The sequence below is a fragment of the Dyadobacter soli genome (genome assembly GCF_900101885.1).
Taxonomy (GTDB): domain Bacteria; phylum Bacteroidota; class Bacteroidia; order Cytophagales; family Spirosomataceae; genus Dyadobacter; species Dyadobacter soli.
Window position 1 is genome coordinate 115,344 of the sequence record NZ_FNAN01000005.1, and the last position, 57,671, is coordinate 173,014.

Sequence of the window (57,671 nt, forward strand, 5' to 3'; positions counted from 1 at the left end):
TCGACGACCTGAAAACCCGTTTGGAAGAGTTAATGCAATCTCAAAAGCCCTACCTCGATCCGGCACTTTCGCTGCCTTCGCTCGCCGGGAAGCTGGGCATTTCGGTTCATGAGCTTTCTTATGTGGTTAATGAGGCTTACGAGGAGAATTTCTTTGCATTCGTCAACCGGTACCGGGTGACCGAAGCGAAGCGGCTGCTGCTTTCGGATGCATTTGAAAAGCTGAATATCCTTGGCGTGGCCTACGAGTCGGGTTTTAATTCCAAAACCACCTTTAATACTACATTCAAAAAGCTGACCGGCCAGTCGCCGACCGATTTTGTGCGGTCGGGGAAGTTGTGATTTAAAGTAAATGTTGTTCGGCTGGATACATCCGAACGCATGGGAAAGCGAGCAGGGGCATTTTTGAGGCGTCACAAACCTCAGAGCCCTATGTTTTTATTGAAACAAAAATTACTTCCCTTACTTGTTATCCTCGTTACCGCCACCGCATTGCCGTGCCTGGCGCAACCAAATCCCGCACCGCAAACCATTGCCGGACTTGTATCGGACCTGCAAGCCGAAATGCAAAAGCAGCATGTTGCGGGGATGATGCTTTCCATTGTTACCCGCGATTCGGCGCTGTTCTCCGGCGGGATTGGCTATGCGGATGCCGACAAGCGCACGCAGGTCAAGCCGCACCATTTGTTCAGGCAGGCTTCGGTTACCAAACTTTTCGTTGCCCTCGGTGTGCTGAAACTCGTGCAGAACGGTCAGCTCGCATTGCGGGCGCATCTGAAAGACGTCGCCCCGGAGATCCCGTTCCGCAACGAATGGGAGGAAACCAGCCCGGTCACGATCGAGGATTTGCTGGAACACAGCACCGGCTTTGCCGACAAATCGCCGTTCGAGGAGTACAATTTCACCGGACGCCGTTTCGACGGCCTCGCGGGTGTAAAAGTTTTTGAAAAATTCATGTTCAGTCGCTGGAAGCCGGGGGAGCGTCATGCCTATTCCGGTGTAAACTACGCGATTTTGGCTTATCTGATCGAGAAGCTATCCCGTCAGTCGCTCGACAATTACCTGCGTAATCATGTTTTCAGTCCCCTTGGAATGCCCGATGCCAATGTCGACCTGGCCGGAAAAGCGCCGGGCGCATACGCACAAGGGTACGTGCGGCAGGCAGGTGCGTACCGGCCTGTACCGCACCAGCCGCAATATAATGCGGGCTATGGCTCACTGAATGCCTCCGCTGGCGATCTCACGCACGCATTGCAGGCATACCTGCACGGGTGGGCGACGGATTCCAGCCAGTTTTTATCCGCGGATTACCTGCGCCAATCCGAAACTCCGCATAGCTATCTTTCGGCAAAAGCCGGCCTGCACCATACCTATGCATATGGAAATGAAGGGTATGAGCTGGAAGGGCGTGTTTTCAGAGGGCACCGCGGCGCGATAGGGGGCTTTTTGTCGGCCTTTCTGTACAACCGCGAAGCTGGTGTCGGTTATGCATTCAGCATCAATACGCACAATGAGGCATTTTACCGGCAGGCCGATGCATTGATCCGGGCGTTCGTGACGAAAGGTTTATCGAAGCCTGTGCTTGGAAAACGGGTTCCATTCAAGACGCCGGATTTCGGTCGCTATGCCGGGTATTACCGCCTCGCCAATCCCGGCCAGCTCTATACCGGTTTTCTGGAACAATTTCAAAACACCCTGCGCCTCGACACAGCCGGCGGGCATTTGAACGCACATTTGCTAATGGGCGGCACCATGCATTTTGAGCAGGCAGAAAGTGCATTGCTGCGGTTCAAAGCACCCCATGCCTATTCTTCGCACGCTGCATTACTCCTTGATGCCTCAGATGAGCCGGTGTTTACAGACCGGACGCTTTATTTTACACCGATATCCGCATTCAATGCCTGGTTTTCACTCGTAATGCTTTTGGGTGGTATGGTACTGCTACTCAGCAGCATTGTTTTCGGGCTTGCGAACGGAATTCTTTACATCCGGAAACGCTGGCCGCTTCCGATACTGTTGGTACGGCTTACACCTGCATTGGCAGCAACCTGTATTTTGCTCATTATCAGTGCGGGTACGCGGCTTATGGAATTAATGAAAGCGTGCCTTCCTATGGACAACGCACAGGTGCTGTGGATGGCTGGAAAGCTTGGTTTCGCCGTTTTTGTGATTGCAACTATCGGGCTTCTTGCCATGACCTGGAAGCGTTTGCATTCACTGTGGTTGAGAATATATCTGGTTCTGCTGGCCGTTTCGGGCGGATATTGGCTGGGCATTTTAATGCGAAACCATTGGTATTGGTAAGCGGAGGCCAATGCAGTGCGCTCGAACAGTTATCACGGATGTCAGCGATTTATCCGTGATAATTTTCCATTAGCAAGAATTGTTAGGATGTTTTTGGTGAATGGGGTATGTTGGCAAAAACTAACACAACTGAAAACCATTCAAACCATGCCAACCTTCATACACAACGAAAAGCACGACCGCGCGATTAACCTGGAACACATCCATAGCATCAGAAAAGAAAACGGCATCCGCTATGAGATCATCTTCGAATCCGTAGCAATGAACGGAGGCACCGGAGGCCAGGTAGAGATCGGCCGCTGGCCGTTTGAAAGCGAAAAAGAGCGGGACAAGGTTTTGAAATGGATTTTGAATTCTTATGGGCTGGGGGTATGATTACTGGTTTTCAGTAAAATATCTTAGATTTTCGGTTTTAACAGAAGAAACTAAATCTGAGATTTGCTACCTGTATATCGAGCTATTCAAAAAGTTGCATCGTTGCAAGGAGGAACCACCAGGCCGTGGAAGGTTATTGTACTTAAAGACAATACGCCGACACCGTTTGTGGTAAAATTCTTTAACAGCAAGGATATTGAGGATGCGCAGCATGTAGCAAGGGAAGTGTTTAGCAATGCAATCGCGTCGGATTTGGATTTATCCGTTCCCGAACCTGCCCTTATCTTGCTAGACGAGGCTTTTATTGCAACGCTTGATGTGGGAGACAGGGAATTTCTGGAAGCGAAGGATAGTCGCGTTAAGTACGGATCTCAGTTTATTGAGGGATCTGTTCAATACACACGAGGGCTCGGAAGGCATATACTGGATCGGTACGAGGTTGAGAACATATATGCGTTTGATAATCTGGTACACAATGTGGATCGTAAAAATATCAAACCTAATATACTCCTGCGGGACAACTCGTATTATTTAATAGATCATGAATTAACGCTTCCCATCAATCTTAAATCAATTCAGAATGTTCGGGCCGGAGTATCATTTTACGAGTACCGAATCCATATTTTCTACAAATACCTCCGGCTTGCGAAGCATGATACTAAGTTGAGGTATTTTGAATCGTTTGAAGATCACTTGCGTTATATGAGGCCAGTGGAAAAGCTCAGTCCTTTAAGAGATCAGCTGATTGATTTAGACCACCCTGTGGGTGATTTCGATACATTGATCGAGTATCTCAATCTGGTGAAGCAAAATCCGTCGATATTTACAAAAATTCTAAAGAACCAGGTTTTATGAGCCATCTCAACTTCAAATATAGCCTGCTCAAATACATTCACTCGGACCTTCTGGGTGAGGCTTTGAATATTGGGATACTGTTTACTTTTCCTGAAACGGGTGAAGTAGTTTTTCGGTATCCGTCGAACTTCGTGAGGGTCCGTGGTGCATATGGTGATGGTTTTTCCCAGTCGGTGGTGAACGGCGTTCTGAAAGGACTTGCGAAGTCCGTTGACGCCTTTAGCAGAGATCAGCAACGCCCAATTAATTTTTACCTTGAAGAGAATGACCATTCCGCGATGTTGAATGAGCTATTACTCCGCGACGCAACTGTATTAAGGTTTGAACGGGTGGAATCTGCGGTTCTTTATGCGCCGGCAAAAAAGGTGGTAGATGACTACTACGAATTGTTTTTTCGCCATTATGAGGAAAATGAGCCGGTGCGAAACAAACTTGATGAGGAATTTATATCGAAAAGGATTAAACACTTGTTGGCTAGCAAAGCGCCGGACTATACGAAACTGTTACGGAAGGATGTCGTGGTCAGTGCGCCAATGTTACCAGAGGGAAGTTTTACATTCGATTTCGCATGGAAAAACGAAATAGATCATTTTGTAAAGCCGGTCGGTTTCGACCTTCATGACGCTAAGGCAATCAACCAAAAGGCAGCGACCTATTTCGGTTATCTTACGGCTATTTCTGACGCTATCAATGGTAATGCGGTAGATATTTTGACCACAAGGCCGCAGATAAAAGGCCTTTGGCAAACATATGAGAAGGCTGTCGAGCTAATCGACGCCGTAAAAATCAACAAAAAGATTATTGAGCATGACAATTTCGTCGACTATGCCGACGAAATTGTCAACCATGGTCACATGGATGTTTAATCTATTACTCCGCAAACTCATTCACCGCCAGCTCCGTCACGCCGGCCCAGCCGTTTGAGACCGCTTTCACAATGCCATTTTCCGTCACACTGTACAGCGTATTGCCGCTGGTAACGAGCAGGTTTTTGCCGTTGGTGGAGAGTTGCGCGCCGGGGGCGAAGATCGGGGTGGTGTGGACGGTGGCGGCGCCGGTCATGGTGTTGATTTTGTAGAGCTTGCCGTCGGGTTTGATGAGGTAAACTTTTTCGTTGAGTTGCGTTATTTCGGTTACGCCGGTGTAGCCCGAGCCCATGGAAACGAAGTTCTGGCCGTTGAGCGAGACGCGGAAGAGAATGTCGCCGTTGACTATGAAGAGGAACCCGAAGGAGTAGGTCATGGCTGTGGCCGGGAGCCAGTACTGACCGGGCATGGTGGTTTTGCCTGCATTATAAGGAATGTCGATTTTGCAGAGATAGCCGTTTTCCAGAAAGTAAAGGTAGTCCTGCGCATAAGCCATGGCCTTGATGCTCGTGTTGAAGCCCAGCACGCTGTAACCTTTGATCATCCGCGTGTCCGATTGGAAGAGTTTCAGGCCTTCGGCAATGTACAGTCGCTTGGGTGTAAACAGCATTTTCTTGTTGCCGGGGAAGGTGCCGGGGTATGCCGCCATTTTTCCGGAAGTAGAGTCGGCGAGGTAAATATTGTCCGGTTTTCCCGCTATCACATTGGAATACAAATTGATAATGGCGCTGATGTCATTGGTCGAAAGGTGTGCGCGCTGGACGGTGAATGTCTTGTTATCCAGCCTGGTCATCACGGGCTGCCCGTTTTTGGAATACGCCCAGGAATCGAGCATCATGATGGAGCCGAAATCGAATGAGCCGTAAGGCATTGGGTCATAGCCGTTGTCGGGTACCTTAGCCAGGTTCGGCACGTCGGCGTCGGAAACGTTGGCCAGGTTGACTTTAATGGAAATATCGCGGTCGGGGCGGGTATGCTCGTGCAGGAGCCCCACCGTGTGGCCGATCTCGTGCAAAACCCCACCTTTGGAAGCGTCAATCGGCAGGGTGATATATTGTTCGCCACCAATCTTGCCTACCGACGAGGAATAGCCTCTTGCCCTTTTGAACGTCACGAAATCCGATCGTAAAACCGGGTAATTGCCCAGCCCGGGTAGTTGTCCCCGTCGTTCCACGAAACGCACGGGCGTCGTCGCTTCCAGTTCCGCGATAGCTTCCAGGATGGGGGTTTTATTACTGATGGACGCATCGATGGAGTAGGGCACCCGGCCGTTTTTCCATACCGTAAAAAGCTTCATCAGTGCCTGCGTGCGTGCATTGCCGGTTTGCCCCAGTTGTTCGGGGGAGAGGATGATATCGCCGTCGAACACCGATTTGCCATCTATTTCCGTGTAAGTGATCTCGTTGCCGCGGAATGTGCCTTTTTTCTGAATGCCGGCTTCACCCGGGTAAGCCACCTCCGCCGCCTGGCGGCCTATTGCAGCTTCCGGCTGGGTGGTTACCGAATTTTCGGGTGTCATTTCCCGGCAGGAAGTAATGTAAAATGCGGCGCACAGCATGCCCGTTCTGACCAATAGATTTGTGCCTTTCATGATCGATGTAGTTTTGAAATGATTCATGATCAAAACTAACCCGGTGGCGGCGCCGGGGCCGCAAATGCTCGATGAAGGGAGGCGGAAAATCGCTGAACGGGATACGGACGGGTAGAATTACGCAGCCACTACCGCTCGGTTGCGACGTGGTATGCCGGATCTTCGATCAGGTTCACGTCGATCACCGTCTCTGCATTTTTGATAAGCTTCCGGCAGTCGTCACTGAGGTGTTTCAAATGCAATGTTTTGCCGGCGGCACGGTAGCGCTCGGTGAGCTTGTTAACGGCCTCGATGGCGGACATGTCGGCAATCCGGCTTTCTTTGAAATCAATGACCACTTCGGCCGGGTCTTCCGAAACATCGAACTTTTCGTTGAATGCGGTGACCGACGCAAAAAACAGCGGTCCGTAGATTTCATAATGCTTCACGCCTTTTTCATCGACAAACTTCCTCGCCCGAATGCGTTTCGCGCTCTCCCACGCGAACACGAGCGCCGAAATGATCACACCGATAAGCACAGCCAATGCAAGGTTATGCAGGAAAATCGTGATGGCGGCAACCAGGATACCGACGAAAATATCCTGCTTTGGCATTTTATTAATGATCCTGAAACTCGCCCATTCGAATGTACCGATCGCCACCATGATCATCACGCCCGTGAGCGCAGCTATGGGAAGCTTTCCGATCACCGGAGCGCCGAATAGGATTACACAAAGGATCGTCAGCGATGCAATGATCCCCGAAAGCCGCGCACGTGCACCGGCGCTGAGGTTAACAAGCGTTTGCGCGATCATCGGGCAGCCGCCCATGCCGAAAAAGAAGCCGTTGAGCAGGTTTGCGCCGCCCTGGGCAATGCTTTCGCGGTTGCCATTGCCTTTCGTGGCGGTCATTTCATCCACGAGGTTGAGTGTGAGCAGGCCTTCGGTCAAGCCTACTGCGGCCATTACCAGTGCGTATGGCGCTATAATGGTGAATGTTTCGAGATTGAATACAATATCCGGGACGTGAAACGGCGGGAAGCCGCCTGCCACCGATGCGATGTCGCTTACGGTTTTTGTTTCGATACCGAAGCCCAATACAACCGCAAAAATAACGATGATCGCGATCAGCGATGCGGGTACGGCTTTCGTGAAACGGGGAATAATGAGAATGATCGCGATCGTCAGCGCGACGAGCGACGCCATGATGAGCAGCGGCTTTCCGGTAAGCCAGGCGCCGCTGTTTCCCGGTTCTTTAAACTGATTGAGCTGCGACATGAAAATGATCACCGCAAGCCCATTCACAAACCCGTACATGACCGGCTGCGGCACGAGCCGGATAAATTTGGCCAGTTTGAAGAGCCCGATCGCGATTTGGATCAGTCCCGCCAATGCGACGGCCGCGAACACGTATTCGATGCCATGGCTCTGCATAAGGGCGATCAGGACAATCACCGTCGCGCCGGCCCCGCCGGAAATCAGCCCCGGCCGGCCGCCGAAAACGGCCGTTACCAATCCCATAATGAATGCCGCATACAGCCCGACGAGAGGCGGAAAGCCCGCCAGGATCGCAAAAGAGAGCGATTCGGGCATCATGGTCATAGCCACCGTAAGGCCGGCGAGGATTTCATTTTTGTAATTTACTTTTTGTTTGAAATCAAATAGGTTCAAATAGGTGTTCACGCCTGAGAGTTGTTTCAATGTGGTCAAATGGAAAGTTGGGACTCGTCGTTGGAAGAGCCTGTAATTGGAGAGACGAGCAAAAAAACGTCAGGGTGGAGTAATGGGAGAGGGGCAGCAAACTTTGTTCATGCATGCAAAGTTACAACCAAAAACCTGACCGGACACAAAAAGAGAGCTGCCCGTTTACAGGCAGCTCTCCGCGATAGTTACTAGTTGATCAATTATCTCGATCCGTTACCGTGCAGCAATCAGAAGTTTGCTTTGCCGGTATCCCACCACAAGCGGGTCGCGATGTCGTCTTTCGCACCTGCGCCCATGGTTGCAACGGCGGCCGTAATAGCAGCGGTGTTACCGGTTCTCTCAGCGTTTACAAACGGCATCCTTTTGATCCATTCTGTTGCCGGAATAATACCCCAGTCGCCGTTGCTGTCGTTTTTAGCCACGTGCGGGATTTTAGGATAGCCGGTACGTCTGAAATCCACCCACGCTTCCTGTGTATTGGTGAACGTGTTCAGGTATTTCTGCGTAATGATCTTTTCCAGTTTCAACTCGTTCGAATCCGCATTGTTCCAGGCTACGGTGATAGTCGATGCCGCAGTGAAGTTATTGCGGGCGTCGATCGGGTCCACGTAGTTGATCGGCTTGCTGGTTCCGTCGACGAGATAGGCATCCACACCACCTGCGCCCCAGTCTGCAAACGACAGTTTGATACCGTCCTCGTAGTTGGTCTTAGCATCGCCCGCGCCCTTCCAGCCTCTCAAAGCGGCTTCCGCTTTCAGGAATGCTACCTCCGCAGCGGTGAAGTTTCTTCTGGTCTGAACGGTCTGGAAATCTTCGCTTACTTTCGAGAAAGGCACGTGGTCGGCTTTCGCTTTGATGTATGCACCGTTACGTACGCCTTTGTAAGGCACGGAAGGGTGGTCGGCATACAATGTCGCGTTGGTCATCGGCGCATAATACTTCGAGATCCGGCCATCCTTCAAGCCGACCAGAAACGATTCCATTACAGCACCCATGCGGGTATCATCCCACTCGTAGCAGATTTGCGCAACCGGTATCTTGTTACCATTCAAGGAGTTGATAAAATTATCAGAATTGGCAGCGATCAGACCGGCGGGATCGGCAAGCGCTTTTTCACCTTCTGTTTTAGCAAGCGCCGGATCTACTTTCGAAAGGCGCATAGCCAGGCGCAGGCGAAGGGAGTTCACCAGTTTCTGCCACCGTGGAACGCTGCCTGCATATTGCGTGGGATCAAACTTCTTGTAACCTACATACTCTTTGTTTGCATTGAGATCCGTCTGGATCGAATCCAGTTGCTTGAAGAAAAGCGGGTACAGGTCCGACTCCTTGTCGTAGGCAATGGAATTAGCTGTGGTACCGTATTGTGAATAGATAACCGGCCCGTGGACACCTGTCAGCTTGGAAACTGCGAAAACGCGGATCAGCTTAGCCCAGGTCGCGAACATCGGCAAGTTGTTGTCCTTCGCCAGCTGGATCACCTGTTTCGAAGGCGACATTACGCTACCATAAACCCGGTCCCAATAGGTGTTCCAGCGAATGTAGTAGGTCGTGTTGTTCACGTTACCAACGAAGTCCGTAGGCGTACCCATGAAGCCCATCCAGTTATCCGAGCACAAATCTTCCTCGATCTGGTGACCGTTGAGGTTGAAGATCATATTGGAAAAAGGCGAACCCACGAGGTTGAAGTCCTGTTTAAGCAGCTCGTCCGAAATCTGGTATGGGTTCTGGTTCGTCTCTACAAAGTTATCCGTACAAGCCGCGAAGGCAGCCAGGGATACAAGTCCTAAGATTATTTTTTTCATGTCAGTGATTTTAAAGCTTTTAGAAAGACAATTTCAGGTTCAAACCGTACGATCTTGTAGATGGCAAACCAAATACGTCGGTCGACTGCAAATCATTGTTCGTACTCATGGCCTGTTCAGGATCGAAAGGCGCTTTTTTGTAGAAGAAGAACAAGTTTCTGCCCACGAACGAGATAGAAGCGTCTTTCAGCACGCCGCCTTTGGTTTTGAAATTATAACCGACCACAAGCTGGCCCAGGCGGACGTTCGTTCTTTTGAACACGTACGGTTCCATGATCTTGTTCCTGTCACCGATAGCAGAATAATAGGTGTAAGGATCAATGGAAGTAACGGCTGTACCTTCCGGTTTAACCGCATTGATAGGTACCGAACCGGCGTCACGCGCTTCGGCAGATCTTTCGCTCACACCGTAGGAATCGAGGAAGGCCTCTGTTTTGGAGAATGCAACACCGCCGAATTTACCGTTCACCAGCACATTGGCGAAGAAGTTGCGATAGTTGAAGGTGTTGGTCCATCCCAGCAGCAGCTTGGGGTTCACGTTGCCTACTTTGGTTTGCGTAGCGGCCTTGGTAGGAACGCCATTGGCATCGAGGATGATCTGTCCTGCATCGTTGCGTGCAAATTTGTAAATGTAAACATCATTGAAAGAACCGCCTGCTTTGATAATCGACGCGAAACCTTCGTTATCACCGCCTACCTGATAATTAGGGTTCGACGCGATCAGCTCTACGATTTTGTTCTTGTTCTGAGAAGCATTTACCGTCGTATTCCAGGTGAAATGATCCGTGCGGACAGGCTCGGCAGTCAGGGTAAGCTCAAATCCATTGTTCTCGATCCGCCCCGCATTTACGTAATAAGTAGTGTAACCCGAGCCCGAAGGTGCCGTCAGCGAAAGGAACTGGTTGGTGCTCACGCCATTGTAATAGGTGAAATCGAGTCCCAGCTTGTTGTGGAAGAACTTGGTTTCGATACCGTACTCGTTGGCAACAATTTTTTCAGGTTTCAGGTTGGTGAAAGGCACCTGTGTAGGACGGTTGATACCGCCGATGCCGCTTGGACCACCCGCGCCGCCGATGGCACTCAATGGAAGTACTCTGTTGTAAGGCACCTCGTTGGCAGTTTGCGAGAACGATGCCCGTACTTTCAGCAACGAAATAGCCTGAGGCAGGTTCAGTATCTGGCTCAGTACGGCAGATCCACCGATAGACGGGTAGAAATACGACTGGTTACCGGTAAGCGCCAGGGTAGAAGCCCAGTCGTTACGTCCGGCCAGATCCAGGAACAGGAAATCCTTGAAACCCAATGACAAGTTCGCAAATGCGCCTTTTTTAATGGTATTGCTATAATCCGGGTGATTGTAGAAAATGACATTGTAAGGCATGTTCGAGAACGTAAATACATTGGGGTACTGCAACGAAACCGTTCCGTTGTTCACGGTCATACCATCGTTGTATTTGTTCTTCTGGTAGCTAAGACCGGCCAATGCGGTAAGGCTGAAATCGCCGAAGCTCTTGTTGTACGTAAGGATACCATCCGAGTAAATCGACTGATCGGTATATCTCGTGTAGGCCCATGTGCCATTCGGGCTTACACTCACGGAGTTACCTGCCGCAGCGTAACGCTTGTCGTCCAGCACGTTGTTATAGTCGATGTTGGCACGTACGTCGAAACGCAGGTTTTCTATGATATCGTAAGACAGTTTTACGTTGGCAATGAGCCTTTTGTACGATTGCAGCTTGGGGTTTCTGTTAAGCTCCCAGTAAGGGTTGTTCTGTTTCTCTTCGGTGGAATACCAGTTCATCTTGTCCATATTCCGGTCCTTATTGAACACCGCGTAGTTGGTTTTGTAATCGTTGAAATCGCGGTCGCGGGCAAAGAGGTACAAACCGGTCAATGGGTTGTTGTAGTAACCCGCGCCCGGACGGTTCTTCGATTCTTCCGCCGAGAGGATCACACCTGAGCTGATTGTCATCTTGTCTTTCAGCAATTTGGTGCTTTGGCGGAACGAGAAGTTATTCTTCTGGTAGGTATTTGTTGGCATGATACCTTTGGAAGAAATGTTGGCGTACGAGAAGTAAACGTTTGTTTTGTTGTTCCCGCCAGTGATAGCCACGGAGTTGGTATATGTGGCGCCGGTCCGGAAGAAATTATCGATGTAATCCTTCTGGTAGTTATCCGATTTCACCACTGCCGTTCCCGTAGGCGTCCAGCTGTAATCGCCGCCTACACTGCCATAGCGGTACTGGAAGTCGGGCAGGCCTGATACCTTTTCCAAAACCGCGCTGGAATTGAAATCCACCGACAGCTTGCCTTCCTTACCCTTTTTGGTGGTGATCAGGATCACCCCGTTGGCTCCCTGGCTACCATAAAGAATGGAAGCATTCGCGCCTCTCAGGATGCTGATACTTTCAATATCTGCCGGGTTGATGGCTGAAAGACCATCTCCACCGTCCGTTCCACCGTAAGAACCGGGCTGTCCGCGCTTATTATTCACCATCGGGATACCATCGATCACGTAAAGTGCTTCGCTGGATCCTTGCAGTGACTTGTTACCGCGAAGCACTGCTCTGGTGGAACCGCCTGCTCCTGAGCTGCTTACTTTGATGTCGATACCTGCGGCCTTACCGTTCAGGGCGTCTACAAAGTTGGTATTGGCGGCCGCTCTCAGTTCCTGTCCGCCGATTTGCTGGGTGGCGTAGGTCAGCGCTTTTTTGTCTCTCTGGATACCCAAAGCCGTTACAACCACTTCATCGAGGGTAGCGGCAGATGTTTCCAACACCACGTCCAACACACTTTGCGATCCTACCGTTACTTCTTTGCGGGTGAAACCAATGGAAGAAAATATCAGAATGGCCTGGTCGTTAGGCACATCGATCGAATACTTACCTTCGGCATCGGTAATTGTACCGGTTTCACTACCCTTTATTACTACGGTGGTACCTGGTACAGCCTCTCCTTTATTGTCGGTTACGCGGCCTGTTACTCCTCTTGCGGCAACCAGTTTGGCACTCTTGTGGCTTGCGACGGCTCCGGAGGGTGCCGGCGCGGCAAAGGTCGTGCCCACGGAAGCCGTGAGCGCGGCGATCTGGTAAAAAGTAAGTTTCATCCATAGCGGACACTTTACTTCTTGCTTTCTTTTCATAAGTCTGAACGGTTAAATTTAGGATAAATTTTGGCATAGAGGCTCCGTGCCATCTCCGAGAGACGACCGGGCAATCGAAGTCCGTTAAAGTGCTGACTTTGAGGCTTCTTGTTGTTGGTAGGGATTGAACGTAGAGGGTTACGGCATAGGCAAAACTTGAAATTTTTATTAAAAAGTAATTAAATTGGCAATAACTGACGTGAACAGAGGGTTAATTTTGAATTTTTTTTAAAAATAGTAATTTTATTGGGCTACTAATGCAATTGGTGGTTTTTTGTTCTAAAATTTTTAAAATTTATTAACGAGGTAGTCACTGAGGGAAACAATGCACAAAATAGAAGTGCGAAAGGGGGCATCGGGTAACGTTGCTATATATGTACAAGTGGAAGAAGTGCTCTTCGCATTTTAAATCCGGACAACGCTACATGACTAAGTCAATCAGCAAGTCGTTTTAAAAATTTGTAATGTTTACTTTACTTTTTGTAAATCACTCATTACATTGCAGCGTCACTAACCGTTCAAAAAAATGGCGCTACTATCTTCGGCCCGGTATCGGGCAGCCGGGGTGTTCCTGGCTCTTGCCGGGCTGCTGGGTTTTTGTGTTGCTTCCACCGAGGGGCTCATCAACGTATACCGGATCATCCTGCCGGGTAATACATTGCCGGATGGCGCTTATCCGTACCCTCCCGAATTCTGGGGAGTGAATGCCATTTTGAGCGATGTTTCGATATGCTTTCTGGTGATCGGGATGGCGGCGGTGTTTCTGGCGAAGGAACGCGACGAGTACTTGGAGCGAATCCGCCTGGAATCGGTCCAGTTTGCGGTGTATGCGCAGTTCCTGGTTGGTCTTGTTGCATTTGCCTACGTTTACTGTACGCCCGGTTATCAGATCGAAAACACCTTTCAGGGGATTATGGGCATGGCCTGCGGTGCGTTTCTGGTCGCCTATGGGCTGCGCTACTATTATATTGTTCACATTAAAACGGATGAGGAGTGAGTAGCCAGAACGTCAAACTGGAAAATACGTTGCGTGTGGAGCGTGCGATCAGGCGCATGACGCAGGCGGACCTGGCCGCACGCGTGGATGTGTCGCGCCAGGCGATCATTGCGATTGAAACCGGTAAATTCATTCCCTCGGCGGTGCTGGCAATCAAGCTTGCCAGGGTTTTCGGGAAACCTGTGGAGGACATATTTATACTGCTGGACGAGGAAAGTCCGGTACCCGAGGAAGTAGAACCATAGTATCCAATCCATCATTAGCCATGAAAACTATCTTTCTGTTGCATTTTGCAATGCTTCTGGCCGTGCGCTTTGCGTGCGCGGGCGTCGTGCACATACAAGGTACCGTTAGTAATGCGGGAGACGACAACCTTCAATGCACGATCGTTCCGAACGCACTCCATGCCGAGCGCGTGGGTGTTGTTATACCATTGAAGGAAGGGCGCTTCGACCGCCGGTTGGAGATTTCCGGGGCGGCATTCCTGAGTTTCAGCGACGGTACCAACCATTTTGGAGGGCTGGTGGAGCCAGGCGACAGCATTACCATCCGATACGACCGGTCGGATTTCGCCAACAGCATTTCATACAGCGGAACGGGTAAAGACAAATTTGAAATAACCTATTCCATTGGCCAGATCAAGATTTTGTCGAGAACGGCGCTTGCGGCTGCGAAGAAGCAGAGGTTCCCGGTCGATTATATGTTCGCCGCCATCGACAGTTTGAGAGACGCCGTCGGTGCGCGCATTGCCCGCTCAGCCAGCTCGATGCGTGGTGAAAGCCGGATGCAGTTACTGGGGTATCTTTCGGCCACCGAACTGATCACAAAGCATAATGGCCTGGCAGGCATTTTCGGGGATTCGTTTAACAATATTCTGTCGAACCATAAAGACCAACTTAGCGAAGCTTCCGTAACGCGAATGCACGAGTTGCTGCGGTTCGACGATGCGTTTTACAATTCCAGACTTTACGTGGATGCCCTCACTACGATCGCATCCATTTACCTGGAAGAAAATATACAGCCGCAAACCAGCGATTTTCCCGCTCGCAAATACCAGCTCCTCGCGGACCTGCTGCCGGAAAAGCTACGTTCGCCCGTCATTTACCAGACGCTCAAATCGGATGTTTCAAATTCAACCGGAAATGAAAAGGCCGTGTTAAATGCAATCGATCAACTGACGGATGATTCCCTGAAGCAAATTATCACAGATTTGCTGGCCGGTACGAAACTGCTCAGGGCAGGGGATATGGCCCCGGCGTTTTCCATGGAGAATTTGGCAGGGGAAAAAGTGAATCTGGAATCATTCCGCGGTAAAACCGTCTATCTCGATTTCTGGTTTGCCTCCTGCGGGCCCTGCCATTTACTTTTCAAATCCATCGAACCTGTCAAAAAGCGGTTTGAGAACGACGACCGCGTCGTGTTCCTGACTGTTTCCGTGGATAACCAGCAAACCTGGAAAAAGGCGATCACGAAATTCGGTGTGAAGGGCTACCATGTTTTTACCGAAAACAAATTGCGCGAGCATCCGATCATTAAATCTTACAATGTTACGGGCTATCCTACGACCTATATTATTGATCCGGCGGGTCGGTTCCATTCCATCCGGCCGTCGCAGAATCCGGATATGCTTGCGGCGCAGATAGAAGAGTCGCTTGGTGTATCAAAAAAGTGATTGCCTCTTATTTGATCAAATTTTTCCTGCTTTCTCAACATTTGTTAATTCTTTTGTCACTCACGGCCTCTATTTTCGCACTTACCTAAGCCGTATAGGTACCGGGCATGCGTGTTTGCAGCCCGTTTCGACGATATCTGGCAATACCGGCGGTTGCCTTCACATCAACACCTTTAACAATGGCATCGAAAGCAGTAGACGATTTTCTCGCAGAAATCAACCATTCCCGTAAGGAGGAAATGGCGGCGCTCCGCCAAATTATTACGGAAGTGAACCCTTCCCTCACCGAATCGGTAAAATGGGGCGCTCCCAGCTTCTTTTATAAGCGCGACATGGCAACCTTCGGACCCCGGGTTAAAGACCAGGCCGTACTGGTTTTTCACGAAGGTGAATTGCTGACAGCCCGCAACGTATTAGAACCCGCGACAAAAGGCAAAGCTTATGCAAGGTTCAACAACATGGCGGAAGTGGAAGCCAGGCGCGAAGATTTGAAAGCGGTTGTCCGGGAATGGATTGAACTAATGGACAAAGAATAAGGCGGGTTGCCCGTAACTTGTCTCAAATGCCCCCTGTATCTGTTCAGGATGGCTTCCAAATGGGTTGTCGCATTGGCCTATTTTTGTAGTGGTTCAATGTCCATTCAATAGATACAAGATGTTATGAGAAAGGTAATTGCAGCATTCAATATGACACTCGACGGGAACTGTGATCACACAGCGGGTATCCCCGACGAGGAGCTCCACCGGCATTACGAGGAACTGCTTAAAAGCGCAGACATTGCATTGTACGGAAGGACGACCTACCATCTGATGGAGTTCTGGAAAGACCTGGTGCAAAATCCGAGCGGCCAGAAGGATATGGATGATTTCGCATTAAGCATGGACCGGATTCCCAAACTCGTCTTTTCCCGTACTTTAAAAGAAGTCGATTGGCACAGCGCCAGGCTGGCGCAGCACGAGCTCGGAGAAGAAGTGCGGTTACTGAAAGAACAGCCGGGCGGGGACATTCTGGTCGGTAGCAGGAGCCTGATCACCTCCCTGATAAACCTGGGCCTGGTCGACGAATTTCAACTCACCATTTTTCCCGTCGTAGCAGGCAAAGGGCTGACGTTGCTGGACGCGATAGCCGACCGGACCCTGTTGAAACTCACAAAGACAAAAACGTTTACTTCCGGCGCGGTAACGATGTATTACACCTTTGAATAGGGATTTACAGCATTGCTTCGCCGGAAACAATTTCCTTGGCATGGCTAACGGAAACAGGTAAGCAATTTTCTCGATGTGTTGGATTTTGCTTGTCGGCATATTAGTTTTGGATCAATTTATAATTGGTCTAAATAATGTAGACAAGTCCAACCCAAGATATGATTATTCCGTTACAGCTTATCCATTCCTGCCCCTCTGCCCATTCGGTGTTATCGGACTGCCGTGCACGGCTTGCATTGACGTCTTTTTTTCTGATCATAATGCTTTGTACTCCCGGTTGCGCGGTCAAAGCGCAGTCGCACGCGGGGATGATCCGTGGGATGGTTACGACCATCGACGGGGCGCCTGCGCAGGGTATTTCCGTGAAGCTCAAAAATTCAGCCAAAGGTACGGTGGCCAATACCAATGGTACTTTTGAGTTCAAAAACCTGGAATTCGCGTCCTACACCGTCGAGTTTTCCATGGTAGGTTATGAAACGACCACCGCCGAGGCGACGGTTAGCCAGGAAAAGCCCACCACCGAGGTTGCGGTCCAGCTCGATTTTTCTTCCACCAAACTCGACGAGGTGATCGTCAGCAACGGGGGTAACCGATTCGCCAAGAAGGAGAGCGACGATGTTTCGAAAATGCCCATTGCAAACATGGAAAACCCGCAGGTGTACACCGTGGTGAGCAAGGAATTGATGAAAGAGCAAGTCGTGACCGACTATAACAGCGCTTTCAAGAACGTGCCCGGCGCGGGTATCGCCGAAATAAGGAACCAGGGACGTACTACGTCCATTTCGCGGGGTTTCGCTACGCCCCAGCTCGTGCGCAACGGGGTGGGCAGTTTTACGTATTCGTCCATCGACCCGGCCAACCTGGAACGCATCGAGGTGATCAAGGGGCCGTCGGCGACATTGTTCGGAAGTACATTGTCGTCTTTCGGGGGGCTTTTCAACCGGGTTACCAAGAAGCCATTCAATGCATTTAAAGGTGAAGTATCGTTTTCTGCCGGCAGCTGGGACCTGAACCGGCTGACGGTCGACCTGAACACGCCGCTCAACGAAGAAAAATCGGCGCTGCTGCGGGTAAATACTGCATTGCACAGCGAAAGGAGTTTCCAGGATGCGGGCTTCAACCGCAGTTTCCTGATCGCGCCGAGCTTCTCGTATGCGGTGAACGACCGCCTTACCCTGCTGCTCGACGTCGAGTACAGCGGTTATAAGGCCGTTTCACCTATGCGCGTCGCACCTGCGACGAAGGGGGCGGCCCGCAGCGTTACCGACCTTGGATTGCCTTACAAACTGTCTTTTGCGAATAATACCATCAACTATTCCGGGCAGCAGTACAACATTTTCGGGCAGATCAAATACAAACTGTCGCCGCAATGGACGTCGCAGACCATCGTGTCACGCACCCGGTCGTCGGCCGACGGTTATGTGGTAGGCCTTACGATCCTGACCGATTCTACGCTTCGCCAAACGGTTACCAACCAGGATTACCCCTATTACGGAACGGATTTTCAGCAGAATTTCATCGGCGATTTCCGGATCGGCTCGTTGCGCAACCGCGTGGTGGCCGGCGTGGACGTGTACAGCCTGCGCGCGACGCGTAACGATGCTTCCGTGAATATGCCTGCGCTTAATTTCAAAAAGCCTGGCAATGCTTATAACAACTTCAATATCACCAAAGTAGCCCCGTTGTTTGAAACTGCGACCTTTACCAATTTCGTGGCGATAAACGAAAGGACTTACAGCGCCTATGTGTCGGACGTACTGAATGTTACCGACCGTTTGCTGGCCATGGCGAGTCTCCGCATCGATCGCTATTCCAACCTCGGAACCTATTTTCCGGCTTCAGATTCTACGGCGGGCGCATTTAAGCAAACTGCCCTGTCACCGAAGTTCGGTCTCGTGTACCAGATCGTGAAGGATAAAGTATCGCTTTTTGGTAACTATATGAATGGTTTCAGCAACGTCAGCGGCTCCGACTTTTTTGGAAATACATTCAAACCCAACCAGGCGAATCAATGGGAGGCAGGTGTGAAGCTGGATTACAACTTTGTGACGGCTACATTGAGCTACTACGACATTGCGGTGACCAACGTTACCCGCGACGACCCGGAGCATGTCAATTTCTCGATCCAGGACGGTACCCAGGAGAGCAAAGGTTTCGAAGTGGAGGTGATCGCCAACCCGGCACCGGGCCTGAACATCGTCGCAGGCTATACCTACAACGATAGCAAGTATACGCGGAGCAACGAGAATGTGCAGGGATACCGCCCTACGACAGCGGGCCCGCCGCGTATGGCCAACCTGTGGATCAGCTACCGGCTCATCAATGGGGCCGCAAAAGGCCTGGGCATCGGTTTCGGCGGGATTTATGGCAGCGAGTCGTTCCAAAGCAATACCAAGGCATTTACATTCACGATTCCTTCCTATACCGTGCTCGACGCTTCGTTGTTTTACGACAAACCCAAGTACAGGCTGGGTATCAAGGCCGATAACCTTACCAACGAAAAGTACTGGTCGTACCGTCTCGCGGCACAAAACCCGCTGCGCGTTACAGGTAACATTACTTTCAAGTTTTAAAAAGGTAGGACCAATTTACATTGTACCAGATAGCAGCGGCCGGGGCATTGATCTTGGCCGTTGCTGTTTCGCAGGTATTGCATTGTGGCTGGATTCGGTTCATTACACAAATTTCAGCGCAATGGACGTCTTTTTTTCGCCGGTCACACGCGCGTGGATCTGAATGCCCAGCAGCACACAAAGGTCTTTGACGATCACCAGGCCTATTCCTTTTTGGCCGGGGTTTTGGGAGGCGCGGAGCCATTCCTCGTAGGAGTTGTAGTTTTTATTGAGCCAGTTTGCCAGTTCGGCCGGGATTCCGTCTCCATCATCGGCGATCGTGATTTCCTGTAACCCGGTTTGGTTTGCAGATATGGTAAGCTCGGATTGGCTCACTTTCAGGGCGTTGTCGATCAGGTTGTGGATGATGATGGCGAGCAGGTTTGGGTCGCTTTCCACGGTGAAACCCGGGTCGATGTCGGTCCTGATTGCTATTTCCCGGTGTGCGGCGATGCCTGCAAACAATCGGGAAGTCGACACTACCAGAGCGGACACATTAACGGTACGTTTCTCCCAGCGTTCGGCAGGGGATTTGCTTTGTAATTTAATGTAGTCGAGGATGTTCCGGGTGAGGGTATTGAGCCTTTGCGAGGTATCGAGCGTTTCATCGCTCATCCGGACGATGAGCGGATCGACGGCGGCCTGCCTGTGGATATACGCATTGAATTGTTGGAGCGAAAACCCGATGTAATGCAGCGGCGTCTGAATGTCATGATTGACCGCCGCGATGATCTGGCTGATCACCCGGTAATGCCGGATCAGGTTCGCTTCGCGCTCTTTTTTGATATGGTACGCGGACCTGATCCTTACCGCTATGAAGAACAGCCCTGTTAAGACTAATGCTGCCAGCGACCGGAACCACCAGGTCTCATGCCACGCGCGCGGGACTTGCAGGTGCAGGGTTTTGTAGGTATAATCATTCGTTCCGAATCCCGTCACATTCCTTATTTTCAACACATAGGCTCCATATGCGAGGCCGGGCAATGCGATGACGAAATCCGGATTGACCGGCATCCAGCTCTCGGCGCGGCCAGGGCCGGAAAGCGTGTATTGCATCCGGAGGTTTTTCTCGTTGCCGAGGTACGGCGTCGTAATAGTCAGTCTCAGTTGCTCGAAATCACGGGATACTTCAAGTGAGTCGGCTACGGGGATCGTTTTTCCGTCCTCGCGGATCTCGTTGATGAAAATCTGGCGGTTGGGCAGCTCGGGCCTGACGGTTTCCGGTTTAAACCAGATCAGTCCATCCATCGACGGGAGCGACACGGTTCCGTCGGCGAGCGTGACCGCGCATGGCTGACAGCCACCGTTGAATTCGTTGGTTGCGAACCCGTTGCGCTTGTCGTAATACAGGTAATAAACCAGGCCTTTCTGATGCGTCGCATATGCGAGCAACTGCTTTTTGGCCACCTGGAAAAGTCCCCGGTTGGTGGTGATCCAGAAAAAACCATTACGGTCTTCGACGATGCAGTGGGCGGTAGCGAGAAAGCGGTTATCATCCAGCGGAAATTTGACCACTTTTTCACCCCTCAAAAGGTAGATACCATTTCCGTAAGTAGTGATCCACGTGCCGTCATGCGTGGTGTAAGCGCTGCGGACCGTCATGTTCCCCAGGGCATGGATCTTCTTCAAAGCGCCGCTACGGGTATTCAGCCTGTAAATGGCGCTTTCGGTAGTCAGAAACATCGTTTCTTGGTTTTCCCTATCCAGGATCGTATAATTGCCGATGTTGAGCCTGTACCTGAGTTTTGGTGTAAACCGGCCCTTGCTTTCTTCGATCGAATACATCCCATTGGTTTCACAGCCCACCCATAACCTGCCGCCTCGCTCGATGTTCAGGGATTTAGCTTTTTCGGGCAGCCTGACGTGGGCCAGTATTTTTTTTCCGGACGGGTCCATTTTGTAAACGTCATATGCGAACTGGAACCAGAACGCGCCGTCTGCGCAACGCACCATGAAAAATGAGCTCCTGATCTTTTCCAGCAGGGGCGAGGTGCGTGAAACTACGGCCTTTGGCAAACCGGCCTGCGGCGTAAATGCATATCCCTGGGATGACAGTACGGAACGCCCGGTGCCCGCCACCTGTGCATAATATACGTTGTCCGCATTGTCGGCAGCCAGCTTGTTAGCATAGAAATCCTGCTTCTTGAAAAGGTACAACCCGTTCGTTACGCTGCCGAGGAACAGCGAACCGCTGCTTTCATCGAGGAATAAGGAGGTGATTTTGGTTTTTTCGAGGTCAAAGTCTTTCAAGATGAGCTGGGTATGGAGCTTTCCGGCTGCCGATGATTGGACGATGTACAGCGAGCTATCAAGATATAAAAATGCCTGGCGCGAAACGTTGTTCCAGAAAAGCTGGAAATTGTTGCCCGAAAACCGCCTATTGGCCAGGATATCACCCCCGACAACCACATTGCCGACCGTAGCGCCGATGGATTTAAAATTCCCATTCAAATCCAATGCATAAGGAATGCGTCCTATGAGAAAGAATTGCTTAAAAGCTCCGCTGGCCTTAAAAAGGCGTTTGCCATTTTGAAAACCGTAAATTTCCGCGCCCTGCCACACATAGGAGATGCCGTTTCCGGAAGAAGTGAAATAATGTTCCGAGTCGGGAACAACGGGGTACTGCGCCGGGTAACCTTGCAGTATACTGTTATGCCTGATCTCGTTCCGGGCTAATGGATTGATTTTTTTATAGTTATCATAGAAAGCGGTGTCGACAGATGCAAGCCCATTGGAAAGGATAGCCACGTATTCGTTCTTTTCAGACAATGCATAAAACTCCGGGGCGTTGCCTGCACCCGGTTGCGGTGACGGAACGAACCAGCGGAAGCGGTTGCTCAAAAGCGGCAATACCGATTTTTCAAACGTTATAAAACGATGGCCGTCGAAGCGAGCCAGTCCGGCTTCGGTCGTTAGCCATATGAAGCCGTTCCGGTCCTGTGCAATCGCTTTAACGCTGTTCTGCGGAAGCCCGTTTTCATCGGTAAAATGCTGTAACCAATATCCTTCCGGCTGTTGCTGTGCGATTATCCGGCCGGGCAATAGCAATGCTATGTACAGCAGCAACACCGGTACATATTTGGGAAGAAGCGACCATTGAGCCGGTACGTTACTCATTGACCTGGAAATACTTGGTCAGTTCGATTACATTGCTTACGCCGAGCTTTTCGAAGATTTTGGATTTGTAAATGCTGATCGACGAAGACGAGAGGCTGAGCTGCTCCCCGATATTTTTGGTAGACTGTCCTTTCACTAACAACTGTGCCACATCCAGTTCCCTTTCGGAAAGTTTCTCCGTAGTCGTGTCGGTTGTTTCCCTGGAACCCAGCAACTTGGCGAATGCCTGCTGCATTACCTCCGGGCTCGCGTAGGTACGCCCGCTCAGGACGTGGTCTACCGCTTTTGTGAAGTCGTCATTGATGGCTGTTTTGGAGATATAGCCGTTGGCGCCCGCCTTTAAAAACGGTACTGCATAAAGCTGCTCGTCGTAGCTGGAACAAACCAGGATCGGCAGTTCGGGCTGCCGGAGCCGGACGGAATGGACCATCGCCACTTTGTCGCCGCCCGGCAGGTTAATATCCATGATCAGCAGGTCGAAACTCCGCTTTTCAAGCATTGCGATGGTCTTATTGAAATCGCTCGTGCAGGTAATTACCGCTTCCGGTTTATGAGCCATCAAAAGAAATTGTATACCCGCCAAAATCAGCGGATGATCTTCTGCGATGATGATCTGAATGCTCATGCCGGAAAAGAAATAACGATCGGGGAATTTCAGTGACAATGATAGGGAAAATCGGCGATAGTAGTCCTTCGACGTGCTATTAAATTTATTAAATGCAACAAATACTTTTTTTAATAAACGATTAAATTTTTCCTGGCGCCGCCGCCGGTTACATGCGATAATTTTGTTGTGTTCCAGCCAGAAACAATCCGCTGATACGCGTTGATTTACCCCCTCCTCTACATGAAGTATTCAATATGCGCCCATCGATACATCCTTGGGGTACAGCACCGTGGATGATTGCCAGTAAGGCTTCCGACAATTAATCAATCGTTCGTTTATCAAACCAAATCTTGTTCATCTATGAAGAGACTTTTAACCGTTCTGTTTGCCTTGTCCTTTCAGTTTGCATCAGCGCAGAAAGGGTTCTTTACCAAGGTAGAATCCAGCGATAATCCTTCGGCCCGGTCGGTTACCCATTTAACCAGGCATTCGGTTTTTAATATTCAAACTAAAAACCTGAAAGCATACCTCGCTGGCGCGCCACTTGAATTCGGTAAAAAGAATGCCGTCGGACGTACCCTCGAAATACCGTTGCCAGACGGAAATGTGGTGCTTTTCGATATTTTCGAATCGCCTATTCTTGCGCCTGCGATTGCGGCGAAACATCCGGAAATCAAGACCTATGCCGGAAAAGGCATTACGAATAAGGCCTATTCGGTTCGTATCAATTTTACCCAGGCGGGATTCAGCGCGATCATCCTGGGCGCAGGAAGCGATGCTGTTTATTTTGAAAAAATTGATTTGAATGCGGCCGACAGCATTTACAGAAGCTACTTCTCGCGCGACGCGATCAGCCCGAAAGATGCCACCGAGAAAACGTCCAATAACCATTGCGGAACAATTGACAGCGAAAGCCGTGTGAAACAATTGAATACCAACGGACAGAATAAAAGAACTGCCGCGACTGCATCGACAGGAGCCACTTTGAGAACCTTCCGGCTGGCAATGGCAGCCGATGCGGAGTTTACGGCAAACAAAGGCGGAACGGCCGCGCTTGCCTATGCCGCGCTGACGAACTACGTCAACAACATGAATGCCGTATACAGAAAAGAGTTAAGTGTATCGTTCGAACTGGTTAGCGATGAAACGATCGTTTACACCGACGCGGCCAGCGATCCGTATACGAATGACAACCAGAGCACGATGCTCGACGAAAACCAGGAACATCTCGACAACGTCATGACTGCCGGTTACGACATCGGGCACGTGCTGGGTTATGCCGGCAGTTCGGGTGGCGGTATCGCCGCGCGCGGGTCGGTGTGTGATCCTTCCTCAAAGGGGCAGGGGGTTTCAGGGGTCGGTGACGGCTCCTATCCGGATGTATTCGATCAGCAGCTGATCCAGCATGAGGTAGGGCACCAGTTTGATATGGGCCATAGCTACAACAGCAATGTTCCGGTTTGCACTACCAGGGCTCACGATACCTCGGTAGAACCGGGATCAGGCACTACCATCATGAGCTACGGCTATACTTGCAGCAATACAGACCCGGGACTTGGGATGCTTGGCAATGACGACTACGAGGGCACTTACCAGCCAATCTTGAATTTCCACGCAGCCAGTTATGATCAGGCCAATGCATTTATCGAAACGTTATCATGCTTCACCACGTCAGCCACGAACAATGCCGTGCCCGTGATCAATGCAATGGCTACGAGCTGGACGATCCCCAAATCGACACCGTTCGTACTGACCGGTTCGGCCACCGATGCCGACGCGGGCGATGTGTTGAGCTTCTCGTGGGAGGGAACCAATATCAGCGATGAAAGCAACAAGGCTTTGCTTACCGCCGCTACCATCTCGGATCCTTCACGCCCGCCGTTTTTCAGATCGTACGCCCCCGTTTCCGCGAGTACAGGCCCTGATGCCGGAACCCGATATTACCCCAGGCTGGAAGCGATCCTGGATGGATCGAACTACGCAATCGGTGATAAATTGCCTTCAATAGGTATTGCGACCACCCACAAATTGACCGTCCGTGACAATGACAGCGGCGTCAGCTCGGCCGAAGTGACTGTAAATGTAGATGACTCAGGACCGTTCCTCATTACCAACGATACGCCGGGCAGCTTGCTGGGGCCGACAGGCACCTATCCGCTAGGTGGCGCCATGACGGTGATGTGGAGTGTGAACGGCACGGCAGGCGCTCCCGTGAATTGTAAACGGGTCGATATTTTCCTGTCGACAGACGGTGGGCTGACTTTTCCGACCACGCTGCTAACGGACTGGCCCAATGCCGGTACCGCTGCCGTGGTTCTGCCCCTGGTAGATACTTTCAAGGCGAGGATCAAAATAGCGCCCAGCACCAGTACTTTGGCGGGTCATGTGCCCAATGTGTTCTTTGATATCTCCAATGTCAATTTCATCATCGGTTCTCCAATGCCGGTAACCCTGGTGTCGTTCGAAGCGAAGCCTGATTCAGAGAACTCCGCAATGCTTACCTGGCAGACTTCCGAAGAACGCAACAACGCCGGTTTTGACATAGAAATGAGCCTCGACGCGAGAACTTTCAGCAAAGTCGGTTTCGTAGACGGGAACGGAAACACCACCGCGGCAAAGCATTACCAGTACCCGGTTAAAGACCTTAGCGGCGGAAAATACTATTTCCGTTTGAAGCAGCTGGATTACGACGGCAAATTCGAATATTCGCAGATCCGGGCTATCGAGCTGAAAAGCGCCAGGGATTTCCTCGCCGTATACCCGAACCCAACGGGCGGCAAGCTGAAAATCCATCCGTCGCTGCACAAAGGCCAGGCATTCTCGGTGCAGATTGTGAACCAGAGCGGCCGGACCGTCGTGTCGCTCCCGACCAGCGACATTTACAGCAAAGATTACGAACTGGATGCGTCCGACCTGCCCTCAGGAATTTACAGCATCATCCTGAAAGGCGTCAATTTTACTGAAAGTTTAAGGTTTGTAAAACAATAACCCCGCCGCAATAGCCAAGTAGCGGCATACTTACTATTCAGGAGAAGAACAGGGCAGGGGGCACCCCGCTCTGTTCTTCATTTCAATGCGCGGGTATTTTCAATAGCATGTGACCACTAAACGCTCAGCCGCCGGTGAACAACGAAGTTTTTCCAGATTTTCCCTACCGCGCAACCGAGGTGGTCCGGTTTATCCAGGCAAACGAACTGTTCACGTGCATGCTAACCAACGGCCGCGTGATCCACTTTTGCCCAGCCGATACAGAAGCATTCAGGATCTGGCTTTCGGAGCACGGCGTGAAAGATGTTACGGGGTCACTCACTCCGTAAAGAAGACACCGGATTCACCCATGCGGCTTTGATTGCCTGGGAGCTGACGGTGAGCAAGGCGATGGATGTGGTGACGACGCCGGATACCGCGAAAATCCACCAGCTCAATCCTGTGCTGTATGCGAATGTGCCCAGCCAGCTGCTTAGCGCCCACCATGCGAGCGGGGAGGCCACCACGAGTGCGATCAGGATCAGTTTCAGGAAGTCGGACGAAAGTAGTCCGACAATGCTGGACGCGCTTGCCCCGAGTACTTTACGTACACCGATTTCCTTGGTACGCTGCTCAGCGGTGAATGCTGCCAGTCCGAACAGCCCCAGGCAAGAAATCAGGATTGCCAGCACGCCGAAATAGTTGACAAGCGTATGCACCTGCTGTTCACTTCGGTAGAGGCCTTCGTACTCTTCATCAAGAAAATGGTAGTTAAAAGGATATTCAGGGTTAAAATCCCCGGCGACCGTTTTGAGCGCAGCCAGTGCTTGCTCTGTTTGTCCTTTCTTTGTTTTGACCAATAAATAGCCCGAATTCTCAGGGATGTACGTCAATACAAGCGGTGTAATGGCCTGGTGCAGCGAACTCATATGGAAGTCTTTCATAACCCCGATGACAGCTCCGGTGCCTTTCCAGAACTTGATCTGCTTTCCGACCGGATTTTCTTCGCCCATCAGCCGCGCCGTCGCCTCGTTGATCAGGTAGGCCGACGAATCCGCCGCGCTACCGGCACGAAAATCCCTGCCGTCCACCAGCTGGATATTCATGGTCCGGACAAAATCTGCGCCGACGGTCATCGCGGTGACCGATGCATCCAGGTTCGGGTCTTTGCCCGGCCAGGTCAGATCGCCGGATGTAGACTGTATATTGACGGGAAGCATACCCGTTACCGATGCCGACGCTACGGCCGGTTGCCGCATTACTTCCTGCCGGAATGCTTCCATCTTTTCAGGTTTGCTCACATTGCCTTCCAAAGGGAGGTAAATCACATTTTCACGGTCCAGGCCCAGGTTTGTCGTACGCAGGTATTGCATTTGTTTACTTACGGTCAGCATGCCTACGATGAGGAAGATGGATAGCGAAAATTGAAACGTCACAAGTATCCGCCGGAAGAGTGCCGGGCCATTGCCAAACTGCAACTTGCCTTTCAGTATTTTTATTGGCTTTAATGCAGACAAAAACAACGCCGGGTAGCTTCCTGCCAAAAGCCCGGTGAGGAGCGTCAGTGCCAGAATTCCGCCCCATAGTTCCGGGCTGGTAAAGTCCAGCACCAAATGTTTTCCGAACAACTCATTGAATGTAGGTAACGCCAGCCAAACCGCCGCTAATGCCAGGGCGAGGGCAAGCACGCTGGTTAGTATCGATTCACTTAAAAATTGCCCGATCAGTGACGAGCGAAATGCGCCTACCACTTTTCGTACACCCACTTCTTTGGCCCGTGTGGCCGAGCGGGCAGTAGCAAGGTTCATAAAATTGATGCAGGCAATTAACAGAAGGAATGCCGCTACTACGGAGAACACGCGTACATACTCGATGCGCCCGCCGACCGGCTTGCCCATTTTGTAATCGCCGTAGAGGTAAACGTCCGTAATCGCTTGAAGGATCGGAACGGTGGTATTGTCCTTGTCGGTGTAGCGGCGGTAAATGTCTTCCATGCTCTGCTCTGCCTGGGCCCGGGATGTATTTGGCCTCAGCTTTAGATAGGTAAGAAACGAACTGTTACCCCAGGTTTTCTGCCACGGCTGCTCCTGCTCTTTCCAGTTGACAACCCAGCCGAATCTTAATGTGGAATTGCTGGGCAGGTCACGCAGCACGGCGCCGACTACATAGAACTTTTCATTGTTGAGCTGCAAAGTTTTTCCCAGCGGATCGGTATCGGGAAAGTATTTGTCGGCCAGTTTTTGGGTTATGACCACCTGATTTTTCTGTGCAAGCGCAATGCGCGGGTTACCTTTCAAAACCGGCAGGTCAAATACTGCGAAGAAATCATCTGTCGCATAATATCCCTTTTCCTTCGCGCTTTTTTCTCCTACTTTCACCAGCAGTTCCAACCAGGGATTGATCTTCGTTGCGGCCGCCACTTCCGGCACATCTTTGGAAATGGCATCCTGCAATGGCCCTGGGGTAACTTCCCCGGTACCGATCTCCCCCGTACTGTGATTGGTGGAGTTGGTCCTCACAAAATAGACATCACTTGCTCCGGGCAGAAAGCGGTTGTAGCTCAGCTCGTCTTTGACCCACAAACCGATAAGCAGCGCGCACGCCATGCCCAGGGCGAGCCCGAATACATTGATACCTGTGTATAATTTGTTTTTGGCGAGGTTGCGCCGGGCGGTGGTGAAGTAGGAATGAAGCATATCGGTAAATGCGGGTTTAGGATGTTTTGAATTAGCTTTTCGTTGATAGAAGAAAGGGGTGAGGCATTGAAAAACAGCCCACACATACGCACGACGCGCACGGGTGGCTCCCGCCAGTGCGACTTGTTTATGGAAAGCTTCGTGCAGATCTCCCTGCACAAATTCGAGCAAATGCGGTGCCACAAACCATTCGAGGAGCTTGTCGGCCCACCGCGGAGGCTGGGCGTCCCGACGTTCGTGTTGATGTTTTCTAATCACGTTTTTATTGAACTTAGTTAGCGCCTAAAAGTCTGAGTTTATCCTCGGGAATGGATTGCCAGAGACTTTCCCGCATTGCCCGGATCTCTGCCAATACATTAGCGCCTGCCGTCGTCAGCGTAAACAGGCGCTTACGCCTTCCACCTCTGTCGGTGGTGGCGCCACCAATGGATGAAGACAAAAAGCCCTTTTCTTCGAGCCTGTACAATGTGGTATGCACGGCGCCTATGGTAAAAGTGCGCCCGGTGTGAACTTGAAGCTGCTCCATTACGGGAACACCATATATATGCTCGCTGCTGGCTGCGACCACCAGCAGTACAAGCTCCTCCAATTCTCCCAGGATTGTTTTTTTCATAAACACCGATTCTCTTATTAGATATAATAAGTTAAATCAAATGCCATGCCTAGGGTCAAAAGTGCCGTAGAGAGCCCATAATGCAGGAAATGGATACGTTGCGTGTTCAAATATGAACAAGTTCATGTCCGTGAGTGGACAATAGAGACTTGTAAAACACCTGTAAGGTTAAAAATTAAAGTGATATCCATTAAACATGCTGTTATACAACAAATTGAAACTATATTTATAAAGGAAGAAATCAGTCTGTAACCAGTATGTCTGCCAGTACGTCCAACAGCAGCCCCATTAACACGCCTGTGGTGTTGTCCTACTTTTCCCAAAGCGGGGATCCGAACGATCCTTATCTGGATTTTTTACAGGACGAATACCGCGCCATCACCGATTCCTGGGAGAAGTATCAGCAAACAGCTTCACCCAAAAGCATTAATGTGCTGTACCCGGCGCGTGGCGCGGCGGACGCGAGGCAGATCGACGACGATATCCGCGCATTCAAGCACCGGATCATCCTGTTTCATTTCAGCGGGCATGCTGGCTCGCAGCAGTTGCTTTTCAAAGATGGCTCCGCTTATGCCAAAGGACTCGCCGGATTGCTCGGTGAAGCGCAAAACCTGAAAGTCGTGTTTTTGAATGGCTGCGCGACCCACGATCAGGTTAACCTCCTGTTTGAGCAAAACGTGAAGGCCGTGATCGCTACCCGGGGAAAGGTTAATGACGGCGTTGCCAAAGACTTCTCGGAATGCTTTTATGAAGCCGTCTCTTCCACTGACTACACGATTCGGGAGGCATTCGAGCACGCGGTTAACACGATGATCAAGGACGGACGGATTGCGCCTGAAACGTCGACGGCATTGATCCACTGGCGTGGCCTTGGCAAAGAAAACAGCGACGAGAACGACCGGTGGGAGCTATTTGTCAGGGAAGGATTTTCGGAGCTCGACAGCAGGGACTGGTGGAAAATAGGGGTCATCACACCCGGCCGGAAAGAATTGATATCGGGTGGCTCACTCTGGGACCGCGGACAAATATGGCTTTCGGCTCTGCTGTTCACGCTTGGTTTGGCCATTATCGCATACGGGATTTTCTTTCAGGACGACATCAAAGTCGCCGGTATCGGTGTTGCTTCCTGCTGTGTCGGGATTTTTGGTTTTAAAAACCAGCAGCGGTATGTAACAGCCGAATTGAACCCCGAGCTGGTAGACGAGTCCATGCGCAAAAAACTCCGGCTCTTATAATCTTTCCGAACCCTATGAGCACTCTTCAAGAATTTGAACACGCACAAAGCCGCCTCAGCCGGGAAATTACTTCTCTAAAAAAGCAAAGCGTGCTGGCGCTGGCATTGGCCGTTGTTTTCATTATCTCGACCATTGTGTTACTGATCCAGGTGAAGCACGCGAACAATCAACTTAAAGTTTCGGAAGACCGGCTTAAAGTGATGAACGACAGCATTCAGGATCTTAACAAACAGCTGAATACCTGGCGGGTTTCGCTGATCACCAAGGAGCCGGAGAAACCCAAAGTAAAGCCCAATCCGTCCAGACCGCATATTTCGGCAGGTTATGAGATTGCGTTACCCCCTGTGGCAGCCGAGGCGCCCAAACCCTTTTTGGGCCTGATCGTTTACATCCACGACCGCAAGGGCAGCCGGGTTTCCGACACCTTGAAAGCAGCATTGCTCGAAAAAGGCGCCATTGTACCTTCCATTCAGCATATCAGCAATAAGATGCCGTTTGGTAATGCGGTGAAATACTTTCATCCCAACGAAAGCCAGACGGCAGAAACCCTGAAAAGTCAGCTGGACCAAATTCTTGGCAAAAAGGCAATCCAGGCCAAAGTCCCGGTTCGCTATCTGGCCAACGACAAAGTGCCAATTGGACAGTTCGAGGTTTGGATCGATAGATGAATGATAATGTAGAGAATACAAGAATAGCTTTTTACTTCATCTGCGTTGTATTGGTTTGGAATTCTGCGAATGCAAAAGAGCCCCTCAATTTTCGTTGAGGGGCTTTTTGCATTCGCAAATGAACAAATGTCGAACCGTTTCCTTAATGATTTAACGGTATCGCAATTAATTGATTGGATATGAAGAATTTGTTTGCATTGTGACCAATGCTTAAAGAACATCAAGGCGGTTGTTCTCACGTGATTTGATCAGTAAAACGGAGCCGTTGATTACGACACAATATAGTTTGAAAAGTGCTCATTTTCGTCTGCTGAACAATGCCATCACTCTGGATCGAAATAACACGGGCGTATATTCCAATCCGACTCACTTTTGCAACTTTTTTGCCGGGCTCTATTTACACCCTTCGGACTCGATCAGGCAGTTTCTGATCAGCTAGCAGATCATGGTAGAAATTTTTAGCAGCTGATCAAAAAGCCCTTGTGAACTTATCGAGAACTGCGTCGATTTGAGCTGAGTTTTTCTTGTCTATTCGTGATAACGTGTTTCGACGGAACTGAAAATGGGCTAGTTGATCGGAAATTGTCGTGTCCAATATTTAGTTTGTAGCCCTGGTAAATTACGGAGGCTGTGGATTGGTTAAGGTATTGGAATATACTGATAATTAGATGGTTTGACAAATTTTTCCCCATTAATGGACAAATTTTTCAGCCTTCCGGACGGTTGAAAAGCAATAGTTTTACAAAATAAAAACTACCAATGAATAGGCCAGGATTTACTACCTGAGATTCATAGTTTGGGAAGCCTGTTTATCTAAATACACGATGATTAAAACTCTTAATTAAATAATATATAAAAGAATTAATAGTTCTTAAAAATCATTCTTAGTAATTCATTTTGATGAATTTTTCTATGCTGTTATTAAGTCATTTTAGATGGAATATTATAGCAATATATCATTCTTATTCACACACTACGAAGTGCCTTATGAAAAGTAATTGAATTTAAACCTTCATTTTCCATGTTAAACTTCTTCACAACTCGTGGCATTCTTATGACAAGGCTCACAACCTTTATTCTTGTCGCTATTTTCACATGCGTATCATTATCATTGGCGAATGCCCAATCATGCCCGGATCCCGGGGGAGGAACCAGGTGGTACTTTTTTAATTCAAGCTTTGATGAGAATACTTTTCCTGAGAATGTTCCGGCTGGAAAGGCTGGCAGCGGAAAGGCGACATCGGGCAAATTGTCACTCACCGAGACGATGAATGCCGTTTATCCGCTCCGTATGGTTACAATTAATCCGGAGTTGTCAGACGGAACAACAGGCAAGGTCGTTTTTCGGTTTGATTTTCTGGACATGGCCTCCACCTCGGTTATCAAGATTTATCAAGGAACTTCTGCAACTGGGACACCGACCGAAACTATAACATCGGTAAACGCACCAGGTTATTTGCTGCAAACCCGTACATATACAGGCTCGGTTACTGTGACATTTGAGAGCCCTGTCGCTTCCGCGGGAGGGGACTTTAAAATCTTTATCCCCTACACAACCGGGGACGAGGTTGCGACGTCAGCATTTGGTTTTCAGGTAGCTTACTGGAAAAAGTTTATAACTCCCAATTCGTACACTGTGATGGACTCCTATCCCGAGGAAGCCGCACCAATTGCCACTTCCTATTTTGATGCGAATAAGAATCTTGTTTCTTCCGAACTTTCTTTTTGTATTGACTACGGGAAACCCTCACCTTCTATGGCGAACAGTAATTACATAGGGGAGGTTGTTTTTTTTCCACAGGTTCGCCAGGACTTGGATAAATCAGGAAGTGCAGATGCGGTTGATCAATTAAAGGCAGCTCGTCTGGCCTATATAATGAAGAACATTGCAACACCGGCAACGACTTATCAAAACTTCATGGATGTCCAGTCGGCGGTGAATTCAACACTCGGTCCCAACTATACGATTCCCTACGCGGGGCTTCATGGAGATGCGATCGACGCTATTCCAAGCCTGCCAAGCCCGGCTGAGCCAGTGTTTTCAATTACTGGTCCGGCATCCGCAGTGTCGGCAGGGATGCCTCAAAACTTTACCGTTAACCTGACAGACGACGGTGGACATGCGAGAATATTTAAGTTGGAGCTCCCTGCGGGCGTAACCCTGAACTCGGTTACAGGGGCGGCCTATGATGCAGGCAACAGCACCCTGACGTTTGCTTCATCGCCCGCTTCCGCGGCAGTGTCCGTTACCAGTGCTACAAGTACCACTGCGACGTTACGGGTTGTATACAATCAACCAGGTTTTTGGAATGTCAACAATCTTATTGTATATGAACCCTGTACAGGTCTGGAAGATTTTCAGGGATTTATTGGGTTAAGCAAGGGTGACATTGCGTATCCTTTCCGGGAAGCTACCGCTTCCTGGGTTGCCCAGCCTGCTTTCCCATGCTCGGAATTGAGTTATGTGATCGGTAACCGGAATATAGGCGGTTCTAATGTTTCTGACGGTTACACACTCAACCTTTCGAGCGGTGTTACAACCCTGGGCAAACAGACATTGATCGAAGGCCCTAATGCTTTCATTAACGCCATCGGTTACAACACGGTCGATAACTACATTTGGGGTTTCCGTTACGGCACCAATCAGCTCGTACGGATCGGCAGTGATTGGTCTGTGACATTCCATAATGTGACCGGCTTTCCGTCACCGGTTCCGGGTTTTGCAACCGGAGATGTAAGCCCGGATGGTATTCTGTATCTGTATGCCTCCAATTCCAACCAGATCACCAAGGTCGACCTGAATCCCGGCTCCGCAAATTACCTGACTGCCGTAACACTGCCCACTTCGCCGACCGACTTGAACGATTGGTCGTTCAACCCGACCAATGGCCTGCTTTATGGATTTGGAACAGGCAAGGTGCTATATCAGTTTGATCCGGCAACGGGTAACCGAACTACATTGGGCTCAGTAACCGGCGCAGGCATTGAAACATCTACCTACACCGGTGCTTTTGGCACTGCATTCTTCGATACCGATGGCGATATGTATGTAGGTAACAATGGCAGCGGGGCCATTTTCAAGATCAGCGCGCCGCTTACAAATCTTACAGCCTCCTTGTTTTCGACGGCTTCCGGCGTAACGCCGGGTGATGGTGCGCGCTGCCCAAGCGCAATCGTGACTGATCCGCCAGTGGCTCTGGACGACAACGGTACCACTACTTGCAACGCGGCTACGGTCGATGTGCTGGCCAATGACGTGGCCGGCAGTGCGCCGCTGGTACCTTCCAGTGTGAAGCTGTTGACACCGGGCACGCTTGCTCGGGTGACGACGCTGACTGTCGCTGCACAGGGTGAATATAATGTGAATACAGTGACAGGCGCAATCACATTTACTCCGATCAATGGCCTGCGCGATACCGTATCTATCGATTACGTGGTAACCGATGGCAATGGCCTCGAATCGACTGCCACACTGACCATCATTGTCGATTGCCCAATGCCTGTAACACTGGTTGCCTTTGATGCCAGAAAAGAAGGAAATGCGGCGCACCTGACCTGGTCTACCACCGAAGAAGTGAATTCCGACCGTTTTGAAATACAACGTAGCCCTAATGGCAAAGTTTGGTTTACAATCGGCAGTGTTCAATCAAACGGGGAAAGCAGTATTTTGAAAAATTATTATTACACCGACGATTCACCGGAAAAAGGTGAAAATCTATATCGCCTGAGAATGGTCGATCTGGACGGCACATATGCTTTCAGCGCCATCAAAACGGTGTCTGTTGAAAATGGCACAGGACGGATATTTGTCTATCCTAATCCGGTGGTGAATGGCAAATTGACCATCAATATGCCAGGCTCCGAGCGGTATCGTGCTGAAATAACCACGCTGACGGGAGTTTCGGTGCTGAAACAGAGTCTGGCCAAAACCCAGGAATTGAACCTGCATGGACTTGCGTCGGGTATGTATGTGTTACGCGTCATCTCAACAGGCGGCGATGTGCAAACCAAGGTGTTTGTTGTGAAATAAAAAGCAAAGCATTCTTGATCCGGACATGAAGAGAAGATATGGGATTTCGGTTCCATATCTTCTTTCTATGGGAGAACTACGTATATAGCTATGCGTCTGTTATTTCGGACGGCATTGATGGCCGCCACCATTCTGCTCATTATTTGTTTTCACCTGACCGATAAAGACCTGAAAGGCTTAGGTGTCGAACTACCGTCCTAATTCAGTCTTATCATTTCCTTGATGATTTACGACGGTTTTGGCCCCGTTAGCAATACATGGGTAACTTTGACGGTGTTCGGGCGATTCGTGGCTTTTTCTTGGCACCTGTCCGTAGATTGGCTGTCATTAGTTCGATTGTTATCTGTAAGTTGACATGAAGCCGATTCGCTGCTAACGAAGTGATACATTCCCTGAGTTCACTTTCGTTGAAATCGCCGGGGAGATATCCATTGATTTCATTTCTGAAAAATTCAAGAATGTTATGAATTGATTGCTGATAATCATAGAGAATAATCTTGCAAGACTTTTGAGCCGACCTTGCTTTGTTGATAATGTTTAAAATAGTTTGATCGGAAATGTTTCCTATTCTGATCATAAAATATACGGCATTTGCGTCAAGGCTATCCAGCGGCACATCATTGAATGAATCTCGTTCCAGAAACATGCAATCAGGTAATTGTGATTGTACGATTGATTTTATTCCGGCTCTGTACATCGTGCGAGTGTCGACTACTACCATAATATTTTCTTCTCTCTTACTGTTGCTGATCATATTTCGGAATTGTTTTAGCTATTGAAAATTGATTTTTATTGTCTATTAATTAATGATGCTGTAACATTATTGTTTTATTTCAACATGCATTGGTGATTTAATTGTCTTTTTCGGGTGGTTTTCTTGGGTCTTGAAAATTTGTTTCGTACAGTTATTTTCGATGCGTGTACGGGTGTCCGGTATGACAGGTGTGTGAATGGGTCAATTCGTGCATCCAGGGGGGAGAATCTTACCAATTTGGTAAGATTTTTGGGTTTATAGCTGATTTTCAGATTTGATCAATTGATAGCGAATATGCAGCGCGCTAAGTTTGTCGACGTCGTATTAAGAAATATAAGCGACCTTTTTAACTCAAATTACAGCGCTCTGAGGTGTTATGGATTCGCATTACAGGAAGCAAATTCTGATTGTTTACGATAGCGTAGACTTGCATGACTTTGGAAATGACGTGTTGGCAAAAAGTATCCGTATAGTAAATAGCAATACAGGAGATGACGGGCTTTCCCTCGTCAGACAACTGCGGCCTGATGTAATAGTATGCGACATTTCTGCATCATCCCTCAATGGACTTTCATTTTGTGAAAAATTGAAATCTGACGCTTCTACGAGTCACATAGTTATTATTTTATTAGGGCCTGTTAGCTACCAGATTGACGGGCTTCGAGCAGGTGCGGAAGATTATGTATCTCTTCCATACGATAATTATGCGCTTGGACTTAAAATAGAAAACATGATCCGGCTTCGCCGGGCATTGCGTGGGAAAGTTGCACAAGAGATATCGGTTCAATCCGAATCGAAAGGAGAAACTAATCGGTTTATTGAAAAATTGGAGCAACTGGTTTTCGAGAATATTTCAGATCAAAATTTTGGCGTACACGAAATAGCTTTTCAAACTGGAACAAGTGTTTCTGTTCTTTATCGCAAACTTAAATTGCTTTCTGGTGTTACTGTAAACGAATTTGTAAAAAACATAAGAATGAAGCGAGCTATGAAATTATTGGAGACCGGAATATATCCCGTAAACGAAGTTTCATCCGCGGTTGGTTATGAGGATAGTAAATATTTTAGTAAGGAGTTTCGAAAATTTTTTAACAAAACTCCGGCGGAGATCAAACGTGGAGCAAGCTAGTTTGATTAAATGTGTATTCTTGATTAAAGTGAATTTTTCTTGTTTTCTGCACTGACATATACACACTAAATTGTGCCTGTATATTGGCAAACGTTGAGTAATGGGTCAGCCTCCTGGAATTCCGGGAGGCTTGATTTTTTTTATAGCCATATGGATGTCCTATCCGGTGTCACGTATCATTTATCAGGTGGTGAAAATATTGACATACTTTTTTGACAAAAAAAGACACCCAATTAGCCAAAATAGTCACCCATCGTAATCGAATTAAGTTGGGATATTTGTCGTAGAAATATTTCCAAACTGCTCCTCAGAATTAGAATTAATTCTCTTGATATCCTACTCTGAAATCATGCTGTGCTATACCACACTATGCTATTAACATTGCTCCAATACGATGATCTGATTACCAGGTCTATATAAATGCATTGAGGCCGAATTGTGTGAAGAATTGGCCTTGCGTCAAGTCGATTACGCAAGGCCCGTGCGATGTAATGTCGAACCACATTGCCAGTAAGGTCAAATTGGTGCCGGTGGAGCATATACAACAGTTTTGAAATACATTTTTAACTCTTAATGTGCTGATTATGAATGAATAAAACAAAATGGATTGTCTAACCTTTTTACGAACAAATGATTACTATTTTATGAAACTAAATGTACAAAATGCCGCCGTCGCGCTTGCCTTTGCAATGCTCGCTTGCCTTGGCGCGCGGGCGCAATCGCCCGGAGGGGTTTCCGCGAATCTGCGGGTATGGTTGCGTTCGGATAATGGTTTCACCCCCGCCTCCTGGACGGACGGATCGGGGAATGCCAATCACTATACGCAAACCAATGCCAGCCGTCAACCGTTTGTGGCTGCGGACTATTATAACTTCAATCCGGTGGTCGACTTCGGAACTTCCGGCAGTGACGCCCGCTTTATGGTCGTTCCGGCAGGTAAACCTTATTCGGCCAATGGCACCAGCAGCTCGATTTTTACTGTAAACCTGGACAGAGCTGCCGGAGGATATGGCGATATCATTGGGTTTGGAGCTAGTACGACCACTGCCAGCCTGATTAATGCGAACAGTCCTGTACTTACAAGGTTGGGAACGAACGTAGTCAATTACCCTTACGGGGATTCCAGTCCTGCTTTACCCGCCGTTGTAGTAAATAAATTATACATAAACGATGTATCATTTACCGTAGGTACCGCCGGAATTAAGTATGGCCAGAACGGGACTATCGGGGCCAATACGCAGACTTTCACTGCAGGTAATTCAAAACACGCCGACGGAAGTGTATTGGGATCGCAGCCGGAGGTTAGAAATGGTTTGATAGGTGAGGTAATTGCCTATGAAAGGGATCTTTCAGAGGCGGAGAAGCAACGTGTAAGAACCTATACGGCGATCAAGTACGGCATTACTTTGCCACACAACTATATTGCCAGCAATGGAAGTACAATCATCTGGAATCAGGCTACCAATGCCGGCTACAACAATAACATTGCGGGGATAGCAAAGGATGATAACGGTGCATTGCATCAAAAACAATCACGCAGTATTAACAATGGCAATCAGGTATTAATTGGCACGGCTGGTTTGGCCAATACCAACACATTAAACACTACGGGGCTTACGAACGGCCAGTTCCTTGTGTGGGGTGATAATGGTTTAGCCAAAAGCCCTTCCATTGTGACCAACGACTTAGGAGCAGATGTGAATGCCCGTTTTGCTTCGTTATGGAAGGTACAAAATGTTGGTACAGGAACTGTGCGTGTCGCATGGCCTAAGGGATTGGATAACCTAAAATTGATTCAGAGTGGCGATGCGGTAATAGACGGAAGCGATGTTGTCACGGCCATGTCTGCCGAGACAGCTCCGATTAATGGCATTGTGTACAACTATGCCGATGTAACACTGGCCGATGGTCAGTTTTTCACCTTTGCAGCTAAGGTGAATGCCCCGGGCGGGGTCGTTGCTGACCTCCGGGTTTGGCTAAAATCAGATAACGGTTTTACACCTGCGCAATGGAATGATTTCTCAGGAAATGCAAACCACTATACCCAAACGAATGCAAGTCGTCAGCCTTTCACGGCTACAACAGCTTACAACTTTAACCCGGTTGTTGATTTCGGTACTACTGGTAGCAATGCCCGTTTCATGGTAGTTCCTGCGGGGAAACCCTATTCGGCGAATGGTACCAACAGTACGATGTTTACCGTAAACCTGGACAGAAGTGTCGGGGGATATGCCGATATATTAGGGTTTGGAGCAACTACGACAGGTTCAGGCCTGATTAATGCCAATTCACCTGTATTTACACGTTTGGGGCAAAATGTGGTCAATTATCCATATGCGGATTCCAATCCTGCGCTGCCTGCCGTAGTGACCAACAGGCTTTACCTGAATGACGTGTCGTTTACCGTAGGAACTGCGGGTATTAAATACGGCCAGAACGGTACTACCAGCTCAAACACGCAAACATTCAGTGCTGTTTATGCCCAACATGCTGATGGTAGTGTATTGGGTTCTCAGCCAGAGGAAAGAAATGGTTTGATTGGTGAGGTGATCGCCTATGAAAGAAATCTTACCGAAGCAGAGAAACAACGCGTAAGAACCTACACGGCGATCAAATACGGTATCACTTTACCACACAACTATATCGCAAGTAATGGAACGACGGTGATCTGGGATCAGACCGTAAATACGGGATATCGTAATAATATTGCCGGTATCGCGAGCGATGAGACCAGTGCGCTGGTTCAGAAGCAATCAAAAAGTATTAACACTGGTTCCCAGGTGCTGATAGCAACTACTGGTTTAACGGATAATAATGCGTCGAATCTCTCTGCCTTAGATAATGGGAAGTCACTTTTGTGGGGGGATAATGGTCTTTCCAAGACCCTTTCGTCGTCGTTTAGTTTCCCCAGCGTCCCTACGCTCAATCTTCGTTTTGCTGCCATTTGGAAAGTGCAGAACACGGGATCAGTTGGGACTGTACGTGTGACATGGCCGGCGGGCATTCCGAACCTGACGCTTATTCAAAGTGCTGACGCCACCATTGACGATACAGACACGAGAACAGATATGACCGCAAATTCAATATCTGTCAACGGTGTTTCGTACAACTATGCCGACGTTACATTAAGCGATGGGCAGTACTTTACGTTCGCAGGGTTTGTGTCCGGTCCTGGCAATGTAGCCTCAGCCGCGTGGTACAGAGCGGATGCAGCAGGTCAGCAGTTTTCTGATGCAGGCACAACCGTTGCGGCTGATGGAGCTACTATTCAGCAATGGAACGAATACAAGGGAACTGGCTTTAACTTAACACAGGCAAGTGCAGGTGACAGACCAGCATTTTCCAATACATCGACACTGGCGAATTTCAACCCAACCGTAACCTTTAACGGTAGCCAATGGATGCGCTATACTGCGCCGACAGGAGTAGATGTTATTGACAGAGCAAACGGATCGATCTTCGCCGCAGGGTATATGAACAGCTTACAAAATGTCGGCTTTGCCGGTTTCCATTCCTCAATGGATTATCCTGGCTTACATACCTATTTGACAGGCGGTAACTACAATCTTTTGTTTTTTACTGGTGGCCCCGGATATCAGGGTTTGTCGGGTAATAGTTTTGTAAATAAGAACTACTTTACCATCGGATCCGGATGGGAAAACGGTCAGGGAAGTACGGCTGCGTATGCGGGTGCTACCGTGTCGTTAAATGGAAATCGTACTGTTTATTCAGGTACCAACCAGATTCAAAATGCGGTAATCAATACTGCATCCAGAGATTTCCAAATTGGTCAGGATGACAACCATGGACCTTTAAACGGCCAACTGAACGAAGTAGTTGTATTTGAACAGCGACTTAGTGAAGATGAGATGAACCGGGTTGAAACATACATGGCGATCAAATATGGTACGACCTATGCAGCTGGTACAAAAGATTATGTGAACTCGTCTTCTACGCCCGTGTGGACAAGTGCGACCAATATCGGCTATCATTTTAACATTGCAGGTGTTGCCCGTGACGATATGGGATCTCTGTATCAGAAGCAATCATGGAGCACAAATCCGGGACGTCAGGTATTGATAAGCACTACGGGTCTTGATAACACCAATGCTTCCAACTCAGGTGTGTTAGGCAACAATCAGTTCCTTACCTGGGGAGATAACAACCTTGCAAAAGCGCCAACGGTTTCTATCGCTGGAATAAGTGGTGTAAATTATCGTTTCGCTTCCATCTGGAAGACGCAAAATACCAATGGTGTGGGAACTGTGAGAGTTGCCTGGCCAAAAGGATATGCCAACTTAAAGCTGATCCAGAGCGCTGATGCGACCATCGATGCATCAGATGCAATAACTGCAATGGAAAACAGCCAGACTGTAAACGGGATTGAGTACGCCTATGTCGATGTCACATTGGCTAATGGACAGTATTTTACCTTCGCAGCATTTATTCAGGCTCCGGGCGGTGTTACAAGTAACCTTAGCTATTGGTATAGAGCCGATAAGTTAGTAGATGCCGGAGCAGAGGGTGCGGATGTGGTTAACTGGACTGATTTTACGTCAGGTACAACCATTTCCCAATTGGGAGATAATGCCCTGCCTGTTTTGAAAAATGGTGCTTCCGATTACTTCAACTACAATCCGGGTATTAATTTTACAGCTGCTACACAGTCGTTGGGAAATATTGGAGTGCAAACTATTACCAATTTGAACTTTGATATTTATACTTTAACTAAGGAAGGTATTTCACCTGGTTTTAATGGGAGGATATTCAGTTCATTGGTTAACAATACCAATATTACAGGCAGTATTGCCTATTGGGATGGAATCGGTCTCATTGCTGATCAAAGACTCGAAAGGGTTAACAATGCGTTCGGAGCAAGATATTTGGCTAATCCCGGTGGAGCCTGGGCAACTACCTATCCAAGTATTACCTATAATAAATTTACGGATTTGTCTCTTGGAAGAAGCATAAATGGTAACCCCACTGTAAGTAATGGTGTACATACAGCCAGAGGTGCGATGACCGGCGGGTTCGCTATTGGTTCCACTCAGTTTTCAAGCAATGGTAGCGATAATGCAGGCTTTACAGGTAATATCGGTGAGATGATTATTTATGGCAACGGCAACAATTCCGATGTTGAAAGAAATAAGGTCGAATCATACCTGGCAATCAAGTATGGTCTTACCCTGGACAATAGCAACAACTACACCACTTCAGGTGGAACAGTTGTTTGGGATAAAGATGCGAACAGTGCCCACTACAATAACGTAGCAGGTATCGGAAACGATTTCATGTCCGCCCTGCATCAGAAGCAAAGCCGTAGCCAGCATACCAACACGAACAATCAGGTTATCATAAGTTTGGGTGAAATAGCAGCTACCAATGCTGCCAATGCAGGTTCGCTAAGCGACGGTCAGTTCCTCGTTTGGGGTGACAACGGCAATACGCAGGCAATGACCAATACAGCCAGCACTTACACAGCCTTTACCTATGCCGGATCTGCAAGCAACGGACGCCGCATGAACCGGGTCTGGAAAGTTCAGAACACTAACAACGTGTCCAACGATGTACAGATTCGCTTCCCGATCGCTTCTGTTGGTACCACTACGTTTGCAACGGGTGATGCATGCGGGGATTATGTGATCATTTTCGCTGACGACGCTGCATTTACAACCAACGTCACTGTCAAGGCGCTGACCGTGAACGGAACGGACTATGATTTGGCACACAACTTCCCGAATGGAGCCAGCTACTTCACCTATGGTAAAGTAACGCCGTTCAACCAGGGTGTGGTTTATTTGCCTGCAACTACGGAAACAACCAACAATTCGACCAACGCCTGCGATGTAGGTACCTGGAAGTATTTCCGTAAGACAGCAGACAACACCCAGAAATTGATGGGAATTACAGGCTATACCGATCCTGAACTGGCCAACCTGGCGGTAACAATTACACCTCTGGGCGCCAGCTACGACGACGGAAGCAGTAAAACCAACCTGATGGCGAGGATTACCACGGTAACAAACAGTGGATCGTCTCCATTGTCAGCTGGCAAAGTGCGTATCTATTACAGCATACCCGAGAAAAATGCAACAGCCGTACAAGGCGAGCAAACATTTGGATGGTTCAAATACCAGGGCACGGCTGATGAAGTGATCGCGAATGTTTATGCATACGGAAAACTCGACGTTTCGAAGGCGGTTTCGTTAACGCCTGATGCCACCGGCGTGGAAGATGGTGTGAACTATGTCGAGTTCCATAACCTCACTTCATTCTCATCGTTTGTTTACCTGTCTACGACACAGGAATCGGCCCTGCCCGTAACAATGGCGTATTTCAATGCGGCCAAAGAAGGAAACACAACCAACCTGACCTGGGCTACGACCGAAGAAGTGAACAATACCGGATTTGAAATCCAGAGAAGTGCAGACGCGCGCAAATGGCAAGCCATCGGTTTTGTAGAAAACCAGACAGCCGACGGTAACAGCAAAAACCTGCTGACCTATGGCTTTGCAGACACGGCACCATTGGCCGGTACCAACTACTATCGTCTGAAACAGATCGATACGGATGGATCGTACGCGTTCAGCTCTATTGCAGCGGTCCGATTCGAATCGGATAAGAATGCGGTGTCCGTATATCCTAATCCGGTAGTGGATGGAAAACTGTCTTTGAAGTTGCCGAAATCCGGTTCATACAAACTTTCTGTGTACAATGTCGCTGGCATGGAAGTGCTGAATGCTGCGCAATCCGGCAACACGTTGGACATCAAGGGACTTCGTGCGGGCGTGTATGTGCTGCGTGTTACATATCCGAACGGGGAAGTTCACAGCAAGACGTTTGTGGTAAAGTAAAGGGACTTGGGTAATAAATGAAACGGGATCCGAATTTCGGGTCCCGTTTTCTTTGCATAGCGCATTGCTGATTGAGGATCAACTTTTTTTTAACTCACTTCGAAACACCTGTTTTGCCAAAGATTAGTTAATCATCTTCCCTTTGACCTCGTTAGGTGTTTTACCAAACACTTTTTTAAACTCTTTACTGAAATATTTGCTGTCGTCGAAACCAATAATCGAAGCTACTTCGCCAACATTATAATCCCCTGACTCAAGAAGTCTTTTGGCCTCATTTAAACGGAGGGTTTTGACAAACTCATTGATTGTCATGCCTGTAAGTGACCGTAACTTTCGGTAGAGTACGGACACACTCATCCCAGCCTCAAAAGCAAGTTCATTAACACCGAAATTAACATCGGAAATATGATCGATAACCAGATTTTTCAGGTTGGTGATGAAAACCTCATTCTTATCCCGGGCAACAGTTCGTTGAGCTTCCGTTCCCTCCACCACCGACTGCCGGTAGTGCAGCTTCATCTCATCCCGCAAACGGAGGAGATTACTGATCTTCAATGTGATAATTCTTGGGTCGAATGGTTTCACTAAATAATCGTCTGCTCCAACCTCAAGCCCTTCGATTATCTGTTCCCTCTGTGTTCTGGCAGTCAGCAAGACAACCGGAATATGGGCAGTAAGGGCCTCGTTCTTAATTCGGCGACATACCTGCACTCCGTTCATTTTCGGCATCATCACGTCGGTCAGAATAATGTCGGGGATGTGTTCATTGGCCAATTCAATGCCGCGAAGCCCGTTTTCTGCTTCAAGTATGTTGTAGTCTCCCTCGAAAAGCTCGCAGATAAACCCCCGGAGTTCGTCGTTGTCCTCAATGATCAGAATGGTATTGCGTTGTTTATCTGCGATTTCCTTATCGCTCGATGCGGCTGCTTTGGTGAATATGCCGGTGAGGTTATCGTTGCTTCTTAGTGCAATCTCCTGGTCGGAGTAATGCCTGTCGGCACGCAACAAACGGATGATCATTGCTGTTTCACCTGGTTCGGTTTCGGTTGCAGGGCGGCTTTCGGCGGTCAGATGACCGTGGTGCCGCTCGATAATGCTTTTCGAAAGGGCCAATCCGATGCCGTAGCCCGGCTTTCCCGAGTCGGCCTGATAATAGTAGGTAAATAGCTTTTTAAGATGATCGGGCGAGATTCCCTTGCCGTTGTCTTTCACAATGATTTTGACTTCATTGGAAGTCTCGATGATGTGAACGGACACTTTACCGCCGTTGGGCGTGAATTTGTAAGCGTTGCTTAACAGGTTGTAAAACACCTTTTGCATTTGGCCGATATCAAACCATAGCAGCACAGGTGTATCGGGGCAGACGAGCGTTGTTTCAATTTCCGTCTCCTCCGAATTGTGTTCAAAGGCAGGCAGGATGCTCTTCATGATTTTCACCACATCATGTTCACGCACCTGCAACTGCACACTGCCGCTCTGTATTTTGCGGAAGTCGAGCAGTTCGTTGACCAGCAACATGAGCCTGTCACTACTATTTCTGGCATAATTCAGATGGTGCTCAACGCGCAGGGGATCTTGCAGTTGCTGATACGCTTTTTCCAAAGGCGCGCTGATCAGTGAAAGATGTGTTCTGATTTCATGCGACACATTCGTGAAAAAATCCAGCTTAGCCTGATTCAACAAATTTTCTTTCCGGAACGACGAGCGGAGCCAGAAGAACCTGTTGATCGCGTAAATCGCCCCAGCTACGGCAAGGAAGTAGAACAGATACGCATACCAGGTTTTCCACCAGGGCGGGAGAATGGTAATTTGGACTTTCAAAGGCTCTTTCATCCAGAAACCATCGCCATTAGCAGCTTTGACCATGAAAGTGTAAGAGCCTGACGGCAAGTTGGTGTAGGTGGCAGATGGGTTTTCTACATGGTTCCAATCGCGGTCTATCCCATCGATTTTGTATGCATATTTATTCTGACCAGAGCGTACATAATCCAGTAGTGCAAAGTCCAGTGTGAAAATGTTCTGGTCGTGTCGAAAGGCGATTTCTTGTGTTTTCCACAGAGGCTGTGCCAGGAGCCCTGTACTATCGCCGGTAGCAACTTCCTTGTTGTACAGTTTCAGAGCAGTGAGCACAAGAGGAGGGGTATTTTTATTCACGGCAATGGCCGACGGCTCAAACGAAAACATTCCCTGATTGGTGAGAAAGTAGAGGTTCCCGTTGGCATCTTTCGTTCCAAAACCCTGAATTAACTGACCATTTTGTGGCAAGCCATCCTCATCGTTATAGGATTGAAGCGTCCTGCTCTGGGGATGGTATCTGTAAAGTATATGCGCAGCACTGAGCCATAAGTAACCGAGCTCGTCCGGCACAACATCTTTGATATAGCCGCCAGGGACATCTGTATTAGGTTCAAACCGGTTATTCTTCGGGTTGTAGCGGAAAAGCGAGGTGGTGCCGGCGGCCCAGATATTCCCGGACGGGTCTTCGGCTATTCGCCAGAAATAATTGGCCATAGCGGGACCAACGGGAATTTTTTCCAATGCCGGCGCCAGCGGTATGCTATTCTTGGAGTTGACGCGATAGACTTCATTGGTACTGCCTACCCAGATGTTACGGCGGGAATCCTCGAAAATGCTTCGGACGCTGATGTTTGGGGCATTTTGCATTTGAAATATGCCCTGTTTTTGATCGAAGAGAAGTAGACCATAATAACCACCAATCCAAAATCGATTGTAGCTGTCTTTCAGGATGGCAAAAGTCCTGGCGTTAACCGTTACGGATTGCCCTTGTATGATAAGTGGGTAATGACGATAATTTCGGGTTTGGAGATTAAAACTGGTCAATACTGCATTGCCTGCCGCCCAGAGTACATCGTTATCGTCCAAAAAGAAGCAATAGTAATCAGCCTCTTTCGAAAGTTCTAGCCGGACAGTCAAGGGAGGTTCGCCCACGGAGTTAAACACAAGAAGTTTGTCCTGATTATTCGAAATAGACCAGATTCGCTTTGTTTTACCCTTGCCCAACCACGCATTTGAGAACGACTGGCTCTGTGGATCACTGGGAATAAATGGCCAGGGCCTGAACCGGGGAGAGTCATAGTGGAGGTAACTAATGCCGACGTAAAAAGAGCCGCACCAGAGCCCGCCTTGTCGATCCAGGTACAACGAGTAAAGCGCAGTGCTGCCCAGGCTGTTGGGGTCACCGGGATGATTTACATACCATTCTACTTTCGAAGTAAGCGGATCGAAATGAACAAGGCCCAGAGAGGTTGACATCCAATATCTTCCCTTGTTATCCGGCACAAGCTTGGAAACGCGGGGAAGTTCGCCATTTGGCGTTCTAAGCGTTTCGATTAATTTGAAGCTCTCCGTAAAAGGATTGAATTGATACAATCCGGTACCGTTACTACCCAGCCATATAATACCGCTGCTGTCTGCATAAACGAAAATGAGGTCGCTCAGGTGGATCTGCTTTTTGGGGGATGGAATTCGGTACAATCTGGGTTTGCTGCCATCATTTTGCATTTTAACTAACCCGTCGCCGGTTGCCATCCAGATGTTGCCGGCTTTGTCCTCGGTAAGTGACCGTATCTGCAGGGTCTGCTCGGAGAATTCAGTTTGCAGATGGCGCGTTATCCTGATTTTTCCGCGATCTTTTACAATTCGTGACAGCCCATGTTGGGTTCCGGCCCAAACCTGGTTGTTCCGATCCACCATTACACAGTTGACGGAATTGTGAGAAAGCGAATTGACGTTGGCTGAATCAGGTTCGAAGTTTGTAAAAGTTTCGGTGTCGGGTTCAAAGAGGTATAAACCGGACCTTAACGAAGCAACCCATATATTTCCATGCGGGTCGGTAACCAGATCCCGGATAAACTTGGGGTTATTCTGTTTGCCATTATGGTATTGATCGAATGTTTTACTGTTGTATCTATACAGCCCGGCCTCAGTACCAAACCACATGAAGCCTTGCTTGTCCTGGGTAATTCCCAGTGTGGCCGACAACGGAACTCCATTGACCTCCTTGAAATTTTTGAAAACCTGGCCATAGGAGTTGGTAAAAAAAAGTAAGACGCAGAACGCTATGGTCGGAAGGCGTTTGCTGTTTTTCATGTTCGGGCAAACTTGATACGGTGCGCGATAAAGTGTACTAAATATATGTCACTGCGCTATGTATGGGCAATAGGTGTAGTAGGTGTTCGCAACAAAAGACAAGATGATCTGCTACTATGGCAAGATAACCTCCCGTTTGCGTGTAATAGACTTCAAATCATCTCCGGATTGGTCTGGTCTGAACAACGGTATTTGGGCTTAAAAGCTGTCCGTCTCACAGATTTTCCCCGCAGATTGATAAGATAATGACCCATTCGATTGGGGTAAGTTCTTCACCTTTGCAGGGCAGCAATGCGTACACCGGCCTGTATTCCACTTACGAAGGGATGAAAGCGCCCGTGGAGCACTTCACCCGGGCAGCGTCCAAGGAATTCGGAAGCCGTGGAATCTCCGTTACCGCGGTAGCACCAGGACCAATGGACACGCCGTTCTTTTATGAGCAGGAAAGCCCCGACGCCGTCACATATCACAAGTCGGCCGCAGCATTAGGCGGGCTCACCGATATCAAGGACATCGCTCCATTAATCGAGTTTTTGGTGACCGACGGCTGGTGGATCACCGGGCAAACGATTTTTGCTAACGGGGGATACACAACCAGGTAATCATACACGAATTGATTCGCTTCATCAACAAACCATATTAAAAAGAAGAGGGTGCCTTAAAAAAGCACCCTCTTTGCTGTTTTAGAAACTTTGTACGCTCGTTAGTCAATCACAAACGTAGTCGTCTGTATGTCCCCGCTTACCGATTTGACACGCAGTACATAGACGCCCGCAGCAAGGTTGCTTACATTTAATTGGCGACCTGTACCGAGGTTCTGGCGATAAACCCGAATACCGCTCAGATTCAATATTTCAGCATCGTAGGAATCCTTCCCAGCGACGTCGATCATCAATTTGCCGTTGCTAACCGGGTTAGGGTAGGCGACAAGGTGTCCTGATTTGTCGATCCAAACTGATTTGATCTGGCTGTAACCGAATTTCCCATCAAGATCTATCATTTTCAACCGATAGTAATTCACCCCCTTATTCGGCGATACATCGTTGAAGTCATAGTCTAGTCGGTTTACACTGCTGCCATCTTGCGACTGCGAATTGACGGATCCAATTACAGTCCAATGTGTAGCGTTGGTGCTGCGCTGGATCTCGAACGCTTTACTATTAACCTCGCTGGTTGTAACCCATTTCAGTTTGACGGCTTCTTCTTCCTGGGAAGCATTGAAAGCAATCAAAGTCACTGGAAGCGGACCTGACGTGCTGATGGAATACGGCACGGAAGTACTTGTTGCCCCGGCTTGATCTGTTATTGAATAAGTGAAGCCAAATGAGGAGCCTGCCACGCCGCTTCCGTTTTGGCCATAGATGACCAGCTTGGTAATGTCGAAATTCGGTATCGTTACAACACCACTGGTTGAGTCTATCCTGACTATCCCCGTAGCACCACCAAAGTCGTAGTACAATATGGTATTAGGGTTGACCGAATCAATGTTGAAGGTCGTTCCCGTACCCGTATTACAAGTGCCGGCGTTGATACAATCTTCCGGATCCGAACCGGAAAGTGAACCATTGGTTGGATAGCCGGTCAGGCTCGAAGACGACGCCGGAATAGTCTGATAGCCGGTTTCGGAAGGAAATCCTGCCGGGGGCGTTTGACTGAATGCGGCGTTGCCAACCGTAAACTCCTTCGGATCCGCAGTCGGTTCCTGCTGGATACCCAAGTTTGCATTTGGCACGCTCGTGGTTCCGACAGTCACCGGAAGAATACCATTTGGTGTTCCATCGCTTCCAGCCCCTGAACCAACATTTTCGCCTGTGTTCAGCCACCCGGAAGGCAAAGCAGTTGCGGTTGACGGCGTACTGCTGCTATCGGCTGGTGTTGAACTCACCGTGACGAGATAGTCGGTGCCAGCGGTCACTACGAAGCTGTAATTACCGGATGCATCTACTGGTACAGTTGCTACAAAGACGCCGGTAGCGGTAAACAGATTCGCGTGAAGCGGCTGATTCGAAGCAGATTCGATCGGAGTACCGTCGACTGTGTTGGCAGGGGTGCCGGCTATTCCGCTTGCATCGTTAAAAATTGTACCACTAATCGTAAGTGCTTCTGCGAAAGGCACATTCAATGTAGTTGGTGTGCTAACGAGCCCGGCATTGTCGGTGACCGTAAACGGAATGTGAACCGAGGTAACACCAGATGCGGCCGGATCGACTCCGATTGTCTGGGTTGGCACGCCCGTAGCGCTTGTCGTTACCGTCACGCCCGCAGGAGGGAACACTGCGCAGTTGGCGCAACCGCCCGGGATATCGCCCGCAGTAGGGTAGTAAGTTGTTGAATCTACGGAGATGCTTGTTGCACCGGTCGGGAACTCCGTGATGGTCATACTTACGATGGTACCGCTGTTCGGATCGGTTCCGCTAAAACCGTCGGTTACGTCGACACTTGTGGTGCCACCCGGGTTTGCCTGGGTAGCGGGATCGCTGGCCACGGCTGTCGGTGCCTCATTGATCCCGAAATCGAGTCCGGTGACATTCGCGTCCGCTACATCGAAGGTAATGAGTCCGTCGGTATGGTTTCCTGTTTCTCCGTTGGAGCTTACGTTCTCAAACGCCCCCGGCAGCGTCGCGCCTGTTGGAATAGTCGAACCGGTTGTATCGGCGGAAGCGCTGATCTGCACCTGGTATCCTGTTCCGGCCGGGACATCTGTGAAAGTGTATACCCCGCTGGCATTCACCGGAGCGCTTGCCACGAAATTGCCGGCCTGGTCATAGAGATTTGCGAAGACCGGAGTTGCCGTACCGTTGAAGACCGTACCGTTAGCTCCACCCGTTTGCCCGTTATTGTCATTGAAGACCGTTCCGCTGACCGTTTGGGCCGCATTGTAGACCACATAATAATCTTCTACTTCACCGTTTTGTACTGCTACCGTTCCGTTTTGTCCTTTGCTGAACGATGTATTGGTAGCCGTGGCCACAATCCGGATAGCCCCGTTTGTCGCACCTGCATTGCTTCCACCCGGATTAAAGGTAAATAGCTCTGATACCGTTACCGGGCTTCCATGATTCGTTACGCCTGAATTGAACAGATCGTCGGCGTCTGTGAAGTTACCATTGCCATTTGCGTCATACCAGATAGCCCAGTACACGGGAGTGGAAGTTGAAGTGTTGCCATTGACGGTAACCGAGTAGGCCAGCGGCACAGGTGAACCCGATGATTTGATTACAAATGGGTTCTCCACTGTTCCGTCGCCCGTTACCGGCGTACCTGACGCTGTGATACCCAGCCCTCCGTTGCGATCGATGTTCGAAACGCAAGCCTTATCGGGATAGCTGGTATCGTTGCCAAGCCAAACGCGTGTTGTGTTGCTGAGATCCAGCGACAACAAGGAAGCGGAAGCCTGAGGCCAGATGACCGGCGCGGCACTGGTGGGGAGGTTGCCGTAGTCGAAGTTTTCTGCCGGTGGCTGCCAGTCGAGGTAGTAATCTTCAACTTCACCATCGGTGGCCGTAGCGTAGCTGCGTTCGTCTACGGGTGTTCCGGTATTGTCCGTAAGTGCCGAAGTGGTGAGTCTGAGTCTGACGAAGCTTCTGCGGAACGCGGCATCGCCGGAGCAAGACGCTACTTCAAAACCAGGATCAGGCCAGGTCATCGTTACATTTTGAGCGGTAGAAGACGGAGCAACGGCTACCACAACGGTTTCGGATGCAGAGAAAACGCCATCCGCATTCCAGTCGATAAAGCCGTAAAGATTGGCCGTAGTACCTGTATTATTGGTTAGCGGGACTTGTACCGAATACGGCTGTCCGGCAGTTTTGGCTGGCAGAGCGGCTGTAAATGCATCCTCATCATCACCCTTTGAATCCACGTCGTCGCCGTTCGCTTCGTTTTCGTTTCCGGCAGACGTTACCTGCGGCTCGTCTTCACTATCAGGGGCCGTTACACCTAGTCGCAAAGGATTGGCAACCTGTGCATATTTAATCTGGTGTCTCGCTTTATCACCAGCGTTGTATCTGTTATCCAAATCACCATAGTCATAAGCTTCAATTCCACAGAGCGGCCCGGTTGACGTTGTTTTGTCAAAGTTATATTCCGCAGGGCTTGCCGTACATCCGTTGCAGCCATCGGAGCCGCTTACCGTGTGCCCGACATAGCCATATCGGTCACTTCCTTCTTTTGCAAGTACGCCAATGTGCCCGCCTGCCTCTCCGTAAACTATCTTGCCCGGCAGCATCTGCGCACCGCTGGCGGTGGTCATTGCGGTAGGCGTAGACCAGCTTGTAGGCGAAACAGTACCTGACATTCCCCCTCCGGTTGACCCGCCTGCGTTACTGCCCGCGTGGTAAGCGCGTTTATCCTGCGTGATCAGGATAAGGTGTCCCCACGACGAATCGTGGTTGTTCGCCGATATACCGGTAACTACACCTATTGGGCTGCTTGCATCCGCCTGATTACCTGCTTCATCAGGTTCCTGGTTCTTCGTCGTGATTTTGGTCCAGGTAGTTTGTTCCACAAGGCTTCCAACGCCCAGCTGTCCCAAACCGTTGTTGCCTAGTACATGAACCACCCCAGTGTTGTCGAGGATGTAGTAAGAAGCCGAAACATTACGACCATATCCCAGGTCCACTTTTTTGGCAGGTCCGCTAAACCCTGATGGTGTAGCCATTTGGATAGCGTAATGTTGGGTAATTGTAGCGGAGCCGTCGCCCGAATATACATTACGTCCCCAGGTGTAGAAGGCCGTGCCATTAGTTGCGATCGCAACCGCACCCGTAGTACGCACATCGATCATGCCCGTGAGGGGAACGCCTTCCGCAGTTTGTACCTGGTGCCAGTCCGTACTGCTGTTATTGGTAAGCAAATTGCCATCACCCTGTACGGCGTTGAAGTCATTGGTGGTGCTGGCCGCGTTGACCGAACTTCTTACCCAGACTTCGCCATTGGTTGTCAATAGCACCAGTGATCCGTTCATATTCGTCTGGTCGCCGACGAAGTTTTCCGTCATATACGAAGTCCCGGCGTCGATCATCCTGACTCTGGCCGGCGTTACGCCCGGCGGAAGACTGATCGGCTGCATGGCAGTACTTGTCGTTACCGCAGTAGGAACTACGATACCCCGGGCACCCCAGGCATACAGTCCTGCAGTGGTTAATGCAAAGTACTGGGTATAGGTAAATGCACTGGAAGATCCGAGGGTGGCCATGAGCAAATCTCCCGAAAAGTTGAATCCGTTGCTTCCGGATAGTAAAGGCACGGGCGTCACGATGTTGGTTGTTCCATTTCCATTGGCGATTTCTCCGAAAATCAGATAACCGCCGCTGGCAGGTCGCACCATAGTAGCATGGAAGCCGGCCTGGATAGGGTCAATAGAACCTAATCCTTCGCAGACTGGGATCGACGGTGTGCCCGTGTTGTCCACGGTGATTTGGTAATCTTCAACTTCGCCATTGACGGGTGCTGTTCCGTAAATGCCCGAAGATAAACCATCCCCAATACTGCGTTCATCTACTAATGTTGTTGCGGCGTTATCGGAAAGGGCACCTGTCGTGAACCGGAGGCGAAGGTAGGTATGGCTACCTGATCCCGTATAAATAGCGGCTGGCCACAGGAGAGAGGTACTTTGTGCGCCGGTCGCTGCGGACACGGTAGCAGAAGTATACTCGTTCACAGAAAAACGCCCGTCACCGTTCAGATCAAGCCATCCGTGGATGGTTCCCGTTCCAGAAATGCTTTTGAATAAACTTACAGGGACATTGTAAGAACCGCCGGGGTAGAGCGTTGGGATTGATGTTATCCCGTCTTCATCGGCACCATCGCCGTTCGCATTGTTGTTGTCGTTTCCTGCTGCAACATTGGCTGGGCTAGTCTCCAATCCGCTGGTGCTGCCTAAATACATAGTGGCCAGAGTTTTGTGGCGGGCGGGAACGGATGCAGGAACGCTGTTTTGTTCGAAGCTTACCGGTGCGTCACCATAATCAAATACCGGAATGACGGCCAATTGATAGTCTTCAATCTCACCGCGGGCTGCTGCTGCCGCATAATCGCCTGTTGTCAAGCCATCCGCAAATGCCCGTTCATCATAAGTTGTGGCGGTATTATTGGTTAGGGCCAGATCGGCGAGCCGCAGACGCAGGTATACTTTGTCGGATTGAATGTTGAGCGTAGAAGCAGCAGTCCAAACTAAATTGACCAGCCCGTTATTGGTGCCATTTGCGACGGAGGGGGTAGTTCCTGCAACCTCGCCATCGTCAAAAACTCCGTTTCCGTTCATGTCAAGCCAGCCATACAGTGTGCGTGCAGTTCCGGAGGTATTGGTTACTCTTACCGATAAGGTAAATGCCGTACCCACGGTTACAGGGTTTGCGCCCGGTACAATACCGTCCTCATCCGCGCCATCACCATTGGTTCCGTTATTGTCTGCCCCTGATGCCACGCTTTGCGCAGTAGGTTCCACGTCAGCCAGTCCTCCGATCTGCAAAGCTGAGCTGGATATCTGGCGTGCAGGTCTTGTACTACCGCCTGGTTGTTCGTAGCTGGCCGGCACGTCACCATAATCAAGGTCTGTGGTGACTGTTATGGTATAATCTTCTATTTCACCGTTGGCAATGACGGGAGTGGCCTGATATTCCCCGCTGTTATGTCCATCCGCCAATGCTCTTTCATCTACCAGTCCTCCGGGAACTCCGGTTGTGAAATCAGTAAGCGTAGCCTCGGATGTACGCAAACGCATGTACAACAGGCTAACTCCCGCCGGGATTGTGTTACTCTGCGCGGGGGTCCAGGTTAATGTTGCGATGCCATTATTGGAATCATCCGTCAGGCTTACCGAAGCCATTTCACCGGCTTCAAACCTTTCATTATTATTAAAATCAACCCAGCCGTACAGTGTCCTGGCCGCGCCGGAATTATTCGTATACCTGACATTCAGAGTGTATCCACCACCATCGGTAACAGGTCCGGGTGTTGCACCATCTTCATCGTTCTTTCCAAGAAGATTATCTCCGCTGGCCGTGCTGACAGTACTTTGCTTGGATGGTTCTGCGTCAGGATAAAGCTCGCCAAGGAACAAACCCTGGCTGACAGCCTGCCGTGCAGGTGAAAAAACGTTGCTTCGACTGTTGTCATAAGTTGCCGCAGCAGCATCACCGTAGTCGTATTCAGCAATAACGGTCAGCTGGTAATCCTCAATTTCTCCCGGCAACAGCGTGGTGTAGAGTCCGGTACTAGCCCCATCTCCAATAGAGCGCTCATCAACCAAAGCGCCGGCACCGTCTGTCACCGTGCCTTCAGTGATGCGCAAACGCATGTAGACTTTCGCTGCCGATATTGCGGTAGCAGGCCAGCTCAGGGTCGTTGTTTGTTGGTTTAAGGAAGCAGGGATAGCCACAGAAGCATATTCAGTTGGGCCAAATCTTCCGTCGCCGTTAAAATCAATCCACCCATGCAGCGTGCGGCTACTTCCGGTATTGTTTAAAACACTTACCTGGGTACGATACGCGACACCACTATAAATAGGAGCGAGGTTTGTAATACCATCTTCGTCCGCACCATCGCCATTGGCCTCATTATTGTCGTTTGGCGAACTTACCGAAGCTGCGGAGCTCTCGTTGTCGACAGTAAGGCCGAGTCTGAGCGTGTTGGAAGCGGCCTGTCGGGCTGGTAACTGCGCATTTGTGGCGTTTGCTTCAAATGAAATGGGTGCGTCACCGTAGTCGCTCAGGTTACTTACCAGGAATTGATAGTCTTCCACCTCGCCTGAAAAGTTACCCGGACCAAAGCTGCGGGTATCGATTGACGTCAGCGTACCACTGTTGGTATTTGTCAAAGCGGAGGCGGACAATCTTATGCGAACATAGGTTTTGCCATTGGAAACAACCGTTGGGGATATCGAGTTTGTCTGGATAGATGTCCAGGTCAACGTGACATTCGTAACGCCTGCCACCGCACTCAAAGTAATCGGAGTGGCTACCTCATTGCCGTTAAATATGCCGTCGCCGTTGAAGTCAATCCACGCATAGATGGATTTTGTACCTGCGCTGGTACTGGTAACAGGTACTGTCAATGTAAATGGTGCACCGACGGTGATGGTCTGCTGTTGGGCCACAGCATCCTCGTCCGCACCATCCCCATTGGTACCGTTGTTGTCGTTTGGAGCCGTTATAGCCTGGGAAGCCATCTCATAGTCGACGGCGGCGCCTAAATGTAGTTCAGACGCGACTGAGTTTGACTGAAATGCCGGATTGCTGTTTTCATAAGAAACCGGTACGTCGCCGTAGTCCTTGATGATGGTGAGCTGATAGTCCTCCACTTCGCCGGCGGCTACGGAAGTATATTCACCCGTGGCCAACCCATCCGCAATGGACCGTTCATCCAGCGTAGCATTGGCTGCGTCGCCAAGCGCGGCCTCTACGTTGGCCTGGGCCAGCCTTAGTCTCATGTACAGTTTGGTTGCTGATGCCGGAATGTTGGTCGCCTGTGTCGCTGTAAAAGGAAGTGACACCGGACCTGTTGTGCCGGTACTGACACCTATGGATGCGTATTCAGCAAGTTCGAAGCGGCCGTTATTATTGAAATCAATCCAGCCATGTAATGTGGCGGCAGCACCAGTTGTGTTGTTTACCTCAACCGAATATACGTTGGTATTACCCGCTCCACCAAGGCGAACGAAAAGCTGGTTATTGCTGATTCCGTCCTCCTCGTCACCGTCGCCGTTCGGGGCGTTGTTGCCAGCCCCCAATGTCACAGAAGCCGGGCCGCTTTCCAATACGAAGGCCTGTCCGATAAACAGGTCGTCGGTAGGGTGGTTGCGGGCCGGGCGGGAAGCATCAGCTTGATTGCGCTCATATTCCAATGGCGCGTCGCCATAGTCGAGATCTGTGATGACGGCAAATCGGTAATCTTCGACCTCACCCACCGATGGCGTGCCGTAACTGCCATTGCTTGCGCCATCTCCGATGCTTCGTTCATCGATCGCCGTCGTACCTGCGTCGTCGGCCCCGGCAGTTTGCGTGAGCCTTATTCTGACATAAACATTGGATGTGCCCGCAGGTATTCGGTTTGTCTGTGTGCCTCTGAACCAGAAGGTTTTTGTACTTGTGCCTATCGCTTGACTTTGATAGCCGATTGTGGCGCCGGTCGCTGCATTATACGCGGCTTCATCCAGTTGAAACTTGCCATCGTTATTGAAATCGATCCAGGCAATAACGTTGGAAGCGACGGTTACCGTCACCGGTACCGAAAAACTGAAAGGTGCGCCCTTGGTAATGACGGGCGAGCTCCCGCTAAGCCCGTCTTCTTCATCGCCGTCGCCATTCGCTCCGTTATTATCTGTGCCGGATGCCACACTATTGGCGGCGCTTTCATATTGCACGATGGCACCGATGTGCCTCGTTGGTAAGGCTATTTGCCTTGCAGGTACCCCATTTTCATAGGCCGCTGGTGCATCTCCGAAATCGTAATCATCCAGCCTAAGCAGATAATCTTCGACCTCCCCAAGGGCCACTGTCGTCAGCAGGGTTGCATTGGTTGCAGAAGTAGCACCGTTTCCAATGCTGCGTTCATCTATTAAAGCCCCTAAGGCCCCGCTGGTTGCTGTCGTATAATCGTTCAGGGCCGTGTTGGAAAGCCTCAATCTCAGGTAAATGCTCTTGGTGCCTGCGGCGATTGAATTTGTTAACGAAGCCGACCAGTTCAAAGTGAGCGTGGTTGCTCCGGCGGTAGCTGTGCTGGTGCTCACAAATTCACCGGACTGGAATCTCCCGTCGCCATTCAAATCCAGCCATCCGTAAAGATATT

At 49.6% G+C, this 57,671-nt stretch carries 30 protein-coding genes (2 of these 30 cut by a window edge); 19 read left to right on the top strand and 11 right to left on the bottom strand.

What is annotated here, in order from left to right; genetic code table 11:
- The 5 genes from BLQ88_RS09030 to BLQ88_RS09050 all read left to right on the top strand — a co-directional run.
- Positions 1–341: the 3' portion of a helix-turn-helix domain-containing protein gene (locus BLQ88_RS09030; RefSeq protein ID WP_143016819.1), read on the top strand. The gene continues 775 nt to the left of window position 1, outside the view; 341 of the gene's 1,116 nt are visible here — the last part of the coding sequence; the start codon falls outside the window, past its left edge; its stop codon occupies positions 339–341.
- A gap of 90 nt (positions 342–431) precedes the next feature.
- Positions 432–2,303, top strand: coding sequence for a serine hydrolase domain-containing protein (locus tag BLQ88_RS09035; RefSeq protein WP_176884949.1), 1,872 nt, complete (start codon positions 432–434; stop codon positions 2,301–2,303).
- 147 nt (positions 2,304–2,450) lie between these two features.
- Positions 2,451–2,678, top strand: coding sequence for a hypothetical protein (locus BLQ88_RS09040; RefSeq protein WP_143016820.1), 228 nt, complete (start codon positions 2,451–2,453; stop codon positions 2,676–2,678).
- A gap of 63 nt (positions 2,679–2,741) precedes the next feature.
- Positions 2,742–3,533 carry a HipA family kinase gene (locus tag BLQ88_RS09045; RefSeq protein WP_090148586.1) on the top strand — a complete coding sequence of 264 codons (792 nt, stop codon included), beginning with the start codon at positions 2,742–2,744 and terminating at the stop codon, positions 3,531–3,533.
- Complete coding sequence (locus BLQ88_RS09050; RefSeq protein ID WP_090148587.1) at positions 3,530–4,399, top strand: DUF3037 domain-containing protein; 870 nt, start codon at positions 3,530–3,532, stop codon at positions 4,397–4,399. Before BLQ88_RS09045 ends, BLQ88_RS09050 begins: the two co-directional genes overlap by 4 nt.
- Positions 4,400–4,403: 4 nt before the next feature.
- Here BLQ88_RS09050 and BLQ88_RS09055 read toward each other — a convergent pair whose 3' ends face one another.
- The 4 genes from BLQ88_RS09055 to BLQ88_RS09070 all read right to left on the bottom strand — a co-directional run bounded on the left by BLQ88_RS09055 (position 4,404) and on the right by BLQ88_RS09070 (position 12,616).
- Entirely contained in the window at positions 4,404–5,990 is a 1,587-nt protein-coding gene (locus tag BLQ88_RS09055; protein WP_176884950.1) for a M12 family metallopeptidase, read from the bottom strand.
- Between the two features lie 128 nt (positions 5,991–6,118).
- Positions 6,119–7,651 carry a SulP family inorganic anion transporter gene (locus tag BLQ88_RS09060; RefSeq protein ID WP_090148966.1) on the bottom strand — a complete coding sequence of 511 codons (1,533 nt, stop codon included), beginning with the start codon at positions 7,649–7,651 and terminating at the stop codon, positions 6,119–6,121.
- Positions 7,652–7,899: 248 nt separating this feature from the next.
- On the bottom strand, positions 7,900–9,474 hold the full coding sequence (locus tag BLQ88_RS09065; RefSeq protein WP_090148590.1) for a SusD/RagB family nutrient-binding outer membrane lipoprotein: 1,575 nt from the start codon (positions 9,472–9,474) through the stop codon (positions 7,900–7,902).
- A gap of 19 nt (positions 9,475–9,493) precedes the next feature.
- A complete protein-coding gene (locus tag BLQ88_RS09070; protein WP_090148592.1) occupies positions 9,494–12,616 on the bottom strand; it encodes a SusC/RagA family TonB-linked outer membrane protein in 3,123 nt (1,040 codons plus the stop codon).
- Positions 12,617–13,142: 526 nt separating this feature from the next.
- Here BLQ88_RS09070 and BLQ88_RS09075 point away from each other — a divergent pair.
- The 6 genes from BLQ88_RS09075 (at position 13,143) to BLQ88_RS09100 (ending at position 19,063) form a co-directional block, all read left to right on the top strand.
- Entirely contained in the window at positions 13,143–13,613 is a 471-nt protein-coding gene (locus tag BLQ88_RS09075; RefSeq protein WP_090148594.1) for a hypothetical protein, read from the top strand.
- A complete protein-coding gene (locus BLQ88_RS09080; RefSeq protein WP_229212634.1) occupies positions 13,610–13,858 on the top strand; it encodes a helix-turn-helix transcriptional regulator in 249 nt (82 codons plus the stop codon). The genes BLQ88_RS09075 and BLQ88_RS09080 overlap by 4 nt, the downstream gene beginning before the upstream one ends.
- A gap of 20 nt (positions 13,859–13,878) precedes the next feature.
- Positions 13,879–15,285 (top strand): TlpA family protein disulfide reductase, encoded by a 1,407-nt coding sequence (locus BLQ88_RS09085; RefSeq protein ID WP_090148595.1) that lies wholly within the window; start codon positions 13,879–13,881, stop codon positions 15,283–15,285.
- Positions 15,286–15,464: 179 nt separating this feature from the next.
- Complete coding sequence (locus tag BLQ88_RS09090) at positions 15,465–15,821, top strand: DUF1801 domain-containing protein (protein ID WP_090148597.1); 357 nt, start codon at positions 15,465–15,467, stop codon at positions 15,819–15,821.
- A gap of 123 nt (positions 15,822–15,944) precedes the next feature.
- Positions 15,945–16,490, top strand: a complete 546-nt coding sequence (locus BLQ88_RS09095) for a dihydrofolate reductase family protein (RefSeq protein WP_090148599.1) — start codon at positions 15,945–15,947, stop codon at positions 16,488–16,490.
- Between the two features lie 158 nt (positions 16,491–16,648).
- The gene (locus tag BLQ88_RS09100) at positions 16,649–19,063 is read left to right on the top strand and encodes a TonB-dependent receptor (protein WP_218132899.1); all 2,415 of its coding nucleotides are present in this window, start codon (positions 16,649–16,651) and stop codon (positions 19,061–19,063) included.
- Positions 19,064–19,165: 102 nt separating this feature from the next.
- On the opposite strand, the gene BLQ88_RS09105 is transcribed toward BLQ88_RS09100, so the two are convergent.
- Together BLQ88_RS09105 and BLQ88_RS09110 are read right to left on the bottom strand one after the other, a co-directional pair.
- The gene (locus BLQ88_RS09105) at positions 19,166–22,219 is read right to left on the bottom strand and encodes a sensor histidine kinase (RefSeq protein ID WP_090148602.1); all 3,054 of its coding nucleotides are present in this window, start codon (positions 22,217–22,219) and stop codon (positions 19,166–19,168) included.
- The gene (locus BLQ88_RS09110; protein WP_090148603.1) at positions 22,212–22,883 is read right to left on the bottom strand and encodes a response regulator transcription factor; all 672 of its coding nucleotides are present in this window, start codon (positions 22,881–22,883) and stop codon (positions 22,212–22,214) included. Before BLQ88_RS09110 ends, BLQ88_RS09105 begins: the two co-directional genes overlap by 8 nt.
- A 303-nt stretch (positions 22,884–23,186) precedes the next feature.
- Here BLQ88_RS09110 and BLQ88_RS09115 point away from each other — a divergent pair, with 303 nt between their 5' ends.
- Positions 23,187–25,814 (top strand): zinc-dependent metalloprotease, encoded by a 2,628-nt coding sequence (locus BLQ88_RS09115; RefSeq protein WP_090148605.1) that lies wholly within the window; start codon positions 23,187–23,189, stop codon positions 25,812–25,814.
- Positions 25,815–25,948: 134 nt separating this feature from the next.
- A complete protein-coding gene (locus BLQ88_RS09120) occupies positions 25,949–26,143 on the top strand; it encodes a hypothetical protein (protein WP_090148606.1) in 195 nt (64 codons plus the stop codon).
- Here BLQ88_RS09120 and BLQ88_RS09125 read toward each other — a convergent pair.
- Positions 26,129–28,747 (bottom strand): ABC transporter permease, encoded by a 2,619-nt coding sequence (locus BLQ88_RS09125; RefSeq protein ID WP_229212635.1) that lies wholly within the window; start codon positions 28,745–28,747, stop codon positions 26,129–26,131. The genes BLQ88_RS09120 and BLQ88_RS09125 overlap by 15 nt on opposite strands.
- A 13-nt stretch (positions 28,748–28,760) precedes the next feature.
- Positions 28,761–29,102, bottom strand: coding sequence for a PadR family transcriptional regulator (locus BLQ88_RS09135; RefSeq protein ID WP_090148611.1), 342 nt, complete (start codon positions 29,100–29,102; stop codon positions 28,761–28,763).
- Between the two features lie 257 nt (positions 29,103–29,359).
- Between BLQ88_RS09135 and BLQ88_RS09140 the strand changes: the two genes are divergently transcribed.
- From BLQ88_RS09140 to BLQ88_RS09150, 3 genes are all read left to right on the top strand, one after another.
- Complete coding sequence (locus BLQ88_RS09140; protein ID WP_090148612.1) at positions 29,360–30,337, top strand: CHAT domain-containing protein; 978 nt, start codon at positions 29,360–29,362, stop codon at positions 30,335–30,337.
- Positions 30,338–30,351: 14 nt separating this feature from the next.
- Entirely contained in the window at positions 30,352–31,005 is a 654-nt protein-coding gene (locus BLQ88_RS09145) for a hypothetical protein (protein WP_090148614.1), read from the top strand.
- A gap of 1,291 nt (positions 31,006–32,296) precedes the next feature.
- Entirely contained in the window at positions 32,297–35,035 is a 2,739-nt protein-coding gene (locus BLQ88_RS09150) for a DUF6923 family protein (protein WP_176884951.1), read from the top strand.
- Between the two features lie 247 nt (positions 35,036–35,282).
- Here the strand turns inward: BLQ88_RS09150 and BLQ88_RS09155 are convergent, their stop codons facing one another.
- Complete coding sequence (locus BLQ88_RS09155; RefSeq protein ID WP_090148617.1) at positions 35,283–35,789, bottom strand: hypothetical protein; 507 nt, start codon at positions 35,787–35,789, stop codon at positions 35,283–35,285.
- Positions 35,790–36,165: 376 nt separating this feature from the next.
- Here BLQ88_RS09155 and BLQ88_RS09160 point away from each other — a divergent pair, with 376 nt between their 5' ends.
- Both BLQ88_RS09160 and BLQ88_RS09165 read left to right on the top strand, forming a co-directional pair.
- Positions 36,166–36,918 carry a response regulator transcription factor gene (locus tag BLQ88_RS09160; protein WP_090148618.1) on the top strand — a complete coding sequence of 251 codons (753 nt, stop codon included), beginning with the start codon at positions 36,166–36,168 and terminating at the stop codon, positions 36,916–36,918.
- A 644-nt stretch (positions 36,919–37,562) separates the two neighbouring features.
- Positions 37,563–43,772 (top strand): T9SS type A sorting domain-containing protein, encoded by a 6,210-nt coding sequence (locus BLQ88_RS09165; RefSeq protein ID WP_176884952.1) that lies wholly within the window; start codon positions 37,563–37,565, stop codon positions 43,770–43,772.
- A 123-nt stretch (positions 43,773–43,895) separates the two neighbouring features.
- Here BLQ88_RS09165 and BLQ88_RS09170 read toward each other — a convergent pair whose 3' ends face one another.
- Positions 43,896–47,882 carry a hybrid sensor histidine kinase/response regulator transcription factor gene (locus BLQ88_RS09170; RefSeq protein WP_090148623.1) on the bottom strand — a complete coding sequence of 1,329 codons (3,987 nt, stop codon included), beginning with the start codon at positions 47,880–47,882 and terminating at the stop codon, positions 43,896–43,898.
- Positions 47,883–48,127: 245 nt separating this feature from the next.
- On the opposite strand from BLQ88_RS09170, the gene BLQ88_RS09175 reads away from it, so the two are divergent.
- Complete coding sequence (locus BLQ88_RS09175; protein WP_229212636.1) at positions 48,128–48,484, top strand: SDR family oxidoreductase; 357 nt, start codon at positions 48,128–48,130, stop codon at positions 48,482–48,484.
- Positions 48,485–48,585: 101 nt separating this feature from the next.
- Here BLQ88_RS09175 and BLQ88_RS09180 read toward each other — a convergent pair whose 3' ends face one another.
- A protein-coding gene (locus BLQ88_RS09180; protein ID WP_090148624.1) for a GEVED domain-containing protein crosses the window boundary here: on the bottom strand, positions 48,586–57,671 show its 3' portion. Its footprint extends 1,654 nt past the window's final position; 9,086 of the gene's 10,740 nt are visible here — the last part of the coding sequence; its start codon lies beyond the right edge, outside the window — the gene reads right to left on this strand; the stop codon is at positions 48,586–48,588.

Excerpts from the sequence above, each read along its gene's own strand:
- BLQ88_RS09035 (WP_176884949.1), top strand. The coding sequence starts at position 432 with ATGTTTTTATTGAAACAAAAATTACTTCCCTTACTTGTTATCCTCGTT.
- BLQ88_RS09040 (WP_143016820.1), top strand. The coding sequence starts at position 2,451 with ATGCCAACCTTCATACACAACGAAAAGCACGACCGCGCGATTAACCTG.
- BLQ88_RS09050 (WP_090148587.1), top strand. The coding sequence starts at position 3,530 with ATGAGCCATCTCAACTTCAAATATAGCCTGCTCAAATACATTCACTCG.
- BLQ88_RS09055 (WP_176884950.1), bottom strand. The coding sequence starts at position 5,990 with ATGAAAGGCACAAATCTATTGGTCAGAACGGGCATGCTGTGCGCCGCA.
- BLQ88_RS09065 (WP_090148590.1), bottom strand. The coding sequence starts at position 9,474 with ATGAAAAAAATAATCTTAGGACTTGTATCCCTGGCTGCCTTCGCGGCT.
- BLQ88_RS09070 (WP_090148592.1), bottom strand. The coding sequence starts at position 12,616 with ATGAAAAGAAAGCAAGAAGTAAAGTGTCCGCTATGGATGAAACTTACT.
- BLQ88_RS09075 (WP_090148594.1), top strand. The coding sequence starts at position 13,143 with ATGGCGCTACTATCTTCGGCCCGGTATCGGGCAGCCGGGGTGTTCCTG.
- BLQ88_RS09085 (WP_090148595.1), top strand. The coding sequence starts at position 13,879 with ATGAAAACTATCTTTCTGTTGCATTTTGCAATGCTTCTGGCCGTGCGC.
- BLQ88_RS09090 (WP_090148597.1), top strand. The coding sequence starts at position 15,465 with ATGGCATCGAAAGCAGTAGACGATTTTCTCGCAGAAATCAACCATTCC.
- BLQ88_RS09095 (WP_090148599.1), top strand. The coding sequence starts at position 15,945 with ATGAGAAAGGTAATTGCAGCATTCAATATGACACTCGACGGGAACTGT.
- BLQ88_RS09100 (WP_218132899.1), top strand. The coding sequence starts at position 16,649 with ATGATTATTCCGTTACAGCTTATCCATTCCTGCCCCTCTGCCCATTCG.
- BLQ88_RS09105 (WP_090148602.1), bottom strand. The coding sequence starts at position 22,219 with ATGAGTAACGTACCGGCTCAATGGTCGCTTCTTCCCAAATATGTACCG.
- BLQ88_RS09115 (WP_090148605.1), top strand. The coding sequence starts at position 23,187 with ATGAAGAGACTTTTAACCGTTCTGTTTGCCTTGTCCTTTCAGTTTGCA.
- BLQ88_RS09135 (WP_090148611.1), bottom strand. The coding sequence starts at position 29,102 with ATGAAAAAAACAATCCTGGGAGAATTGGAGGAGCTTGTACTGCTGGTG.
- BLQ88_RS09140 (WP_090148612.1), top strand. The coding sequence starts at position 29,360 with ATGTCTGCCAGTACGTCCAACAGCAGCCCCATTAACACGCCTGTGGTG.
- BLQ88_RS09145 (WP_090148614.1), top strand. The coding sequence starts at position 30,352 with ATGAGCACTCTTCAAGAATTTGAACACGCACAAAGCCGCCTCAGCCGG.
- BLQ88_RS09150 (WP_176884951.1), top strand. The coding sequence starts at position 32,297 with ATGGTTACAATTAATCCGGAGTTGTCAGACGGAACAACAGGCAAGGTC.
- BLQ88_RS09155 (WP_090148617.1), bottom strand. The coding sequence starts at position 35,789 with ATGATCAGCAACAGTAAGAGAGAAGAAAATATTATGGTAGTAGTCGAC.
- BLQ88_RS09160 (WP_090148618.1), top strand. The coding sequence starts at position 36,166 with ATGGATTCGCATTACAGGAAGCAAATTCTGATTGTTTACGATAGCGTA.
- BLQ88_RS09165 (WP_176884952.1), top strand. The coding sequence starts at position 37,563 with ATGAAACTAAATGTACAAAATGCCGCCGTCGCGCTTGCCTTTGCAATG.
- BLQ88_RS09170 (WP_090148623.1), bottom strand. The coding sequence starts at position 47,882 with ATGAAAAACAGCAAACGCCTTCCGACCATAGCGTTCTGCGTCTTACTT.
- BLQ88_RS09175 (WP_229212636.1), top strand. The coding sequence starts at position 48,128 with ATGACCCATTCGATTGGGGTAAGTTCTTCACCTTTGCAGGGCAGCAAT.